Raw genomic sequence first — 57,259 nt, forward strand, 5'->3', positions numbered from 1 at the left:
GCGCTCACCGACCGCCTCGAACATCTCGATCGAGCCGATGGCATCGAAGCGCCCCGTGATGTCCCGGTAATCCTGGAGGCGGATTTCGACCCGCTCGCCGAGCCCGGAGGCGCGGATCCGCGCCTCGGCATAAGCGTGCTGCGCGCGGCTGATCGTCACCGCGGTGACGCGCGCGCCGTGCTCGCGTGCGAGATATTCGGCGAACCCGCCCCAGCCGCAGCCGATCTCGAGCACGTGATCGCCGGGCCGGACGCGCATGCCTTCGGCAAGCACGCGGTATTTGCGGGTCTGCGCGGCTTCGAGATCGTTGTCCCCCGGCGCGAACAGCGCCGAGGAATAGGTCATCGAGGGGTCGAGCCAATGGCCGTAGAAGGCGTTGCCGAGGTCGTAATGCGCCGAGATGTTGCGGCGCGCGCCGGCGCGGCTGTTGCGGTTGAGGATCAGGTGCCGGAAGCGCAGCGCGAGCCGCGTCAGCGGTGCCCGCGCGAGGAAATCCTGCGCGAGCTCGGCATTCGCCGCGAACAACGCGAGCACGGCGGTGACATCCGGGCTGTCCCAGTCGCCGTCGCGATAGCTTTCGCCGAGGCCGACATCGCCCTTGATGAGCGCGCGCCGCGCGAAGCGCCAGGCGGCGACGCGGATCTCGGCCGACGGGCCGGGGCACCCGGTCTCGATCCGGAAGCGGCTGCCGTCCGGCAGCGTCACCTCGGCCGTGCCGACGCGGATCCCGGTCAGGAAGCGCAGGGCGAGGCGCGTCGCGCGCGGCAGCCGGGCGAGCAGGCGCGGCGCGTTCTGCGCATCGAGCAGGATCGGCTGCGGGCTCATCGCGGTTCCGGCTCCGCAGGGGCACGATGGACGGCGATGCCCTTGAACCAGAGCCGCAGCGCCTCGAAATGGATGCCGAGCACGACCTTGATCGTCATCAGCGGCATGGTGAGCGCGAGGCGCAGGCAGGCGGCATCGCTGAGCGGCAGCGCCGTTCCGGTGAACGTCGCGGCGAGAATCGGGCCATCCGCGTCGGTTTCGAGAATGCGCACGGCCACGTCCCGCGTGCCGGGCGGACGCAGGCGGAAATGGTAGCGCATCACCGGGCCGAGGAAGGGCGAGACATGGAAGCGCTTCTCGGCCTCCTGGCGGATGCCCGCCGCGCTCGCCTCGCCCGCGCGCAGCGGCGCGACATAGCTGTGGCGCCCGCCGAAGGTGTTGCGTACCTCGTAGACGATCCCGATCAGCCGCTCCGCCGCGTCATAGGCGAAATAGACCGCGAGCGGGTTGAACACGAAGCCGAGCACGCGCGGATGGCAGAGCAGCAGCACCCGTGCGACCGGTGTCGCGAGCCCGGCATCTGCGAGCAGGCGCCGCGCCGCGGCGGCCGGATCGGTCTCGCCCGGCGCGCCATGATCACGCGGCGAGAAGCCGATCAGGTTGAATCGCCCGACCGAGAACAACCGCGCGAGCCGCCCGGCCGCGTCGAGCCGGTCGAGATCGACGAGCAGCGAGAACACCGAATAGCGGAAGCGGTGCGGCGCCGGCCGCATGCGCTGGTGCATCACCGCTCCGGTGTAGAAGAGCGCCGGCGCTGTGGGCGGCGGGAAGGGAAGGGCGGTATCCATGGCGCGGCTCACTCGGCCGCCGCCGGCATGCGCGCCGTGGCGGGCACATGGTCGGCGATCAGCCGCTCCGCCGCTGCATAGCCGCTCCGGAGCCCGTCCTCGTGGAACCCGTATCCGGCCCAGGCGCCGGCGAAATAGACCCCGCCATTGCCCTGCAGGCGCGGCAGCGCCGCCTGCGCGGCGATGGCCGCCGCGTCGAACTGGGGATGCGCATAGCTGTAGCGCCCGAAGACGCATTCCGCCGCGGGCGGCTCCGGCGGATTGAGGCTGACGAAAACCGGCCGTGCCGGGTCGAGCCCCTGGAGCCGGTTCATCCAATAGGTGATGGCGACAGGGCGCGCGTCGGAACCGGGCCCGCGGAGCACGTTCCAGGCCGCCCAGGCGGCGCGGCGGCGCGGCATCAGCCGCACATCCCGGTGCAGGTAGACATCATTGGCCGCATGCCGGATGGCGCCGAGAACCGCACGCTCCTCGGGCCGCGGCGCGTCGAGAAGCGCCAGCGCCTGATCGGCATGCGTCGCGAGGAGGACCGCGTCGAACAGCGTTCGCTCGCCGTGCTCGGTCGCAAGCTCGACGCCTTCCGGGCGCCGCCGCACGGCGACGATCGCGGTGTTGCAACGCAATTCATGACCCGAGGCGGCCTGGAGGCGGTCGACATAGGCGCGGCTGCCGCCGGTGACGGTGCGCCAGGCGGGGCGGCTGGCATGAAGCAGGCGGTGATTGTCGAAGAAGCGCAGGAACCGCTCCGCCGGAAAATCGAGCACGTCCCGCGCCGGCATCGACCAGATTGCGGCACCCATCGGCAGGATGTAATTGTCGCGGAAATCCGCGCCGAGCCGCTCACGCGCGAGGAACCCGGCGAGCGTCTCCGTTCCGATCCTCCCCGTATCGAGCGCCTTCCGCGCCGCGCGGTTGAAGCGCAGGATGTCGCCCAGCATCCGCCAGAAGCGCGGCGAGACGAGATTCTCCGGCTGGGCGAACAGGCTTCGCAGCCGGTTCCGGTCCTGTCCCGACCATTCGAAGGCGCCGCCATCGAGGGAGAGCGAGAAGCTCATCTCGGAAGGCTGGGTGGGAACGCCGAGTTCCGTGAACAGGGCATCGAGCAGCGGATAGTTCAGCCGGTTATAGACGATGAACCCGGTATCGACCGTCATTCGCGCGCCGTCATACGCGATATCGACCGTCGCGGCGTGCCCGCCGGGTCGTGCCGATTTCTCGAACAGGGTCACGGCCCGCGCGCCGAATTGCCGCGTCAGGCGATAGGCGGCGCCGTGCCCGGCGATGCCGCTGCCGATGATTGCGATCCGCATTCCGCCCCCTTGGTTCCGGCCGCTCAGGCCGGCATTTCGGTGCCGCCCGAGATCGCCTCGAACGCGGCGAGCGCCCTGGCCCGCGCGCGCTCATGGCTGACGATCGGCGCGGGATAGGTCGACCCGAGGGATATACTCGCGCCGGCAAGGATCGGATGAGGTGCTTCCCATGGCCGGTGAATGAAGGCCGGCGGCAGGCCGGCCAGTTCGGGCACGAAGCGGCGGATATAGGCGCCGTCGGGGTCGAATTTCGCACCCTGCGTGATGGGGTTGAAGATGCGGAAATACGGCGCCGCATCGGCGCCCGAGCCGGCGACCCATTGCCAGCTCGCGGCATTGCTGGCGGGATCGGCGTCGCAGAGCGTGTCCCAGAACCAGGCCTCGCCGGCGCGCCAATCGATCATCAGGTGCTTGATCAGGAATGAGGCCACGATCATGCGTACGCGGTTGTGCATGGTGCCGGTCTGCCACAATTCCCGCATCCCGGCATCGACGATCGGGTAGCCGGTGCGACCGCGCTTCCAGGCCGCAAGCGCCGCACCGTCTTCCTGCCAGGGGAAGACGTCGAACTTGCGCTGGTAATTCGCCGTCGCGAGATCGGGGTAATGGTAGAGCAGGTGGTAGGAGAATTCGCGCCAGCCCAGTTCGGCAAGGAATTTCTCGACATCGCGGCCAGAGGCCGGGCTTCGGCCCGCCCGCGCCGCAAATTCGACCGCGTGCCAGACCTGGCGCGGCGAGATCTCCCCGAAGGCGAGATGCGGCGAAAGCCGCGAGGTGGCGGCGAGGTCCGGCCGGTCGCGGTTCCCGGCATAGCCGGCGAGGCCGCCATCGAGAAACGCGTCGAGCCGCGCCGCCGCACCGGCCTCGCCCGGCATCCAGGCGGCGCGCAATCCGCCCGCCCAATCCGGCGTGGTCGGCAGCAGCGCAAGCGTGCCGAGATCCGTCTCGCCCGGCAGAGCGGGGCATGGGCCCGGAGGCGGCAGCCGCGCCGGCACCGGCAGCGGCATGGCGGGCGGACCCATGGCGCAGGCCGCGCGCCAGAACGGCGAGAACACGCGCATCGGCCCGCCGGCCTTCGAGCGGATCTGCCATGGTTCGTGGAGAAGATGACTGTTGAAGCTCTCGGCCCTTATCCCCGCATCGCGGAGCCCGGCCTTGATCGCGCCGTCGAGATCGCGCTCGGCGCCCCCGTAGCGCCGCGACCAGGTGACGAGATCGGCCCCGAGCGCGCCCGCGATCGCGGGAACCAGCCTACGGGCTTCACCGCGCGCGATCACGAGCCGGCCACCGCGCGCCGCGAGCGATTCGTCGAGCCGCGCGAGCGAATGGTGCAGCCACCAGCGGGCCGCGCCGCCCCGCGCGCGCAGGCCGGGATCGGTCTCGTCGATGAAGAGTGTTATGAGCCGCTCTGCTTCCGCCGCTGCGAGCAGGGCGGGGTTATCCGCAAGGCGGAGATCGTTGCGGAACCAGTGCAGCGCAAGCCGAGCGGAGGAATCGGTCATGATGCCGAAATACGCCTTACGCGCGCCGGCGGAAGGGGGTGCGACGATCCGCACGCACGGGGCACCTGAATTCAGGCCGGCCGGACAAGAATGGCGCGGAAAAATGGCTCCTCGAGTAGGACTCGAACCTACGACCCAGCGATTAACAGTCGCTTGCTCTACCGACTGAGCTATCGAGGAATGGAGGCAGGCGTGTAGCGAAATTCTCGGCAAAAGGCAAATGGGATTCTCCGAATTCCCGCGCCGTGCGGCGGGCCCGGCCGTCCGGACGCCGGACGGGCGAAAAATGAACCCTTTGGCCCGCTTCACGGTTGCGTGAAGGGCGCCCCGGGGCTAAGAGGCCGTCTTCGCCCAACGGCCTCGTGGCGGAGTGGTTACGCAGAGGACTGCAAATCCTTGTACGGGGGTTCGATTCCCTCCGAGGCCTCCATCCCATTTTCAGGTGCTTGAATTTTCTTTTGTTTTTGCGCCGATTGGGACACCCTGGGCAAAGGTATCCCAATCGGTGTTCTTCGGACGTTCGGACAGAAGCATGATCGCTGATGCGGAAAGGCGCGCGCGATTCGCCTCTCGGGTATAAATCGCCGCCTCCTTCGGGTCCTTCCAGCCAAAAACTGCCATAAGCTGATGCTCGCTCGCGCCGGCGTTGGCCAGGCGGGTTGCCGCGGCTTTTCTGAGGACATGGGCGGAGCCGGGGCACCCGGCCTCATCGCATCGCGCGCGGAACCATTGCCCGGCGCTCTTGATCGAGAATGCCTGCCCCGCCTCGGTCCGCACGAAAAGCATCTGCCCCTCCGAGGCCTCCAATCCTGCTTTCCGTGGCCCTGCTTTGTGCGGCCTTGCTTTCGCGGCGCGTCTCGCGCAAAAGCGCCGGCGGGGGCGATGTCCTTGATCGATGAACCCGGGAGCGAGCGATGGGCGACATGCGGGATGCGCGCCGCGTGATGGTCGACAACCAGATCCGGACCTTCGACGTCACTGATCGCGGCGTGCTGGCCGCTTTCGATACGGTGCCGCGCGAGCTTTTCGTGCGCCCGGCGGATCGCGCCATCGCCTATTCCGATCGGCCGCTGGTGGTCGAGGCCGGCGAGGCCCGCCGACCGCTGCTGATGCCGCTGGTGCTGGCGCGGCTGATCCAGGCGCTTCAGCCGGAGCCGGGCGAATCGGCGCTCGACGTCATGGGCGGCACGGGCTATTCCGCCGCGATTCTCGCCGCGATCGGGCTCGACACCACGGCCCTGGAACGGGATCCGGCTTTCGCCGAGGCGGCGCGCGCCGCGCTTGCGGCGGCCGGTGCCGCGGTCACCGTGCTGCCGGCGGTGCCGGGGCTCTCCGCCGAGGCCGGCGCCGCGCTCGCGACGGGCCTGTTCGACATCATCCTGATCAACGGCGCGAGCGAGAAGGTCCCCTCCGGCTTCTTCCCGCTGCTGAAGGATGGCGGCCGGCTCGGGATCATCCTCCAGGATGGCGGCGTGCAGCGCGCGATGGTATTCGTGAAATCGGCCGGCCATGCGAGCCCGCGCCGGGCTTTCGATGCCGCCGCGCAGGTGCTGCCGGGTTTCGCGAGCGAGCCCGGTTTCGTCTTCTGATCCGGTGTCTCACTGACGGATTTCATCAGAACGTCATGCCTGTTGTGTTTTCGTCTCACTCGATGGTGAAAGTCGTCGGGCCGCGCGGGCGTAACCTAACGAAGTGTTTACAAGCATCGCCGCGCCGGTAGAACTGGCTCAGGCGCAGCGATGGCGCTGCCTCGGCCAACGAGGTGGCACGGTTTGATCGCGACGCATGGCGAATTCAGGATTTCAGGTCGGGCAGATCAACGTGAACCGGTGGAAGCGTCTCGTTCTGGGTTCGGTTGCCGTGGCCCTGCTGCCCGGCGTCGTTGCCGCGCAGGATCTTTCGACGGCGCTGGCGAATGCCTATCGCGTCAATCCGGAACTCAATGCCGCCCGCGCCAGCACGCGCGGCATCGACGAAGGGGTGCCGACCGCGAAATCGGCGGCGCGGCCCTCGATCACCGCTTCGGCCGATGCCGGCGCCACCCGCACCACCACGGCGACCTCCGGCACGTTCGGCGGCACGGTGCGCGGGGAGAGCAACCTGCTCCCGCGCGGTGCCGGGGTGACGATCAGCCAGAATCTCTATCGCGGTGGCCGAATCGAGAATTCGATCCGCCAGGCCGAATCGAACGTGCTCGCAGCGCGGGAAACGCTGCGCAACACCGAGCAGAACACGCTGCTCGCGGCCGTGACCGCCTATATGAATGTGGTGCGCGATACCGCGATCAATAATGTCCGTCAGAACAACGTCAATGTCCTCAACGAGCTTGTCCGCCAGACGCGGGACCGGTTCAATGTCGGCGAGGTGACGCGCACCGATGTCGCGCAGGCCGAGGCCCGGCTGGCCGGCGCGAAATCCGATCTCGCGCTGTCGCAATCCAATCTCCGCGCCTCGATCGCCACCTTCAAGCAGGTGATCGGGCTCGATCCGAAGAAGCTTGCGCCGGTCAAGCCGGTGGTGCGCAGCCGGCTGCCGAAATCGCAGGGCGAGGCGGTCAACCGCGCGCTCCAGGATCATCCCGCCATCGCGGCGTCGATGCACGGCGTCGATGCCCAGCTTCTCCAGGTGAAGATCGTCGAGGGCGAGCTTTATCCGACGATCTCCGTCTCCGGCTCGCTGACGCGCCGCTACGAGGTGCAATCTCCCGGAGACAGCCGTACCACCGGCTCGGTGGTCGGCCAGATCTCGATCCCGATCTATGACGGCGGTTCGGCCTATTCCCGCACCCGCGCCGCCAAGGAGACCCTGGGCGAGCGGCGGCTGAACGTCGATACCGCGCGCGACCGTGTGGTACAGGCGGCGACGGCGGCCTGGGCGCTGCTTGAGGCGACCGGTTTCCAGATCGAGGGCGCGGCGGCGCAGGTCGCGGCGGCCGAGATCGCCCTGAACGGCGTGCGCGAGGAGGCACGGGTCGGTCAGCGCACGACGCTCGATGTGCTGAACGCCCAGCAGGAACTGCTCAATGCCCGCGTCGTGCAGATCACGGCGCAGCGCGACCAGGTGGTCGCCTCCTATTCGCTCCTCTCGGCGATCGGGCAATTGTCTGCCCGGGCGCTCGGGCTCAAGGTCGCGACCTACGACCCGAAGGTCCATTTCGAGCAGGTGAAGGATAGCTGGCTCGGCCTGCGCACGCCGAGCGGCGAATAACGCCGCCGGACCGTTGCGCCGGGGTGCGGCCCCGGCAAGCCCGGTTTGGATCTGCCTCCCGCATCCTGGCATTGCTTGTCCCCAGCCAAGCGGGGTCTCGTCGCCGCGCTTGCTTGATCCGCCCGAATCGCGTCCGCATACTGCGCGGAGATCCGGCGATTCCGCCCCGAAGGGCGCGACGCCGGCCTCCGCCATGCGGGCGGACGAACCCGGGCAGTCACGAACGGAGCGTTGCGATGTCTTCCAAGGCGGCCACCAAGCCGGAAACGACGGATGAGAACGAACCGTCGATGGAGGAAATCCTCGCCTCCATCCGGAAGATCATCGCCGACGATTCCCTCGGCACCAAGAAGGACGAGCCTACGAAGAAGCCGGCGCCTGCGGCGAAGAAGGCGCCTGAGCCGCCGCCCGCCGCCGAGATCGACGAGGATGCCGAGATCCTCGATCTCGCCAAGGTCGCGACCGTCGCCAGCACCCCGCAGGAAGTGTCGGTTGAAACCGTGGCGCCCGCGATCGTTCCGGAGACCGTCGCCATGCCCGAGCCCGAGCTCGAACCCGCGCCGGAACCCGTGACCGAGATGCCGGCCCCGGTCCGGTCTGTGGCGGCCTTGGAGGAGCGGATCATGTCGGACAATACCAAGGCGCTGGTCAGCCAGGCTTTCCAGACCCTTTCGCGCCACACCGCGATGCCGGCGATGGGGCGGAGCCTTGAGGATGTCGTGGTGGAATTGCTGCGGCCGATGCTGCGCGACTGGATCGATTCGCATCTGCCGGCGATCGTCGAGAAGCATGTCCGGGCCGAGATCGAGCGGGTGGCGCGCGGCGGCTGAGCCAGAAGCGCCTTGACGCGGCATCGTTCCGCGATATTCGACTGAAGCGAAGGGGCGCCCGTCCGGCGCCCGTTTTCGTTTGTCCGGCGGGTTCCGCCGCTCCTGCGCTGAAGATCCGATGGAAAAGACCTACGACCCGTACGCGATCGAGCTCCGCATCAACGCGGCCTGGGAAGCATCCGGCGCGTTCAGGGCCGGCGCGCCCGGCCGCGCCGGCGCCGCGCCCTTCACCATCGTGATCCCGCCGCCGAATGTCACCGGCTCGCTGCATATGGGGCATGCGCTCAACAACACGTTGCAGGACATTCTCTGCCGCTACTGGCGCATGAAAGGCTGCGACGTGCTCTGGCAGCCCGGCACCGACCATGCCGGCATCGCGACCCAGATGGTCGTCGAGCGCCAGATGGCCGAGCGGCAGGAGCCGGATCGGCACCAGATCGGCCGCGAGGCGTTCCTGGAGAAGGTCTGGGCCTGGAAGGCGCAATCCGGCGGCACGATCATCAACCAGCTGAAGCGTCTCGGCGCCTCCTGCGACTGGAGCCGCGAGCGCTTCACCATGGGCAACCGTGCGGATGGCGAGACCGGCCAGATGCAGCGCGCCGTGCTGCAATTCTTCGTTACGCTGCACGAGAAGGGCCTGCTCTACAAGGACAAGCGCCTTGTGAACTGGGATCCGAAGCTGCTCACCGCGATCTCGGATCTGGAGGTCGAGCAGCGCGAGGTGAAGGGAAGCTTCGCGTGGAAGCGCGGCGAGACCGACAAGGAAGGCAACCTGAAGCCCTTCGATGCCGCCGCGCTGGCCAAGGTGCTCGACCGCGAGCCCGGCGGCCATCTCTATTATTTCGATTATCCGCTTCAAGGCGCGACCTACGACGCCGATGACCCCGCGACCTTCATCACCGTCGCGACGACGCGGCCGGAGACGCTGCTCGGCGATACCGGCGTCGCCGTGCACCCGGAGAACGAGAAGCTCGGGCATCTCATCGGGAAGAATGTGGTGCTGCCGCTGGTGGGGCGCGTGATCCCGATCATCGGCGACGAATACGCCGATCCCGAGAAGGGCACCGGCGCGGTGAAGATCACGCCCGCGCATGATTTCAACGATTTCGAGGTGGGCAGGCGCGCCGATCCGCCGCTGGCCATGGTCAATGTCTTCACCCGCGAGGCGCGGCTCGATCTCGGCGGAGCGGATTTCGCCGGCGCGCCGAAGGCGACGCGCGCGCTTACCGGCCTCGACCGCTTCACCGCGCGCAAGGAAATCGTTGCGATGATGGCGGCCGAGGGCCTCCTGCGCCGGGTCGAGCCCAGCGTGCAGCAGGTGCCGCATGGGGACCGGTCCGGGGTTCCGATCGAGCCCTGGCTCACGGAGCAATGGTATGTGAACGTCAAGCCCCTCGCCGAGCAGGCGATGGCATGGGTGCGGGCGGGCCGGACGAAAATCCACCCCGCGAACCGCGAGGCGGATTTCTTCCGCTGGATGGAGAATATCGAGCCCTGGTGCATTTCGCGCCAGCTCTGGTGGGGGCACCAGATTCCGGCCTGGTATGGGCCGGATGGCGATTACGTGATCGCGCGGGACGAGGCCGAGGCGCGCAGCAGGGCCGATGCGAAATGGGGCCCGGGCGCCGCCATCACGCGCGACCCCGATGTGCTCGATACCTGGTTCTCCTCCGCGCTCTGGCCATTCTCGACGCTCGGCTGGCCGGACGAGACGGCCGAGTTGGACCGCTATTACCCGACCTCGGTTCTGGTGACGGGGTTCGACATCCTCTTCTTCTGGGTCGCGCGGATGATGATGGCCTCCGCCGCCTGCGATCTGGCGCCGCCCTTCCACACCGTCTATCTCCACGGTCTCGTGCGGGACGAGAAGGGCCGGAAGATGTCGAAATCGGTCGGCAATGTCATCGACCCGCTCGTGGTGATCGACGCGCTCGGCGCGGATGCCCTGCGCTTCACGCTTGCGAGCCTCGCCGCGCAGGGGCGCGACCCGAAGCTCGGCGTCCGGACCGCCGAGGGCTACCGCAATTTCTGCACCAAGCTCTGGAACGCCTCGCGCTTCGCGGAGATGAATGCCTGCCGGCGCGTTGCGGGGTTCGATCCGCAATCGGTGACGCTGCCGCTCAATATCTGGGCGATTTCGGAGATGGATCGCACGCTGGGCGAGGTGGTGGCCGGCATCGAGGGCTACCGGTTCAACGAGGCCGCGCTCGCGGCCTACCGCTTCACCTGGAACACGTTCTGCGACTGGTATCTCGAACTCGCCAAGCCCGTGCTGACCGGCACCGACGCGGCCGCGAAAGCCGAGACGCAGGCCGTCACCGCCTTCCTGCTCGATCGCATCGTGGCGATGCTGCACCCGTTCATGCCCTATATCACGGAAGAACTCTGGGCGGCCTATGCCGCCGGGGCGGGGCAGCCCGAGGCCGGCCTTCTCTGCGTCGAGCCCTGGCCGGAACCGACCGGCCTTGCCGGCGGCGCGGCGGCGGCGGAGATCGGTTTCCTCGTCGATCTCATCACCGAGATCCGGTCCGCGCGCGCCGAGATGAACGTGCCGCCCGGCACGCTGGCGCCGCTGGTCATCGTCGGCGGCGGGGATCGGGTCACGACGCTGCTCTCGGCCTCGCTCGACGCGCTGAAGCGGCTCGCGCGGGTCTCGGAATTGCGCTTCGCGGCCGCGCCGCCGGAGAGCAGCGTGCAGGTCGTCGTCGCCGGCACCGTCGCCTGCATCCCGCTCGCGGGGGTGATCGATTTCGCCGCCGAGAAGAAGCGCCTCGCCGTCGAACGCGAGAAGCTCGCGAAGGACGTGGACGCCACCCGCCGCAAGCTCGACAACCCGGATTTCGTTGCCCGCGCGCCGGAGGAGGTCGTCGAGGAGAACCGCGAGCGCGTCGCCGAGGCGGAGGGGCGCATCGCGCGCATCGACGAGGCGCTGCGCCGGCTGGGGTGAGACGGCACGGGGCGGCAAGGCTCCGTCCGCGCTTGTGACGTTTGCGCAACAACCTGGAATGATTTGCGGCTGGCCGCGCCGGGCGCCGGGCCGCGCCGCTTTTGCGCCACAAAGCGCGCTGCATTCTGCCCTCGGCTAACATCCTTGGAAGATTGTTGTTTTCAACAGTCCGGCACGCCGCCGGGAACATCAACCATCGCTTCGGAACCCGGCTCCGGCCCGATTGAGGGGCGCCTTGCGCTGTGGCATCGAAGCGGCGGGTGTTGCGCAGGGCACACGCCAGGGATCGGGGGTTGGAATGGATCATCGCGTTTACGACAAGTCGAGGCTGCCGAGCCGCCATGTGACCGAAGGTCCGGAGCGGGCGCCGCATCGATCCTATTATTACGCGATGGGCCTCACCCGCCAGCAGATGCGCCAGCCCTTCATCGGTGTCGCCTCGTGCTGGAACGAGGCCGCGCCGTGCAATATCGCACTGATGCGCCAGGCGCAGGCGGTGAAGAAGGGCGTCGCCTCCGCCGGCGGCACGCCGCGCGAATTCTGCACGATCACCGTCACCGACGGCATCGCCATGGGCCATCAGGGGATGAAATCCTCGCTGGTCAGCCGCGAGGTGATCGCCGATTCGGTCGAGCTGACGATGCGCGGCCATTGCTACGATGCGCTGGTCGGCCTTGCAGGCTGCGACAAATCCCTGCCCGGCATGATGATGGCGATGGTGCGCCTCAACGTGCCGTCGATCTTCATCTATGGCGGTTCGATCCTGCCCGGCACCTTCAAGGGCAAGCCGGTCACGGTTCAGGACGTGTTCGAGGCCGTCGGCAAGCATTCCGTCGGCGCGATGTCGGATGAGGATCTGGAAACGCTCGAAGCCGCCGCCTGCCCCTCGGCCGGCGCCTGCGGCGCGCAGTTCACAGCCAACACCATGGCCACGGTCTCCGAGGCGATCGGCCTCGCGCTGCCCTATTCGGCCGGCGCCCCGGCGCCTTACGAGATTCGCGACCGGTTCTGCATGACCGCCGGCGAAATGGTGATGGAACTCGTCGCGAAGAACATCCGCCCGCGCGATATCGTGACGCGCAAGGCGCTCGAGAACGCCGCGACCGTGGTGGCGGCCTCCGGCGGCTCGACCAATGCGGCGCTGCATCTGCCGGCCATCGCCCATGAGGCGGGGATCAAGTTCGACCTGTTCGACGTTGCCGAAATCTTCAAGAGGACGCCCTATATTGCCGATCTCAAGCCGGGTGGGCGCTATGTCGCGAAGGACATGTTCGAGGTTGGCGGTATCCCCCTGCTGATGAAGACGCTGCTCGACCACGGTTTCATGCACGGCGATTGCCTCACCGTCACCGGCCGCACCATGGCCGAGAACCTTGCTTCGGTGAAATGGAACGACGAACAGGATGTCGTGCGGCCCGCCAATGCGCCGATCACCGCCACTGGGGGCGTTGTCGGCCTTTCCGGCAATCTCGCGCCGGAAGGGGCGATCGTGAAGGTGGCCGGCATGAGCCAGGACCGGCTGACCTTCACCGGCCCGGCGCGCTGCTTCGACAGCGAGGAACAGGCCTTCGAGGCGGTCAGGAACCGGAATTACAAGGAAGGCGAGGTGCTCGTCATCCGCTATGAGGGGCCGAAGGGCGGGCCGGGCATGCGCGAGATGCTCGCGACCACCGCTGCGCTCTACGGCCAGGGCATGGGCGACAAGGTCGCGCTCATCACCGATGGTCGCTTCTCCGGCGCCACGCGCGGCTTCTGCATCGGCCATGTCGGGCCGGAGGCGGCGGTCGGCGGTCCGATCGCGCTGCTCCGGGACGGCGACATCATCGAAATCGACGCGGTCAAGGGAACGCTCCAAGTTCGCCTTGACGATGCCCAACTTGCAGCGCGTCGTGGCGAGTGGAAGGCGCGGGAGACCGATTACCAATCGGGCGCGCTTTGGAAATTCGCCCAGACGGTCGGATCGGCGCGCGACGGCGCCGTCACCCATCCGGGCGGTGGAGCCGAGACACACAGCTATGCGGATATCTGAGCCCATCGGTCAGCCTGCGGCCCGAGCCGCCCCGCTGGTCACGCTCGTGGTGGCGGGGCAGATGGCGTTTGCCCTCTGCGCTGCCGGCACCGCCCTTGCCCTCGACGTGAAGGAGGGCCCGCCGGCGCCGGTGGAAAAGGGCACGATGTTCAAGTCGGTCGGCGAGAGTCTGCGCGCCGGCCTGCGCGCGCTTTCGAGCGGCGATCCCGGCTCGGCGGTCGAGCCACTGACCTTCGCCGCCCGCGAAGGCAACGACATCGCCGAATGGAAGCTCGGCCGCATGTATGCCGAGGGGGAGGGCGTGCCGCGCGACCCCTACAAGGCCTATGTGCATTTCTCGCAGATCGTGAACCGCCGCGCCGATCTCGCGCCGGATTCGCCCAATGCCCGTATCGTCGCCCAGGCCTTCGTCGCGCTCGGCGGCTATCACCTGACCGGCATCCCCAACAGCCGCATCCGGCGCGAGCCGGCCCGCGCCGCCGAGATGTTCCATTACGCGGCCTCCTATTACAACGATGCCGACGCGCAATACGAGCTTGGCCGCATGCTGGCGGAGGGAATCGCCGGCGAGAAGAATCTCCAGCAGGCGGCGCGCTGGTTCAACCTCGCCGCCGAGCAGGGGCATGTCTATGCCCAGGCCCGCCTCGGCCATCTGCTCTTCAACGGCGAGGGAGTGCCGCGCCAGGCGCCGCGTGGCCTGATGTGGATGAAGATCGCGACCGCGAGCGCCGATCCCGACCGCGATTCCTGGGTTCTGGAACTGAACCGCCGCGCGCAGGCCGTGGCGACCGATGACGAACGTCGGCTGGCGGATGCCTTCGCCAAGAAGCGGGAGCGCAATTCGCGCTGAAGGCAGCGGGCGCGAGCCCATGCCGCGGCCCGCGCCCGGGAAGGATCAGCCGAGTTCAGCCCAGACGGGCACGTGATCCGAAGGCTTCTCCGCACCGCGCAGGTCGCGGTCGATCCCAGCCCCGCGCAGCCGATCCGCCGCCTGCGGCGAGAGCAGCAGATGATCGATGCGGATGCCGTTGTCGCGCGGCCAGGCGCCGGCCTGATAATCCCAGAACGAGTAGAGCCCGCCGGAATCGGTGGTGGCGCGCAGGGCGTCCGTCAGGCCGAGCGTCAGGAGGCGGCGGAAATCCGCGCGGCTCTCGGGCAGGAACAGCGCGTCCGCCCGCCAAAGATCCGGGTTCCGGGCGTCGCGCGGCTCGGGAATGACATTGTAATCCCCGGCCAGCACCAGCATCTCCTCCAGCGCCAGCAGCGCGCGGGCATGCCCCATGAGCGCCGCCATGAACGCGCGTTTATACGCGTATTTCGGTCCTGGCGCCGGGTTGCCGTTGGGGCAATAGATGCTCGCGACCCGGATCGCCGTGCCCGGCGCGCCCTTCTCGCCCGGAAGCGAGGCGACCGCCTCGATATAGCGCGCCTGCTCGTCCGGAAAGCCGGGCAGCCCACGCTCTTCGATCGTGATCGGGAATCGCGACAGGATGGCGACGCCGTTGAATGTCTTCTGCCCATGCGTTTCGACCTGATAGCCGAGCGCCTCGATCTCGGATCGGGGGAAGGCGTGATCCTCGCATTTCAGTTCCTGCAGGCACACGATATCCGGCGCCCGCGCCTTCAGCCATCGCACGAGATGCGCCTCGCGCTGGCGGACGGAATTGACGTTGAAGGTCGCGATGATCATCGCCGGACCCTAGCGGAATTGCGCGCCGCGCGACATAACCGGGCTGGAATTATCTCCGGGAATTTCTCCGATGCAGCCCGATCCGCGGTTCCTGATGGCCTATTGCGAGCGGCTCGGCCGGCCGGATTTCTGGGCCGAGCCGCTCAACGCCGTCACCAACGGGGCGTTCCTCGTCGCCGCCGCGCTCGGCTTCGCGCTGTGGCTCGCACGAAAGCGGCCGGACTGGCTCGTGCTGGCGCTGATCCTGCTCATGGTGGCGATCGCGATCGGCTCGTTCCTGTTCCACACCATCCCCAACGGCACGACGGTGCTGATGGATGTGCTGCCGATCCAGGGCTTCATCCTCGTCTATTTCGGGCTGGCGCTGCGGCGTTTCCTCGGCGCGCCGCTCTGGCTGGCGCTCATCGGGCCTTTGCTGTTCTTCGCGGCGAGCGCGGGATTCGTGGAACTGGCGGGCAGCCGGGTGTTGCGCGGTGGTGTGGGCTATCTGCCGGCGCTCCTTGCGCTCATCGGCTTCGGGCTGATCCTGGCGTGGCGGGGCAGGGGGGCCATGGGAGCATTGCCTGCGGGCGCGGATGCGGCCTATGCCGCCCGCGCAGGATTATGGGGTGATGAGGCGCGCCGCGCGGCACGCGGGCTGCTGATCGCCGGCGGGCTGTTCACGCTTTCGCTCACCCTGCGCACGCTCGACCTGCCGCTCTGCTCGAGCTGGCCCGCCGGCCTGCATTTCCTCTGGCATATGCTCAATGCGAGCGTGCTGGGGGTGCTGGTGGTGACGGGGATGGGGAGGGGTTAGGCCACCTTCCCCAACGCCCCGGCGACCATCTCCGGCTCGCTGGCGATGACTTTCAAATACGCCCGCGCGGGGGGCATCGGGCGTCGAGCGGCCCTGCTCCCAGACGCGCAGGGTGCCGAGCGCGATCAAGTAGCGCTCGGCGAACTCCTCCTGCGTGAGCCCGTCCGCTTTCCAGTATCTTCTCAGCTGCACCCCGTCGTGCTTCCACACGTTTCGCACTTGAGGCACGTGCCATTCCGCACGAGCGTGAAGTTCATGCATTCCGGGCAGGCTTCGCCGACATAGCCCTTCATCCGGGCGATGGAGCGTTTCGTCGCCAGATCATCCGCTCCGGAAAAGCCCGTTTTCGTTGACGGATCCGCCGCCGCGCGGATCTCCGGCGCCGCGAAGCCGAGCCGCTCGATGGCGTCCTTGATGTCGGCATCCTGCTTCAGCGCGGTGGCGCCGGCGATGGCGAACACCCCGCCCGATGCCGTCGTCACGCTCGCCCCGGAGGCGGCACCCCCCTCGACCACGCCGAGGAAATTGGTCGCCCGGCCCCGCACCAGCCCCTTCGAGACCACGCGCGTGGCGGGCGAGGGCGCCTCGGGCAGGCCCTCGGCATCGTCGCCGCGGCCGATCGTCGTGTGACCGAGATCCTCCTCGGTCACATGCGCGAGGTCCGAGCGGCCGAGATAGGAGATCGCGAGTTCGCGGAACACGTAATCAAGGATCGAGGTCGCGCTCTTGATCGCATCGTTCCCCTGCACGAAGCCCGCGGGCTCGAAGCGCGTGAAGGTGAAGGCATCGACATATTCCTCGAGCGGCACGCCGTATTGCAGGCCGAGCGAGATGGCGATGGCGAAATTGTTCATCATCGCGCGGAAGGCGGCGCCCTCCTTGTGCATGTCGATGAAGATCTCGCCGAGCCGGCCATCCTCGTACTCGCCGGTGCGGAGATAGACCTTGTGGCCGCCGACAATGGCCTTCTGCGTATAGCCCTTGCGCCGCGCCGGCAGCTTCTCGCGCTCGCGCACCTTCTCGATGCGCTCAATGACGCGCTCGACGATCCGCTCGGTAATCTGGGTGGCGCGCGCGGCGTTCGGCAGTGCGACCAGCGCCTCCACCGCCTCCTCGGCCTCCTCGTCCTCATCCTCGATCAGCGCCGCGTTGAGGGGCTGCGAGAGCTTCGAGCCGTCGCGGTAGAGCGCATTGGCCTTGAGCGCGAGCTTCCACGAGAGCATGTAGGCGTTCTTGCAATCCTCGACCGTGGCCTCGTTCGGCATGTTGATGGTCTTGGAGATCGCGCCCGAGATGAAGGGCTGCGCCGCCGCCATCATGTGGATATGGCTTTCCACCGAGAGGTAGCGCTTGCCGAGCCGCCCGCAGGGATTGGCGCAATCGAACACCGGATAATGCTCCGGCTTCAGATGCGGCGCACCCTCGAGCGTCATCGCGCCGCAGACATGGATATTGGCGGCCTCGATCTCCTTCCTGCTGAACCCGAGGAAGGGCAGCAATTCGAAGCCCATGTCGTTGAGCTGCGCCTCCGAGACGCCGAGCGCCCGCATGGCCTCGTCGCCGAAGGTCCAGCGGTTGAAGGCGAACTTGATGTCGAAGGCGCTCGGCAGGGCCTTTTCGAGCTTGTCGAGCATTTCCGGGGTGAAGCCCCTGGCGGTAAGCGACGTGTGGTTGATGCCGGGCGCCTGGCGGAGAGAGCCATGGCCGACGGCATAGGCCTCGATCTCGCCGATCTCGGCCTCCGAATAGCCGAGCGTGCGCAGGGCCGGCAGCACCGCCTGGTTGATGATCTTGAAATAGCCGCCGCCGGCGAGCTTCTTGAACTTCACCAGCGCGAAATCCGGTTCGATTCCGGTCGTGTCGCAATCCATCACCAGGCCGATCGTGCCGGTGGGCGCAAGCACCGAGACCTGGGCGTTGCGGAACCCGTGCGCCTCGCCGAGCGCCAGGGCCTCCTCCCAGCTCCGGACCGCGTGCGAGACCAGCGCCGGGATCGGGCAATGGGCATGGTCGAGCGGCACGGGATTGACCGCGAGCCCCTCATAGCCTTGCGTTTCGCCGCGCGCCGCGCGGGCATGGTTGCGGATGACGCGCAGCATATGCGCCGCGTTTTTCCTGTAGCCGGGAAAGGCGCCGACTTCCGCCGCGATCTCGGCCGAGGTGCGATAGCTCATGCCGGTCATCAGCGCGGTCAGCGCGCCGCAAAGCGCGCGGCCTTCCGCGGAATCGTAAGGCAATCCCATGGTCATCAGCAGCCCGCCGATATTGGCGTAGCCGAGGCCGAGCGTGCGGAACTCGTAGGAGAGTTCAGCGATCTCGCGGCTGGGGAATTGCGCCATGAGCACGGAAATCTCGAGCACCAGCGTCCACAGGCGCACCGTGTGCTCATAGGCCGCGATGTCGAATTGCCGCGTCTCGGTGGAATAGAAGGTCAGCAGGTTCATCGACGCCAGGTTGCAGGCGGTATCGTCGAGGAACATGTATTCCGAGCACGGATTGGAGGCGTTGATCCGTCCCGAGGCCGGGCAGGTATGCCAATCGTTCATCGTGGTGTTGAAATGCAGCCCCGGATCGGCCGAGGCCCAGGCGGCATAGCCGATCTTCTCCCAGAGATCGCGGGCCTTCAGCGTCTTGCTGACCTTGCCGTCGATGCGCCGGACCAGGTTCCAGTCGCCATCCTCCTCGACCGCGCGCAGGAAATCGTCGGTCAGCGACACGGAATTGTTCGAGTTCTGCCCCGCGACGGTGAGATAGGCCTCGCTGTCCCAATCGGTGTCGTAGATGTCGAAGGCGATATCCTTGTAGCCCTGTTTCGCGAACTGGATGACGCGCTTGATGTAATTGTCCGGCACCATCATGCGCCGCGCGGCCTTGATCTCGCGCTTGAGCGCCGGGTTCTTCTCGGGGTCGAAACAGGCATCCGCATCGCCGCCCTCGCAGTTGAGGCAGGCGCGCATGATGGCCTTGAGGCATTTCGCGTTGATCTTGGAGCCGGTGACCAAGGCCGCGACCTTCTGCTCCTCCTTCACCTTCCAGTCGATATAGGCCTCGATATCCGGATGATCGGCATTGACGACGACCATCTTCGCGGCGCGCCGCGTCGTGCCGCCGGACTTGATCGCGCCGGCCGCGCGGTCGCCGATCTTGAGGAAGCTCATCAGGCCGGAGGAACGGCCGCCGCCCGAGAGCTTCTCGCCCTCGCCGCGCAAGGCCGAGAAATTGGAGCCGGTGCCCGAGCCATATTTGAACAGCCGCGCCTCGCGCACCCAGAGATCCATGATCCCGCCCTCGTTCACGAGGTCGTCCTTGACGCTCTGGATGAAGCAGGCATGCGGCTGCGGATGCTCGTAGGCGGATTTGGACCGGGTGAGCTTGCCGGTCCTGTAATCGACGTAGAAATGCCCCTGGCCGGGCCCGTCGATGCCATAGGCCCAGTGCAGGCCAGTGTTGAACCATTGCGGCGAGTTCGGCGCGCAGCGCTGGGTGGCGAGCATGAAGATCATCTCGTCGAGGAAGGTCCGGGCATCCTCCTCGGACGAGAAATAGCCGCCCTTCCAGCCCCAATAGGTCCAGCAGCCGGCCAGCCGGTTGAAGACCTGCCGCGCGCTGGTCTCGGAGCCGTAGCGCTCGCCCTCGGGCAGCGCGGCGAGCGCCGCCTCGTCCGGTACGGAGCGCCAGAGGAAGGAGGGGACGTCGTTCTCCTCGACGCGCTTGAGCACCGCCGGTACGCCCGCCTTGCGGAAATATTTCTGGGCGAGGACATCCGCCGCAACCTGGCTCCAGCTCGCCGGAACCTCGAGCCTGTCGAGGCGGAACACCACCGAACCGTCGGGATTCTTGATCTCCGAGCGGGTCTCGTGGAAGGCGATCCCCTGATAGGGAGATTGTCCCGCCTTGGTGAAAAGCCGTTCGAACTTCATCATCGTCCCCTTGTCGGGCGCGTCCTGTCCGCGCCGCTATGCCCGGAGCCCGCGTCTTGAGACGACAAGCCCTCGAGAACCGTGACACACACGGCCCCCGCCCCAACTCGATTTGACAGCCAAGACCCCCACGCTCACGCATGGGGACCAGCGGTTCGGGCGTCCTTGCCGGTCGATCCGGTCTCGTGCCCGCCGCCTGTGCGGCCAGCGCTTCCGAGCCCCCGAAAGGCTCCCGGAAGCGGCCGGCCGTCCCACCCGCGAAGACCCTCAGGCTAGGATGCCGATCGTCCGGTCGTCAATATCTAGTTGGGTCACGACGCAATCGTCGCAACATCTGGTGAGCAACTTGTGAATCGTGGGGAAAGCTGCGCGATTCGCGGCAATGCGCTGACTCAGTTCGCCTTTTCGTGTCGGGCGCTGCGTGCACTGCTGTGCGGCGCCGGAAATCAAGCGGCAATCGACGGCTTTCCCCGACGCGGATCGTCCCGGATCGGCACAAGATATGGTAGGTCGTGGCGGCGATGCCACAAGCAGCGCGCGCAGGCGCGCGTGAGGTGCCTGCCGCCCGGCCGGCGATTCGTCTCCGCCCGGGGGCGCGAATCGTTTCGCTGGACCGGCGGGCGCAAATTTGCGACAAGCCGGCATCTCGCTCCGGGGTTCCGGCCCGCGAATCGGCGCCATCCTCCGGGATCCGCCGGCCTTTGGTGATGCCGCCTCTTGGGATCATGTCACGATGAAGACCTTCCTGATCCAATTCTTCACCTGGTGGAACGGGCAGACGCTCGGCACGCGCTTCACCACCTGGCGGCGCGGCGAGCGGGTCGGTCGCGACCAGTTCGGCAATACCTACTACCGCTCCCGCGGCCGGGCGATCGACCCGGCGCTGGGCCATGAGCGGCGCTGGGTCATCTATAACGGCGAGGCCGATGCCTCGATGATCCCGCCCGGCTGGCACGGCTGGATGCATCACCGCACGGATGTTCCTCCTTCCGAGGAAAGCTATGCTGCGCGCGAATGGGAGGCCCCGCACGAAGGCAACCCGACCGGCACCGCCCGCGCCCATCGCCCGGCGGGCTCGACGCTGCGGCCGGGCGGCAAGCCGGCGATGCCGCCCGAGACCTATCAGCCCTGGACGCCCTGAGGCGCCGCCCTTTTTTCGGCGGGATTGTCATGCTAGTGGCTGCCGCCTTGCCATGCCGTCCGGGGCGAAGGGCGTCGGCCGCACCGCGGCGGAATGGCTCCGCGCGCCCGCCCGAGACAGGATCCATGACCCGCGTATCTCCGTCCCTCCGAGCCCTTCTCGTCGCGAGCATGGCGCTTGCCGCCGGTTCCGGCGTTGCCCGCGCCGACAAGATCAAGAACCCGACCGCGATCTTCGCCGGGCTCGACAAGATCACGGGCCGCATCATCGCCTTCGAGGCGGCGGTGGACGAGACCGTGCAGTTCGGTTCGCTCCAGCTCACCGCGCGTGTCTGCTACTCGCGGCCGGAATACGAGAACCCGCAGACCACGACCTTCGTAGAGGTCGAGGAGGTCTCGAACGACAACCAGTACAAGCGGCTGTTCTCGGGCTGGATGCTGGCGGCGAGCCCCGGCCTCAACGCGATCGAGCATCCCGTCTACGATATCTGGCTGACGGATTGCAAAGGCGGCACCGAGATCATCAAGACCCCGCCGGAGCAGGAGGAGGTTGACGAGCCGCCGCCTGCGCTCGAGGCGAAGAAGCCGCCGCGGCCGGCGGTGGCGCTGCCGTCCAACCGCGGCAACCCGGCGACCAATGCGCCGCTGCGCCTGCCGGATGCCAGCGCGAGCGGCGCCCCGGTCCCGCCCTCCGGCGCGCGGCCGGCGCCGCAGCAGCGCTTCTTCCCCACCAATTCCGGCCCTGTCGGGCGCGGCTATGATCCCGCCGGCGGCGCCGGCCGCTGAGCCGCCCCGCGCGCGATCGCAACGATATCGGTGCCGGGCGGCGCGCCTGTTTGCGGCCAGACGGCGAAATTCCCGCGCAGGCGCAACGCTTCGGCCAGCAATTGCCGGTATTCGCGCCGCGGGATCTCGATCGCCCCGAATTGCTGGAGATGCGCGGTGATGAACTGGGTGTCGAGCAGCGTGAATCCGCCGGCCCGCAGCCGCGCGACGAGATGGACCAGCGCGAGCTTGGAGCAATCGCGCGCGCGGTGGAACATGCTCTCGCCGAAGAACGCCGCCCCCAGCGCGATGCCGTAGAGCCCGCCGACGAGCCGCTCTCCGTCATAGACCTCCACCGTATGGCAATGGCCGGCTTCGAAAAGCTGGCCGTAAAGCCGCCGGATCGGGCCGTTGATCCAGGTTTCGCCCGAGCCCGGCCGCGGCGCGGCGCAGGCCTCGATGACGGATCGGAAATCATGGTTGACCACGACGCGGTAAGGATTGTTCCGGATAAACCGCGCAAGCCGGGCCGGGATGTGGAACCGGTCGAGCGGCAGGATGCCGCGCCGCTGCGGCTCGATCCAGTGCAGGCCGGGATCGCCGGCGCTCTCGGCCATCGGAAAGATCCCGGCCGCGTAGGCGCCGAGCAGGATTTCCGGGGTGATCGGGAAATCGTGGTCGGAATCGGGCGCGTGCATGGCCGCAGGCTAGAGCATTTCCCGAGCGGATGGATACGGGCTGCGCGCGGAAAATGCGGCTCCGGGCCGCCGCGGGCTCAGCCGGCCTCACCCGGCAGGTCACCCATGCCGCCATCCTTCAGGAACTTTTCGAGCCAGTGGATGTCGTAGAGCCCGTTCTGGATGTCCTGGTTGCGCACCAGCGTCCGGAACAGCGGCAGGGTGGTCTCGATGCCGTCGACGACGAATTCATCGAGCGCGCGCCGCAGCCGCATCAGGCATTCGTTGCGGGTGCGGCCATGGACGATCAGCTTGGCGACGAGCGAATCGTAGTTCGGCGGGATGCGGTAGCCCTGATAGACCGCCGAATCGACGCGCACGCCGAGCCCGCCGGGCGGGTGGAAATAGGTGACGAGCCCCGGCGAGGGGCGGAAGGTCGCGGGATGCTCCGCGTTGACGCGGCACTCGATCGCGTGGCCGGAGACCCGGATATCGCCCTGGCGGACGGAGAGCGGCGAGCCGGCCGCGACCTTGATCTGCTCGTTGACGAGATCGATCCCGGTGATCATCTCGGTCACCGGATGCTCGACCTGGATGCGGGTGTTCATCTCGATGAAATAGAATTCGCCGTCCTCGTAGAGGAATTCGATGGTTCCGGCGCCGAGATAGCCGAGTTCCTGCATCGCCCGCGCGACGATATTGCCGATCTTCTCGCGGCTCTCGGCGTTGAGGGCGGGCGAGGGGCCTTCCTCCCACACCTTCTGATGGCGGCGCTGGAGCGAGCAATCGCGCTCGGCGAGATGCACCGCGCCGCCCTTGCCGTCGCCGAGCACCTGGACCTCGATATGGCGCGGCCTTTCGAGATATTTCTCGAGATAGACCGCGTCGTCGCCGAAGGCGGCCTTGGCCTCGGTGCGCGCGGTCGCGAGCGCGTGGGAGAGGTCCTCCTCCGTGCGCGCGACCTTCATGCCGCGCCCGCCGCCGCCCGCCGCCGCCTTGACGAGCACCGGATAGCCGATCCCCGCCGCGATGCGCTTGGCCTCGCCGTCATCGGTGACGCCGCCCTCGGAGCCGGGCACCACGGGGATGCCGAGCCGGACGGCGGTCTTCTTCGCCTCGATCTTGTCGCCCATCGTGCGGATATGCTCGGATTTCGGGCCGATGAAGCTGATCTTGTGCTGCTCGAGCACCTCGGCGAAGCGGGCATTCTCGCTGAGGAAACCGTAACCGGGATGGATCGCGTCGGCGCCGGTGATCTCGCAGGCCGCGATCAGCGCCGGAATGTTGAGATAGCTGTCGCGCGGCGGCGGCGGGCCGATGCAGACGCTTTCGTCGGCGAGCTTGACATGCATCGCATCCGCATCCGCGGTCGAATGCACGGCGACCGTGGCGATGCCGAGTTCCTTGCAGGCGCGCAGGATGCGGAGCGCGATCTCGCCCCGGTTCGCGATGAGAACCTTGTCGAACATCTGCCGCGCCTCCAACCGTTACTCGATGACGACGAGCGGCTCGCCGTATTCCACCGGCTGGCCGTCCTCGACGAGGATATGCGTGACCGTGCCGGCCTTCGGCGCCACGATCTCGTTGAAGGTCTTCATCGCCTCGACGAGCAGCAGCTTGTCGCCCGCCTTCACCTGGGTGCCGATCTCGATGAAGGCATTGGCGCCCGGCGAGGGGCGGCGATAGGCGGTGCCGACCATCGGCGAACGCACCGCGCCGGGATGGGCGCCAAGATCGGCGGCGGCCGGGGTGGCCGCCGGGCCGGCGGCCGGCGCCTGGGGCGGGGCGAGTGTCTGGGGCACGGCCATCGCGGGCGCCATCGGCACCGCGTAGTTCTGCGCCACCGGCTGGGGCATGACCTGGCGCGCGACCCGGATGCGCAGATCGCCGCGCTCGACCTCGATCTCGGTAAGATCCGTTTCCGAGATCAGCTTGGCGATCTCGCGGACGAGATCGGGATCGATGCTGTGTTCCTTGGACATGGACGCCGCCGCCTTCATCGAGGAAACCGCCGCGGGCCGGTTCCGGACCCCCGGACAGCACGCGGAAAGCGGCAGCGCATAGCCCGGCCAGCGCCGATGCGCAATCGCAAACCATGACTTTCCCCGCGCGTTACGCGGGATTGCCGGCCTGCCGCGCCGGCCGCCGCCATTGCCGCCGCCATTGCCGCCGTCATGGCCGCACCGCGAAGGCGGCTCAGCACGCGGCCTTCTGGCACTTGCGATAGGCGGCGATCCGCGCGCTCAGCAGGTCGTAGCCGCGCGCGCCGACGACGAGATCCTCCGCCACGACATAGCTCGGGGTGCCGTTGATGCCGAGCGCGTCGGCGAGCAGCTTGCTTTCATCGAGCGCCGCCTGGATGGCGGGCGCCGCCATCGCAGCCTCGAGCTTGCGCATGTCGGCGCCGAGATCCTTCGCCACGCCGAGCGCCTGCTCCCTGCCGATCTGGCCGCGGACATTCATCAGCTTGGTGTGGAAGCTCCAGAGCTTCGCCGCGTCGAACTGCTCGCGCAGCGCCAGCGCCACGACCGATGCCTCGCGCGAGCCGGGCGAGAGGATCGGGAATTCCTTGAGAACCACCCGGACATTGCGGTCGGTGTCGAGAACCTTCTGGATGTCGGCGAGCCCGCGTTTGCAGAAGCCGCAATTGTAATCGAAGAACTCGACCAGCGTGACATCACCGTTGGGGTTGCCGACCACGGTGTGATGCGCGGAGACATAGAGCGGGCTCTTCGGATCGGCGGTGATCTTGCGCAGCGCCGCCTGCTCACTCTCGCGCTGGCGACGCTCCAGCTCGACCAGCGCCTCCTGGATGATCTCCGGGTTCTTGATGAGGTAATCGCGGATCACGGCCTCGATCTCGGCGCGCGGCGGCGCGGCGTTCTGCGCCTGCGCGGCGCCGGCCATCAGCAGCGCGGCGGCCGCGAGGGCGGTGCCCAGGCGGCGCCGGTCGGTCATCGGGCGGGGCGGGGGGCAGGTCATGCGGCAGAACCTTTCGCGTGGAGCCGGAAAACCGTTCAGGGCGAGCGCTCGGGGCGGGCCTCGGCGATGTCCCTGGCCGCCAGATAGGCGGGCGAACCGGGTTGAAGCAAGGGCATGGCGCGGCTTGCGAAGCGGCGGGCATCCTGCACCTGGCCGATGACCAGCGCCTCGCGCGCCGCCGCAAGCGCCGCGTTGCCCTCGTCTCCGCGCCGGGCATGGGCCTGGCTGAGATAGCGGAAACCCTCGTAATTGTCGGGGTCGCGCGCGGTGGCATTGGTCAGTTCGCGCACCGCCTCGTCGAGCGATTGCGGCGTGCCCTGGGCGAGGAGCGCATGGCCGAGCATGGTGCGGATCAGCGGCTGGTTCGGGGCGATCGCCACCGCGCGGCGCAGGGGCGCCACGGCCTCGGCCGCGCGGCCGGCCTCCAGCAGGGCCTGGCCCTTCAGCTCCCAGAAATAGGGGTTGCGCGGCTGCTCGGCGATCAGCGCGTCGATCGCGCGCAGCGCGGCATCCGGCCGGCCGAAACGGTAATCGATGATCGCCCGCGCATAGCGCGCGGCGAGCGAGGTGTCCCGCGCCGGATAGCGCCGCGAGATCTCGCCCGCATCGCCCGTGAAGGCGAAGAGCTTGGCGCGGATCATGTCGTGCCGGGCCTGGCGCGCCGGTGGATCCTTCGCGGCGAAGAACGGGCTTTTCGTGGCGACCTCGCGCAGCCCGGCCACGCGCTCCTGCGGCAGGGGGTGACTTACGAGATAGCGGTCCATGCGCGAGGCGGCGAAGAGCGAATCGCCCGCCATCCGCTCGAAGGTTTCGAGCATGCCCCGCGGCGATTGCTGCGTGCGTTCGAGAAAGGTGATCGCCGCCCGGTCCGCCGCCTGCTCCTCGCCGCGCTGGTAGGCGAGCAGCGAGCGCCGTGCGAGTTCGGGGCCGGCGGTCAGCGCGCCATAGGCGCCCGTCGGCGTGGTGCCGACCTGGCCGGAGCGCGCGGAGCCGATCAGCGCCGCGCCGCCGAGCAGCGTGCCGATGATCGCGATCGCGGTCGCCTTGTCGATCTCGGCCCGGAGCCGTGCGAGATGCCCGCCCGCGATATGCCCGGTCTCGTGCGCGAGCACGCCAATGAGCTGGTTCGGCGTCGTCGAATCCATGATCGCGCCGGTATTGACGAAGACGCGCTTGCCATCGGCCACGAAGGCGTTGAACGAGCGGTCCGCCACCAGCACCACGCGCACGAATCCCTTGCGCAGGCCGGCGGCGCCGAGCAGTGGGTCAAGATAATCGCGCAGGAGCTGTTCGATCTCGGCATCGCGGATGAAGCTCATGCGGCGGTGCTGCGCGCCGGCCGGCCCGAGGCTCGCGACAAGCACCGCCGCCGCCGTGATCAGCGAGACCGCGCGGGCAAACGCGAAGGGGCGTGTTCGATGCGTCATGATGTTCGGAACCGGTCATTCATGGCATAACGAGCCCGCCCAATGCGGTCAAATCGAGGCGCCCGGTCTGACGGGATCGTGATCCGCGCCGCCGGCCGGGCGCCTGATTGACTCGCACGCCGATCCCGGACATGCCGGGCCGCCCGCCCGGAACCCGCCCGGAACCCGCCCGGAACCCGCCGATGCCCCAGCCTCCTCTCTCCCACCGCTCCGAGATCGCCGCCTTCATCGCGATGGATGTGCTGCGCGAGGCCCGCGATCTCGCCCGCGCCGGGCGCGATATCGTGCATCTCGAACTTGGCGAACCCGGCGCGCCGAGCCCGGCCCCGGTGCGCGAGGCGGCCAGACGGGCGCTGGAGGCCGGCCGCGTGCCCTATACCGAGGCGCTGGGGCTGCCGGCCCTGCGCGCGGCGATCGCAGCGGATTACCGCGCCCGCGCCGGGCTCGACCTGCCGGCGGACCGGATCGTGATGACGACCGGCTCCTCCGGCGGGTTCGTCCTAGCGTTTCTCGCGATCCTCGAATCGGGCGGGCGGATCGGCATTCCCGCGCCGGGCTACCCTGCCTATCGCAACATTCTCCAGGCGCTCGGCATCGAGGCCGTCGAGATTCCGACCGGCCCCGAGACCCGCTTCGCGCTCTCGGCGGCGGCGATCCGCGCCGCCCATGCCGAGACACCGCTCGACGCCGTGCTGGTGATGAGCCCCGCCAACCCGACCGGGGTGCTGACCCCGGCGGCCGGGATCGCGGCGATCGCCGAAACCTGCCGCGACCTTGGCCTCTGGCTCGTCTCGGACGAGATCTATCACGGCCTCACCTATGCCGGCGAGGCGACGAGCGCGCTCGCCTTTTCGGACGAGGCGATCATCGTCAATTCGTTCTCGAAATATTTCTGCATGACCGGCTGGCGCGTCGGCTGGCTCGTGGTGCCGGAACGCCTCGTCCGCCCGCTGGAGCGGCTCGCGCAGAACCTTGCGATCTCGGTGCCCTATCTCAGCCAGGTTGCGGCGATCGCCGCCTTCGACGCGATTGCCGAGCTTGAGGCGGTCAAGCAGGGCTATGCCCGCAACCGCGCGCGGCTGATGGAGGCGCTGCCGGCGCTCGGCCTCAACCCGCTGCCGATGGACGGCGCCTTCTACGCCTATTGCGACATCGGGCGATTCTCGAACGATTCCATGGCGTTCTCGAAGAAGGCGCTGCACGAGGCCGGCATCGCCATCACCCCCGGCCTCGATTTCGATCCGAACGAGGGGCACCGCTTCGTGCGTCTGTCCTATGCGGGCAGCGAGGCGGATATCGCCGAGGGCATACGGCGGCTGAAGGCGTGGCTGGGGTGAGCGGGCCGCCCCTGCCTCTCGCCACCACGCTGCTGCTCGCCTGCCTCGCGGTTCTGGTCTGGCTCTTTTTCGCGGCCGGCGTCCTGTTCGGGCTTGCCGCGCTCCGTGCCCGGTTCGATTCCGACCTCGCCCTCACCATCGGACAGGGCGCGCTCGGCGCCGGACTCTTTTTCCTCACTGCGCTTTCCATCCATTTGATCCGCCACGCGATCATCCGTCGCGCCGGCTTGAATCGGTTTGACAAGCTTGACGGCTAGCGCCGCGCCCGTGAAATACGGGAACGCCCCGCGCCCGTGCGCCCCACCCCGGACAAGCCGGAGAACAGCCCCGCCATGAGCCTCGATATCCGTTCCGCCCCGCCGAAATACTGGATCAAGGGCGCGAAGGCCGATTGGGAAATCATCATCGGCATGGAGATCCACGCGCAGGTGAATTCGAAGTCGAAGCTCTTCTCGGGCGCCTCGACCGAATTCGGCGGCGAGCCCAACGCCCATGTGAGCCTCGTCGACGCGGCGATGCCGGGCATGCTGCCGGTGATCAACGCGGAATGCGTGGCGCAGGCCGTGCGCACGGGGCTGGGGCTCAAGGCCCGGATCAACAGGAAAAGCCGCTTCGACCGCAAGAATTATTTCTACCCCGATCTGCCGCAGGGCTACCAGATCAGCCAGTATCAGGAGCCCATCGTCGGGGAGGGCACGGTGATCGTCGATGTGCCGGGCGAGGCGGAGCCGATCACGGTGCGGATCGAGCGGCTGCATCTCGAACAGGATGCGGGGAAATCGATCCACGACCAGGATCCGGCCAATTCCTTCGTCGATCTCAACCGGGCGGGGGTGGCGCTGATGGAGATCGTCTCCAAGCCCGACCTGCGCTCGGCCGAGGAAGCGCAGGCCTATGTCGCCAAGCTGCGCACCATCCTGCGCTATCTCGGCACCTGCGACGGCGACATGGAGAAGGGCAATCTCCGCGCCGACGTGAACGTCTCCGTGCGCAAGCCGGGCGAGCCCTTCGGCACGCGCTGCGAGATCAAGAATGTCAACTCGATCCGCTTCATCGGCCAGGCGATCGAGGTCGAGGCGCGCCGCCAGATCGGCATCCTCGAGGATGGCGGGGTGATCGACCAGGAAACCCGGCTCTATGATCCGGGAAAGCGCGAGACCCGCTCCATGCGCTCCAAGGAAGAGGCGCATGATTACCGCTATTTCCCCGATCCGGACCTCCTGCCGCTGGTGCTGCCGGAGGGGTTCGTCGAGGAATTGGAGCAGGCCCTGCCCGAACTGCCGGACGAGAAGAAGGCGCGCTTCATCCGCGAATACGGCCTGCCGGCCTATGACGCGAACGTGCTCGCCATGGAGCGCGCCAGCGCCGATTATTTCGAGGCGGTCGCCAAGGGGGGCAAAGGCTCGGGGCGCGACGGCAAGACGGCGGCGAACTGGGTGATCAACGAGCTGTTCGGGCGCCTGAACAAGGACGGCAAGACGATTGAGGAGACTCCGGTTTCTGCCGCGCAGCTCGGAGCGATCATCGACCTGATCGCCGCCGGCACCATCTCCGGAAAGATCGCGAAGGACCTGTTCGAGATCGTTTTCAACGAAGGCGGAGATCCCGCTGAAATCGTTGAGAAACGCGGGATGAAGCAGGTCACGGATACCGGCGCGATCGAAAAAGTGATCGACGAGATCATCGCCGCCAACCCGGACAAGGTGGAACAGGCCAAGGCCAAGCCGACGCTGCTCGGCTGGTTCGTCGGGCAGGCGATGAAGGCGTCCGGGGGCAAGGCCAATCCGGGCGCGGTCAACGACCTGCTGAAGCAGAAGCTGGGGATCGAGTGAGCCCCTTCCTGCGTCCCGCCACCTCGGCCGATATCCCGGCTCTGCGCGACCTTCTCGTCGCCACCTGGCACGAGACCTATGATGCCATCTATGGCCGGGAGAAGGTGGACGAGATCACCGGCCGCTGGCATTCCGAGGCGCGGCTCGCGGACCAGGTGCGGCAGGCCGCCGCGCATCCGCATCGCGAGGTGATGCTCATCGCGGAAGGCGCGGAAGGGCTTCTCGGCACCGTCTCGATGCACCGGCAATCGGAAGAGGTTGTCGATCTCGGCCGGCTCTATGTGCGCGCCGGCGCGCAGGGGCACGGCCTCGGCTGGCGGCTGATGCGCGCGGCGCTGGCGCGCTTCCCCGAGGCGCGGCGCGTGCGGCTCGATGTCGAGCCAGAGAACGCGCGGGCGATCCGGTTCTATTCCCGCCACGGCTTCCGCGTCATCACGCGCGGCACGGCCTGTGGCGGCGACGCGGCGGCCGCGATCACCCATCTCGTGATGGAGGCGGCGCTGCCGCTCTTCCGGCCGGCGCGCGATTCCGATGCGCAGGACCTTTACGGGCTGATCACGCTGTGCTTCGCGGAATATCCGGGCTGCGTCACGGACCCGCATGACGACATGCCGGATATCGCCCGCGCCGGTGCCTGGCCGGTGCGCGAACGGGCGGGGCGGCGGCTCGGCGGTCATTTCCTCGTGATCGAGGACGAAGAGGGGCGGGTCGGTGCCTCGATCGCCATCGATTTCCCGGCCGGGGATACGGGCGAATTGCACCGGCTCTATGTCCGGCCGGATCTGCGCGGGCGGGGCCTTGCGGCGCGGCTTGTCGGCGAATGCGAGCGGATCGCCCGTGATTCCGGCGCCGCGCGCCTGCTTGCCTGGTCCGACACCCGGTTCGAGGCGGCGCATCGGCTCTATCGCCGCCGGGGATACCGCGCCGGGGATGCGACACGCGCGCTGGGAGACATTTCGCGCTCGGTGGAGTATTGTTTCGAACTCATTCTGTGACGAAGGCCACCCGGCGTGCGTCCGTTCAGCTTGCCGTCATGTGCGCCGGAGCACTGAGGCATCCAATGCCCGGCCTTAGGGTTTAAGGCATCAGACCGGCGGCAGCACGGGATGCGGATCCCGAACCGGTCCGGATAATGCGGAGACGAACATGACCATGATCGCCAGGAAGTATGCTTTCGCCGCCGCGGCGCTTGCCGCGGCCTTCGCGCTCATGCCGGTCGGCGAGGCCGAGGCCCGCCACGGCCGCAAGGGCGCGCTCGCCGCGGGGATCGTCGGCGGTGCGCTCATCGCCGGGGCGCTCGCCGCGCCGCGCTATTACGGCCCCGCCTATGCCGCGCCGGTTTACAGCGCCCCCGCCTATGGCGGCCCGGTCTATGTCGAGGAGCCGACCTGCTACATCGTCCGCGAGCGCGTCTGGGACGATTACAGCGGCCGCTGGGTGCGCGTTCGCCGCCAGGTCTGCGACTGAGGGACGGATATCAGCGCCGGCCGCCCCGGCGGCCATCAGGCCCCGCTTCCGCGGGGCCATTCGCGTTCAGAACAGGCGCTTCAGCCCGCCGAGCGCATCGCGGAACCAGTCCGACGAGGCGACGAGATAGCCCGGCGCGAAGAAGACGGTGATCCAGGCCGCCGCCCCGGCGAGATTGGCGAGCATGAACGGCACCGGCGCCATGCGCGAAATTCCGGCGACGATCGGAATCAGCACGCGCAGCGGCCCGCCGAAATGTCCGATCACCACCCCCCACACGCCCCAGCGCCGCGAGAAGGCCGTGGCACGCGCGATGGTCTCGCCGTAATTGCGGAACGGCCAGAGCGAGAGCATCCGCCCCTCCATCGTCGCGCTGACGAGATACATCACCGAGAAGCCGAAGGCGGCGCCGATCGCGCCGGCGATCAGCGACGGCATCAGCGGCACGCCCGATGCGGCGAACAGCCCGCCGAGCGCGAACAGCACGAAGGTCGAGGGAATGAAGACCGAGACGATCACGATCGTCTCGCCCATCGCGAGCAGGAACACGACCAGCGGCGCGAGGTGCTGGTTGGCCTGGACGAAGGCGATGATCGCCGCATGATCGAACGCGATGGACATCGGCGCGAGGGTTCTCCGCTTGCATGCTTCCCCGGCCGGGGTTCGCCTCTGGTAAGGGCGCCGTTGCGCCGCGTCCAGACCGATGCGAGAAGAGCGGCCGCTTTTTGCGCTCGCGCCCCGGACCGGGGCCTTGCGGAAAGGGGCGCCGTGCGGAGGCAGCAGCCATGATTCTTGCCGAGATCGAGATCGCCGACGCCCGGCCGCAGGACCTTCCGGCCATCATCGCCATCTATGCCGAAGGCCAGGTTTCCGGCACGCGCGAGGTCTTCACATCCGAGAGCGCCGCGGATTACCGCGCGGCCTTCGACGAACTGATGGCCGATCCGCGCGCCGACCTCCTCGTCCTCCGCGAGGGCGACGATGTGCTCGGTTTCGCGCTGTTCTTCAGCCTGCGCGGGTTTGCCGGGCGCGGCGCGCGGCGCGCCTTTCTGCATTCGCTGTTCATGGCCGAGCGGGCGCGGGGGCGGGGCCTCGGCCGCCGGCTCCTGGCCGAGGTCGAGCGGCGCGCCAGCGCCCGCGGCGCCTGCCGCATCGACCTGACCTCCGACAAGCGCCGGCTCGACGCCCACCGATTCTATCGCATGCTCGGCTATGCCCAGTCGCACGAGGGCTTCAGCAAGGATCTCGCGCTCAGCGCCCCTGGGCCTTGAGCCGGGCGCGGCACTCGACATTGAAGACCCGCCAGGTCTTGCCCTCGGCCTTGAGCTTGTCCCGGTTCGCCCGCCATTCCTGGCCGCAGGCGCGCATGCGGTTGTCGTTCGCGAGCTGGGCCTGGGAACGCTGCCGCTTCGGCTTCTCCGCCTCCGCCTGCGGCGCGGGGCTGGCTTGGGGTGCGGGGCTGGCCGGCGGCTGCGCGGCGCGGCTTGAGGCCGGGCGGAGCGGATTTGCGCCCTGCGCGGCTTGGCCGAGCGCCGCCGGCATGCCGGCGAGGGCGCCGAGGCCGAGCGTGAGCGCGACGAGAAGGGGGCGGGCGACAAGATGGCGGGTGCGGGCATGTCCGGGCATGATTCTGCCTTTGTCTCTGGGCGTCGATCCGGCCCCGCGCAGGCGGGGTGATGCCAGTTTGCGCCGCGCGCCGCGGCTTGGGAAGGGGGCGGCCGCGTTTTCGTGATGGCACGAGCATCCGGCGGGGCTGTCGAATCCCGCGCGGCCGCGCTAAGCTGCGGCCAACTCAACATTCGGAGCCTCCGATGCAACCGATCGACCTCTATTACTGGCCGACCCCGAACGGCTGGAAAATCTCCATCGCCCTTGAGGAGATGGCTCTTCCTTACGAGGTGCACCTCGTCGACATCACCAAGGGCGAGCAATTCGCGCCGGATTTCCTGAAGGTATCGCCGAACAACAAGATGCCGGCGATCGTCGATCACGACACCAGCGGCGGCGAGCCGATCTCGATCTTCGAGAGCGGCGCGATCCTGCAATATCTCGGCCGCAAGACCGGGCGGTTTTATCCCGTGAACGAACGCGCCCGCGTCGAGGTGGACCAATGGCTGTTTTGGCAGATGGGCGGTTTCGGCCCGATGCTCGGCCAGACGCACCATTTCCGCATCTACGCGCCGGAGAAGATCGAATACGCCATCCAGCGCTATACCAACGAGGCGCGCCGGCTCTACGGCGTGCTCGACCGGCGCCTCAAGGATCGCGAATGGGTGGCGGGGGATTATTCGATCGCCGACATGGCGATCGGCCCTTGGGCGAAGCTCTGGGAGCGGCAGGGGCAGGACATTGCCGAGTTCCCGAACGTGAAGCGCTGGCTCGACGCCTTCCTCGCGCGTCCGGCGGTGCAGAAGGGGCTCGCGGTGTCGAGCGAGAAGCGCGACCCTTCCTCGCAGCAGATGAAGGATCCCAAGGTGCAGGAGATCCTGTTCGGCAACAAGCCGAAAGCGTGAGCGCCCGGCGGCGGGGCGGGCAGGGCGCTCGGCCCGCCCGTCACGCCACCACGGTCAGCCGTTTCGCCGCCCGCGTCACCGCCGTGTAGAGCCAGCGGGCGCGATGCTCACGAAAGGCGAAGCTCTCGTCGAACAGCACGACATGGTTCCATTGCGAGCCCTGCGCCTTGTGCACCGTGAGCGCGTAGCCGTAATCGAATTCGTCGACATGCCGGCGGATCTCCCACGGCACCTCCTCGCCGCTCTCGAACATCGCCCGCGGGCAGACGATCTTCACCGTCGGCCCCGCGCCCTCCTCTGGCGCCACGCGCATATGCACGAAATCGCCCGCCCGCTCGCCCACGAGCTTGACCGTGAAGGTCGAGCCGTTGAGCAGCCCCTTCTGGCGGTTGTTGCGCAGGCAGACGAGCTTCTCCTCCTGTTCCGGCAATGCGTCGCGCCGGCCGAGCAGCTCGCGGATCCGGGCATTGTAGCGCCGCCGCGTCTCGTTGCGGCCGACCAGCACCTGGTCCGCCGCGAGGATCTGCGCGGCGTCGATCGCCTCGCGGCCGATCACCCTGGTTTCGCCGAAAACGCCGCGCGGCAGCCTTTCGCCGGCGCGGGCCAGCATCGAGAGGCGGATGATCGGATCATCCGCCGCCTGCCGGTGCACCTCCTGGAGCATCACGTCCGGATCGCCTTCGGTGAAGAAGCCGCCGCCCTTCACGGGGGGGAGCTGCGCCGGATCGCCCAGAACCAGAACCGGCACGCCGAAGGAGAGCAGATCCTGCCCGAGTTCGGCATCGACCATCGAGCATTCGTCGACGATCACCAGTTCGGCCTTCTTCACATCCGATTGCCGGTTGAGCACGAAGCTCGGCTCCTCGGATTTGCTCTCCCTGGAGCGGTAGATCAGCGAATGCAGCGTCGCTGCGCCCTCGCAGCCGCGCTCGCGCATCACCGAGGCGGCCTTGCCGGTGAATGCGGCGAACAGCACCTCGCCGTCGATCCCCTCCGCGATATGGCGCGCAAGTGTCGTCTTGCCGGTCCCGGCATAGCCGAACAGCCGGAACAGCAGCTGCCCGCGCCCCTTGCGGGCGGCGCGGTGCCAGTCCGAGATGGCGATGAGGGCTTGGTCTTGCTCGGGCGAGAAGCGCATCCCGGCGCTTCTAGCCGAGTCGGCGCCGCGCTGTCCTCACTCGACCTTCGACCAGTTCACCGAACGGCAGACGAGCCCGCCCAGCGCGCAGCCGGCGGTGGTCAGGTTCTTGCCGCTCAGCGTCATCTTGCCGGAATAGGTCTTGCCGTCCTCGGGGTTGAAGGCCTTGCCCGACCATTTGTTCTCGCCATCCGGCTTCATGTCGTAGAAGACGCGCTGGCCGATCTTGGCCGGCCCGGTCGTATCCTTCAGCCAGATGATCGTGCCGCAAAGCCCGTCGCCGCATTTGGCGAACCGGACGCGGCTCGCGCCGGAATCGCGCAGCCACACGCCGGTGGGGTCGCTCGCCAGCGCGGGCAGGGGCGCCAGCGCGCCCGCGGCGAGGGTCAGCATGGCAAGGGCCGCCGTGGCGGCGGATATCCGCGAAGATTGGGTCATGGGGTCCTCCCGAAGCCGGATTCCAGCCGGCTTTTGTGGAATGTTCATATGTAAACGACCTCGTTGTCAAGCGCCGACCGCGCCGCCGGCGGCATGAGGTGATCGCGGGCATGGTTTCGGGAAGCTTCCGCTAACCTCCGTTTCCGTTTCCTTGCGCTTTGATTCGCAAGGCGAATCCGCCGCTTTTGCCTTTCCGGCGGGTTAAGGGGTGCTTGTGCGGCGGCGGCGATGACGAAGTGTTAGGCACATCGATTCAGAAGATCTTCGAAAATTTTGCTCAAATTCTCTCCATCGGCCGCGACATCCGGGGTGGGATGCAAGAGCCGAACAATAACGGATACAACAGGGCAGATGGGAACAAGCAGATGTTTCAGGTCGACATGATCGGGATCTCCGGCGAGCCGGAACGTAACTTCATCGAACTCGGGATGGACTATGCCTGCGGACGCAATGTCGCGGCGGACCTGATCGAGGCGCACAAATGGTTCAACATCGCGGCGTTGCGCGGTGATGTCGAGGCGGCGCGGCGCCGGCAGGAACTGGCGGCCGAGATGAACGCGCGCGAGATCGCCGCGGCCCAGCGCCGGGCGCGGGAATGGCTCTCGATTCACTGATGCGGCGTCCCTCGGCCTCCTCCTGCGGCGTCGCGCGGCAGCGCCGGCCCCGCAGGAAGCGCTTGAATCCATGTCCCCGCTCGGGCATAGAGCGGGGCCCGGCGCCCGCGCCGGCCGGAGACGTGGCCGAGAGGCTGAAGGCACTCGTTTGCTAAATGAGCATACCTCGAAAGGGGTATCATGGGTTCGAATCCCATCGTCTCCGCCATTGATTTGCTAAGTCATTTCATATGCTTAGCTATTTTTCCAAGGGAAATCGGTTCGTCGCCTCCTGGGCCAGAAACCGGGCCAGATGAGGTCATTCATGCCGCTTGTCCCTCGACTTGTGCGTCGCAACGGAGCCTATTGCTTCCGCATGGCCGTGTCGAAGCATTGGTGGCGCGTGTCGGACGCTACGAAGTCAAGTCGATGTTGCGCTCGTCCGATGACCTGAGCATTTCCGCGAGTGGGGCGGCGAGTTGCCCGCCACGCCGGAGATCATCGCGGCCTACGTCGCCGCCTATGCCGGGGAAGTGATAGGCCCCCACTAAGTGGTCCGGATGGAATGTTAGTGCATTGACGGCCTCGACGCCAGCGCGGGCGCAAAGGGCCTATCCCCGCGAGCGCGGGGGAACCATGGGCGTTGTAGCTGGAGTGCCAGATCTTGCGGGCCTATCCCCGCGAGCGCGGGGGAACCGGTCAGGGCCTTCTTGAAGCCGCGCTCGTCCTGGGCCTATCCCCGCGAGCGCGGGGGAACCATGCCAAGGCAGGGGACGCCCCAGGTAGGGGCGGGCCTATCCCCGCGAGCGCGGGGGAACCCTGGTGGCGCTGGGGCTGGCGTCGCTGGCGTCGGGCCTATCCCCGCGAGCGCGGGGGAACCAGAGCGAGGCGCGCCCGTCGAAGTGCCGCCGGGGGCCTATCCCCGCGAGCGCGGGGGAACCTAGGCTCCGGTCACGTCCCCGCCCCCATTGGTGGGCCTATCCCCGCGAGCGCGGGGGAACCCCGTAGCCGAAATCTTCTATCCTTTTCTTTTTGGGCCTATCCCCGCGAGCGCGGGGGAACCCGCCCCCTGGATCGCCGAAGGATCTGTGCTTCGGGCCTATCCCCGCGAGCGCGGGGGAACCTATGTCTGCTTCCAGTGCGAGGTCAGCGACACAGGCCTATCCCCGCGAGCGCGGGGGAACCCCAAAGATCGAAATAACTCTGATGCTGCAAGGGGGCCTATCCCCGCGAGCGCGGGGGAACCCCGCCGGGCGCGAGGTTGTCCATGTGCCTGGGGGGCCTATCCCCGCGAGCGCGGGGGAACCTTTCTTGCGCGTCTCCGTGGCGAAGGCCACGAGGGCCTATCCCCGCGAGCGCGGGGGAACCTCCCACGCAACTGGGTTGAATAAGCGCACCGCGGGCCTATCCCCGCGAGCGCGGGGGAACCAGGCAATCGACCGTAGAATGATCGATATTACAAGGCCTATCCCCGCGAGCGCGGGGGAACCATATTGCTGGCGCCGATATTCACGCGGCTGCGGGGCCTATCCCCGCGAGCGCGGGGGAACCGCGTTCAGGGCGGGGAGGACGTTAACGCAAGAGGGCCTATCCCCGCGAGCGCGGGGGAACCCAGCGCTTCCGACATGAAGTTTTTGCCGATGTGGGCCTATCCCCGCGAGCGCGGGGGAACCGAGCCGGCAAGGGGGCCATCAACCAGAACGACAGGCCTATCCCCGCGAGCGCGGGGGAACCGGGCGGCGGGCAAGAACGGTCAGATGATCGTCGGGCCTATCCCCGCGAGCGCGGGGGAACCCCATGGATGCGGGTGCCGTCGCGGGCATGAAGGGGCCTATCCCCGCGAGCGCGGGGGAACCTCTTGTCGCACAAGATCGAGGCCGGGCACCGCGGGCCTATCCCCGCGAGCGCGGGGGAACCTGCGAGCATGGCCAGGAGCGTGTCCGCTTCGTGGGCCTATCCCCGCGAGCGCGGGGGAACCGTTCGGCGATCACGACGGATTTGCCCGTCCCGGGGCCTATCCCCGCGAGCGCGGGGGAACCACAGATGCGAGCAAACAGAGAAGGGCATGGGAAGGCCTATCCCCGCGAGCGCGGGGGAACCCAAGATCGGAATAGCTCAGGATGCGCCCCGCGGGGCCTATCCCCGCGAGCGCGGGGGAACCGCACGGGGCGCCGCATGCGCCAGAAGAAAGCGGGGCCTATCCCCGCGAGCGCGGGGGAACCAGGCTGCAAGCATCGGGGTTCGGAAGGGCGGCAGGCCTATCCCCGCGAGCGCGGGGGAACCGCCTCGACATCCGGATATCCGGCAAGAGCATGAGGCCTATCCCCGCGAGCGCGGGGGAACCCAACCTTCGTCTCGTGAGGATATGCCATGGCTGGGCCTATCCCCGCGAGCGCGGGGGAACCTTGATATTTGTGCGATAGAGGCCTCTACGCCAAGGCCTATCCCCGCGAGCGCGGGGGAACCGTCGAGACCATCGATCCGGCGACCGGGAAGCAAGGCCTATCCCCGCGAGCGCGGGGGAACCTGACCAGCTTCCGAACGCAGCACCGCCGGAATAGGCCTATCCCCGCGAGCGCGGGGGAACCCAAGGCCCCCAGCCTGAACTTCACTCATTCCTGGGCCTATCCCCGCGAGCGCGGGGGAACCCGTCGAGCAGAACGCGCGAGCTTTACTGCGGCAGGCCTATCCCCGCGAGCGCGGGGGAACCGATGATCGTGCGAGGAATCGACGATATCTGCCGGGCCTATCCCCGCGAGCGCGGGGGAACCATCCTCTGCCTGGGGCGCCTGCATTTTGTCGAGGGCCTATCCCCGCGAGCGCGGGGGAACCCTTCAATGGCACATGCTGGTTCCGCAAGTGCTCGGCCTATCCCCGCGAGCGCGGGGGAACCGCCAGAGCGCGGGGGCATCGTCCATTGCCGCGAGGCCTATCCCCGCGAGCGCGGGGGAACCTTCCGGCCCGTAAATCAGCACGCGTGGTGGCGAGGCCTATCCCCGCGAGCGCGGGGGAACCACGGACAAGACATTCTGCATGCGCTTGCCGATGGGCCTATCCCCGCGAGCGCGGGGGAACCCCCCCGCGGGGCGATCCTGACGAAGATCGCTGGGGCCTATCCCCGCGAGCGCGGGGGAACCCCGATGTCGCGGGTTGATCGGGGGCAAGCTCAAGGCCTATCCCCGCGAGCGCGGGGGAACCTTTCTTTCGGGTCTCCGTGGCGAAGGCGACGAGGGCCTATCCCCGCGAGCGCGGGGGAACCGCGTTATGGAGGAACCGGATGTATTCGCTGAGAGGCCTATCCCCGCGAGCGCGGGGGAACCGCACTATCATCTTGCTCTTTTTGGCTTCCCGAGGGCCTATCCCCGCGAGCGCGGGGGAACCATTCAGCGCCAGAAGCTCATGGCATTCCGGACAGGCCTATCCCCGCGAGCGCGGGGGAACCCGTCATAGGTCAATTCACGGGCTGGCTGCATGTGGCCTATCCCCGCGAGCGCGGGGGAACCTAGGTAAAGACCGAACCGGGGCGCGTCACGGGGGGCCTATCCCCGCGAGCGCGGGGGAACCGGTGCGTCCAGCGGTATTCAGCCTTCTCGCCCGGGCCTATCCCCGCGAGCGCGGGGGAACCCGAGAACATAGACTTCCGAGACGTTCTCGAACGGGCCTATCCCCGCGAGCGCGGGGGAACCCGCCGTCAATTCGCCCGCGGCGCTCATGCTGAAGGCCTATCCCCGCGAGCGCGGGGGAACCCCATGGCGGCCGAGCGGCTTGGCGTGCGCCGCGTGCCGGAGGAGGCCTATCCCCGCGAGCGCGGGGGAACCCAGATGCCGTCGCGGCATGGTAATGCAGGCCGAGGCCTATCCCCGCGAGCGCGGGGGAACCCTGCCTGGGTGAACGGCGCGGCGGCGCACTCGTGGCCTATCCCCGCGAGCGCGGGGGAACCTACGCCTTCAAGCTTCATGACGCGCTGCATCAAGGCCTATCCCCGCGAGCGCGGGGGAACCTCCGCTGCGATTTCTCCCCGCGCTGGCGAGTGAGGCCTATCCCCGCGAGCGCGGGGGAACCTACGCGAGGAAAAATTGGGAAAGATTGGAAAGAGGCCTATCCCCGCGAGCGCGGGGGAACCATATGAAAACCGGGATGCCGCCCACGCTCGGGGGGCCTATCCCCGCGAGCGCGGGGGAACCCTGGCTGCGCGCCAGGATGCGGAGGCTCCATCGGGCCTATCCCCGCGAGCGCGGGGGAACCTCCTGATCCTTCGCGACGCTCGCAATGTGCGCGGGCCTATCCCCGCGAGCGCGGGGGAACCCAAGATCGGAATAGCTCAGGATGCGCCCCGCGGGGCCTATCCCCGCGAGCGCGGGGGAACCAGATCGCCCGTATCCGCTCCCTTTCCGCCCCGGGGCCTATCCCCGCGAGCGCGGGGGAACCCGTCGAGCAGAACGCGCGAGCTTTACTGCGGCAGGCCTATCCCCGCGAGCGCGGGGGAACCAGCGGATGCCGACATCCAGGCCCCCTTGGAAAAGGCCTATCCCCGCGAGCGCGGGGGAACCCGTCACCACTTCGGTTCTTGTCCTTCTGGACGGGGCCTATCCCCGCGAGCGCGGGGGAACCCACTGTCCAGCACGCTACTTCTGCACTTATTCGGGCCTATCCCCGCGAGCGCGGGGGAACCTCAGGCGGCGGCCGAGGGCATCACCGCGCCCCGGGCCTATCCCCGCGAGCGCGGGGGAACCGCATCTGGCGTGCCGGTTGCGGTGCGCAACCAGGGCCTATCCCCGCGAGCGCGGGGGAACCGCCCTTGTCGGTCGCCTCGGCCTCGATGGTGAGGGCCTATCCCCGCGAGCGCGGGGGAACCTCGCCTGGGCCTGCGAGAGCGCCGAATCCATGAGGCCTATCCCCGCGAGCGCGGGGGAACCGGATACCCTCGCGGATATAGATGCGGCGCGGAAGGCCTATCCCCGCGAGCGCGGGGGAACCCCCGCCGAATCCTTCCCGAATCTTTCCCGCCAAGGCCTATCCCCGCGAGCGCGGGGGAACCGGATATCCGGATGTCGAGACCATGGTCGAGGCAGGCCTATCCCCGCGAGCGCGGGGGAACCGTGACGCTAATTGCGGCCGCAGTGCCCGCCTTGGGCCTATCCCCGCGAGCGCGGGGGAACCCATCCCCCGCCGCCGGCGAGCGTCGAGGAAGCGGGGCCTATCCCCGCGAGCGCGGGGGAACCTCCTGTCCCCCCTGATGTTGCGGGGGCGGATCTGGCCTATCCCCGCGAGCGCGGGGGAACCTTTTGTTACCCTTTTCGTCTCCACGCTCCCCCGGGCCTATCCCCGCGAGCGCGGGGGAACCGCATGTCAGGGCGCAGGCGGCGAGGAAAGCGCGGGCCTATCCCCGCGAGCGCGGGGGAACCTCCAGCACCGCGTCATAAGCTCGGAGCCATGGGGGCCTATCCCCGCGAGCGCGGGGGAACCCTTGCCACGACCAGAGAGAGGTGAAAATGGCTGGGCCTATCCCCGCGAGCGCGGGGGAACCGTCTTGCCGGAAAGGTCCATCACCGAATTCGCGGGCCTATCCCCGCGAGCGCGGGGGAACCGCCGCCGAGCGGCTGCAATCCGGCGAGGACGAAGGCCTATCCCCGCGAGCGCGGGGGAACCGCGCGTCATCCCATCGGGTCGCGCGCGCGCACGGGCCTATCCCCGCGAGCGCGGGGGAACCGAAGGAAGGACAAATCGCCACCGCGCGTGCTGAGGCCTATCCCCGCGAGCGCGGGGGAACCCCGGCGCGGTGCGCTTGTCGCGGCCTTTTACGAGGCCTATCCCCGCGAGCGCGGGGGAACCGCTTGCGTGAAGCGGGCCGCCGCACGTGGCATGGGCCTATCCCCGCGAGCGCGGGGGAACCCCGCTCCATCGGAGCGCGCAAGAATCGCCCCGGGGCCTATCCCCGCGAGCGCGGGGGAACCCCCCGAAGTGCAGCCTTGCCAGCTGGGCCAAGGGGCCTATCCCCGCGAGCGCGGGGGAACCCCTCCCCGTTCGGCGTGGGAGATTCCCGTCACAGGCCTATCCCCGCGAGCGCGGGGGAACCCCATGGATGCGGGCACCGTCGCGGGCATGAAGGGGCCTATCCCCGCGAGCGCGGGGGAACCTCACGCAGGCTGATCTTGACGCGATAGACCAGGGGCCTATCCCCGCGAGCGCGGGGGAACCCAGCTATGACGCGGCCGTGGCGCGGGCGAAAAGGGCCTATCCCCGCGAGCGCGGGGGAACCCCGAGGCGGCAACCCTGCGCCGCGGCTCGCCGGGGCCTATCCCCGCGAGCGCGGGGGAACCCTTCGTGGGGGATGCCCCAGATTCTCGGCTCAAGGCCTATCCCCGCGAGCGCGGGGGAACCCGCATGGACAGCCCCAGGAGGACTGCCCATGCGGGCCTATCCCCGCGAGCGCGGGGGAACCCGCTGGATCCGTTCGGCGATGATCTCGTCCGTGGGCCTATCCCCGCGAGCGCGGGGGAACCCATCCGGCGCCCTGCGATCCGTGAAAAGCGAGAGGCCTATCCCCGCGAGCGCGGGGGAACCTCACGCTGAGCCCGGTGCTATTACTGATGTCGGGGCCTATCCCCGCGAGCGCGGGGGAACCCTGTAGAGCCTCACCCTATTCGGTACTTTGCCGGGCCTATCCCCGCGAGCGCGGGGGAACCTGACCACGGAAGTGAAGTCCGACCACTGCTCAAGGCCTATCCCCGCGAGCGCGGGGGAACCCCGCGCGCGCTCAAGCCGGAACATGGAATAAAGGGCCTATCCCCGCGAGCGCGGGGGAACCGCGTGGTGGATCGCGATGCGCGGCTTGTCCGGGGGCCTATCCCCGCGAGCGCGGGGGAACCCGCACGGGCAGCCGGGGCGACATCGCCCCGTTAGGCCTATCCCCGCGAGCGCGGGGGAACCCCGGAGGCCGTGGCCGTCAGCGGCGGCAAGGCAGGCCTATCCCCGCGAGCGCGGGGGAACCTTTTCAATGCTCAGGGCCAAAACTTCGTCATAGGGCCTATCCCCGCGAGCGCGGGGGAACCTTTTCAATGCTCAGGGCCAAAACTTCGTCATAGGGCCTATCCCCGCGAGCGCGGGGGAACCGCATACCGGGCGCGGCTTCTGTTCGCAAAGGCAGGCCTATCCCCGCGAGCGCGGGGGAACCCGCTTGCCGACGCCGCCATGCGGGCGCACATGCCCCAGAAGGAGGCCTATCCCCGCGAGCGCGGGGGAACCGCCGAAACTCACCGCTCGCCAGGCCTCACCAAAGGCCTATCCCCGCGAGCGCGGGGGAACCAGGCACCGCAAGCCCTCGATATCGGCTTCGCAGGGCCTATCCCCGCGAGCGCGGGGGAACCGTCCATCTTGCCGCGCAGATGCCCATCGCAGAGGGCCTATCCCCGCGAGCGCGGGGGAACCCCCAGGGGGATGTTGCCGACAGGCTGGCTGCAAGGCCTATCCCCGCGAGCGCGGGGGAACCTCGTATCAAAAGCGACCATCGGCTCGATCGATGGGCCTATCCCCGCGAGCGCGGGGGAACCTGGCCAATCCGGGACGTGTCGATGCTGTCGGGGGGCCTATCCCCGCGAGCGCGGGGGAACCCCAAAGACCGGAATAACGCAGACGCAGCAAGGGGGCCTATCCCCGCGAGCGCGGGGGAACCGCGCATCATATTCCGCGCGGGACATGATGACCAGGCCTATCCCCGCGAGCGCGGGGGAACCGAAGGCCCCGGCTTTTGACCAGGGCCTTTTTGAGGCCTATCCCCGCGAGCGCGGGGGAACCTTTCTTTCGGGTCTCCGTGGCGAAGGCGACGAGGGCCTATCCCCGCGAGCGCGGGGGAACCACCGCTCGACAACCGGCGAGCCGCGGCGCAGGGGGCCTATCCCCGCGAGCGCGGGGGAACCGATGACCAGGAAACCTTGGCCCAGCTGGCAAGGGGCCTATCCCCGCGAGCGCGGGGGAACCCAGATCGGGCGGAGCGTTCAGTTCGGGCGAAAAGGCCTATCCCCGCGAGCGCGGGGGAACCTGCGAGCGCGAATGCGGGGTCCCACTGGATCCGGGCCTATCCCCGCGAGCGCGGGGGAACCCCGTAGCCGAAATCTTCTATCCTTTTCTTTTTGGGCCTATCCCCGCGAGCGCGGGGGAACCATTTCCCAGGTGGCCGCTTCAACGATGGTCTTGGGCCTATCCCCGCGAGCGCGGGGGAACCGCCGGTCTGGTCGATGTGAAGCTTTCCGGCGGGGGCCTATCCCCGCGAGCGCGGGGGAACCTCCTTGTCCAGCGTGTCCAGCGTGGGCCTATCCCCGCGAGCGCGGGGGAACCTGGGTGATCGAGAAGGAAAGGCCTGGTCGTCGGGGCCTATCCCCGCGAGCGCGGGGGAACCGTGCCGGGATTTTTTTTGCGCTCAATGCAAAAAGGCCTATCCCCGCGAGCGCGGGGGAACCGCATGGCTTTTCGTCGCCGCCCGAAGCGGCTACGGCCTATCCCCGCGAGCGCGGGGGAACCGAGGCGGATGCGCGGGCGATCGCGAAAAAGGGGGGCCTATCCCCGCGAGCGCGGGGGAACCCGATCCAGAATGCGGCGACGCGCATCGCGCGTGGGCCTATCCCCGCGAGCGCGGGGGAACCTCTGGCGCATGGGCGCGCGCGAATTGCCGCACCGGCCTATCCCCGCGAGCGCGGGGGAACCCCGCCTTTCCTGTGAAAGCCGAGGCCCCTCAAAGGCCTATCCCCGCGAGCGCGGGGGAACCCTGGGGCGGCGGGACAAGCGGCCCAGGATACTGGGCCTATCCCCGCGAGCGCGGGGGAACCGATGCAGATGCCCCAGGAAGGCGTGCCGATACGGGCCTATCCCCGCGAGCGCGGGGGAACCCGCCGATGGAGATCAACCCGGCGCCGCGCACGAGGCCTATCCCCGCGAGCGCGGGGGAACCTCTCATCCCCGAGCACGACGTGCTGCTGGCGGGGGCCTATCCCCGCGAGCGCGGGGGAACCCGTCGTATCAAGGAAGACTTCTGGCAGCGAGAGGGCCTATCCCCGCGAGCGCGGGGGAACCCATCGCATCATGCTCGAGGCTACTCAGCATCAGGGCCTATCCCCGCGAGCGCGGGGGAACCATGGAGTCGGAAGGATACTGATATGAGAACTCGGGCCTATCCCCGCGAGCGCGGGGGAACCTCGCCATCTCGCCCCGGGTCAGGATGTTCTTGAGGCCTATCCCCGCGAGCGCGGGGGAACCTCGAGGAGATGATCGAGCAGACCCCCGGGGTGGCCTATCCCCGCGAGCGCGGGGGAACCCACGCCCGGAAAAAGATCGGGCACGCCTATCAAGGCCTATCCCCGCGAGCGCGGGGGAACCCGAGCTGCGTGATCGTCGCCGTCTCCTCCTCGAGGCCTATCCCCGCGAGCGCGGGGGAACCTCCTCGCTGCCACGGGTCCGGAATACGGAAGAAGGCCTATCCCCGCGAGCGCGGGGGAACCTCGAGAATGATCCCGGCCTCGTCGAGCTTGTCGGGCCTATCCCCGCGAGCGCGGGGGAACCGCGGTTGAGCCAGCGCGAAGTGTCGATGCCGAGGGCCTATCCCCGCGAGCGCGGGGGAACCGCCCGCCTCCCCCCCTATCGCCTGACCTAATCAGGCCTATCCCCGCGAGCGCGGGGGAACCTCCGGCAGGCGATGGCTGACGCCAGACCCCGAGGGCCTATCCCCGCGAGCGCGGGGGAACCCTAGCAACTTTGAAAAATCCGCTCTGCCTTGCGGGCCTATCCCCGCGAGCGCGGGGGAACCGTCCTGATCGAGAGCGGGGGCGCGTCGTGAAGGGGCCTATCCCCGCGAGCGCGGGGGAACCGTCCTGATCGAGAGCGGGGGCGCGTCGTGAAGGGGCCTATCCCCGCGAGCGCGGGGGAACCCTTCGAGGACGTAACCCCGTTGCTGATGTGGCGGGCCTATCCCCGCGAGCGCGGGGGAACCCCTTCCAAGGGGTGGTTAGGTCGAAATGGGAGAGGCCTATCCCCGCGAGCGCGGGGGAACCTCGGAAGGGCTTATGGGAGGCTTTCACGGGGCAGGCCTATCCCCGCGAGCGCGGGGGAACCCTCCTCCTATCCCTGTTCCCGCAGAACACGCCGGGCCTATCCCCGCGAGCGCGGGGGAACCTTATGATGGCCACGTTGCCGGCACCTTCGTTCGGGCCTATCCCCGCGAGCGCGGGGGAACCCTGCCACAAGCAAGGGAAATAGAGTCGGCTTCGGGCCTATCCCCGCGAGCGCGGGGGAACCACGGTGATCATCGAGAGCCTCCGATCTCATGGGGGCCTATCCCCGCGAGCGCGGGGGAACCTACACGTCGCTAGGCTTATCGCCGGGGATCAGAGGCCTATCCCCGCGAGCGCGGGGGAACCGTTGCAAGAGCCAAGCTGTCCGGAAAGACCGAGGGCCTATCCCCGCGAGCGCGGGGGAACCTCGTGTTCGACACGTCATCCACCTTCGAAGTGGGGCCTATCCCCGCGAGCGCGGGGGAACCGCCATCAAGGCCGAGGTTTATATCGGCGGGTCGGGCCTATCCCCGCGAGCGCGGGGGAACCTATATCCCCCGCCGCATCTATATTCGCGAGGGGGGCCTATCCCCGCGAGCGCGGGGGAACCCGTCTGCCCGGTGCGCCGGAGGGGTCCAGATGGGGCCTATCCCCGCGAGCGCGGGGGAACCGCGATCCTCGCGCATAACCGACAGGGCGAGAGAGGCCTATCCCCGCGAGCGCGGGGGAACCTCTTTGAGCTAAGTAGCTGAATAAATTCACAATGTCAAACAGCGGGCAACCGCAGAGGATTGTCAACCGGTTGTCTGAAGGGTGTCTTTCGGTGTTCGAATGCGACGCCGAACCAGCAGCATGGCATCGTGCGAGACAATGTCCTTGGGGGGCTCCCCCAAGGCCGCGAGCCCCAGTCCGCCATGGGCCGCGCTTTCCGCCCATGTCATGACCACCGAACCTCTGTTGAGCTGTGCATGCCAGTCGCTCAACACCTCCCACACGCGTTTGCGCACCGCTGGGCTCATGCGGGGATGTGCATAAACCCCTGCCGAAAGTTCAAGCATGACGGAGCCGATGAAGCCGCGATAGCGCGCTTCGACATCGCGGGTGATGATCACAACCATCGGCATCAGGGCATCTCTGGCGCCGGGTTCGCGGGACCGATTAACGCCTTGATCCGGTCAATCATGGACGAGATGACGTCGCGCTGGCGGAACATGCGCGCGGCGCGCCGCCGCGTCAGCCGTTCCACCGGCTCCATTCCCTCGGCCGCCTCCTTCGCCGCCCCGAAGGCGATGTCCAGCGTGATGTCATGCCGGTAAAGATCGGCGATATCGAGCACGAAGGGGTGACCGGAATCCTCGTGAATGAACCCAAGCTGTGGTATGGCTCCCACGCTTGTCACTGCAACCGCGGCGGCTGCTCGCATCGCACTGGCGGCATGGTTCAGGGCTTGATTGGGCAGATCGCCGGCATTCGGATTGTCGCGGTCGTAGTTGCGCCCCTTCCAGATTATGCCGTGACGCTCGGCCGCAATCTGATAGCTGCGCTTGATGCGCGCGCCTTCCTGCCCACGCAGGACCTCGATATCTCGCGTGCGGACGATCTCACCGAAGCGGATGGCGAACATTGCGCGCGCCACATCCATCCGGGTTTTGGGGTCGGCCCACAGCCGTACCTGTTCACGCGCAAGGGTGGAGGTATCTGGCATCAGGGGAGGCGCGGTATAAAACCGAACGGCGCCTTCGCCGATTGCCGCAAGTGCGCAGCCATGCCGGGCCAGAAGGCGCAGCGCATCATGCGTGACGCTCGAGCCGGGTCCAAGCAGCACGATGGAAAGGGATTGGTGCGGAACCTGATAATCACCGGCAGCCAGTTCTCCCCCGCCGGCCGTCACAAAGCGCAGGCAGCCATCCTCGACCTCGAGCCGCCCGCGATCGAGCCAGACCAGCCCGTGCCGGTCTGTGTGCGGAATTCGCGCCTTTTCGAGTCCCAGCCGGCCCAAGAGCATGGTTTACCTCGCCTATCGGGGTTCGGGGCGCAAAAGCATCATGCCGTATCCATAAGCCGTGTGCCGCCCGGCCCCTCGGGCGAGCAATCGGGCAAACAGGTCTGGGTTCTCGATCACGAGCGCGCCATGCAAGATGGCGTCCGGCCCTTCGATCCGCTGGCCCCCTCGCAGGACGATGCTGCGTTCGTGGCTGACGAGGCGCGTGCCGGCGTCATCGACCGTCGCGGCTCCCGCAAGGCGCTCGCGGAACCAGTCGCGATAGATCTCCTCTCGCGATGGGCCTCCGGTCTCGGGCAGCCCCCTCGGGTTGGCGCGCAATCGCGCGACGAGGAAGGCATCGACCTCCGAGCCCGCCTTCAACGGCGTGGCCGGCTTGGTGGTCTTGATGCGCGCCGTCTCTCGGCTCCAGCCCTGAAGGTCGTTATTCAGCCGGCGGACGGGGCGGAGACGGACATCGAAGGCGAGGCGACGGCCAGGCGTCCATGTTTCCGGCATGGCTTTCGTGGCGAGACCAGCCATGTCGAAGATGCGCGCGCTCTCCGGCAATCCGGTCTCGGCGGCGGTTTGGCGCAGCGCCTGCTGGGACGCCGATGTGTAGCTGTAGAGATGCGCCAAACACGCACCGCCGCGCCCCGGCATCAGCCGGAAGGGCTGGGCAACACCCTTGCCGAAGGTCTCGCAGAGAAGGTGATGCAGCGCCCGGCCTTCGTCGGCCTCCAGCCCGCAGCTGGCGCTCCAACGGCGCAGTTCCCGAAGATCCACAGGAAGGCTCAACATGTGCAACAGGGTCATGCAGCCTCCGAGCCGGTTTCGATGCGCCCCTCGACGATTTGCCGGACGCCCCCGTGTAGACCCGTGCGCCAGTTGCGCAGATCGGGAAGATCAACGATGCGGTCTGCCATGCGCCCTGCCTCTGGCCCTTCACCGCGAGGCCAGATGGCGCGTTGCTCCGATGCGGCCGGCACCCGCCGCAAGGCCTCGTAGGCCGAAGGCGCGGTCACGAAATCCAGTGACGAATCGTTGTGCCGGATGCCCACGACACGACCGGCGGGCAGACAGGGCTTGCGGCCGATGAAAAGCGGTCGGTGCGGATGATCCAGCGCATGTGCCAGAGCATCGAGATCGGGGGATGTGCGGTCGTCCGGCTTTTCAGGCGGCGCGAGCCGCAACACAACCGTCACGCTTGCATCCATGTGATAGTCGCGTTTGCGACGGTGCGGTGCATCGTAGCTGGCTCCGGCGCGCTCTTCCGCCACGCCCCATGTTGTCCAGCCGCGATCGTTTTTCTCCAGTTTGGCATTCTGGCTGTCGGTCAGGATACCGACCATCGGCTCGCGCTCGCGGCGTGCAGCGAAGATCAACCGGTCCTGTAGGGATTGATGGGCCATCCAGTCGGACCGGCGATAGCCCAGCGCATTGGCAAACAGACCCGTCAGCATCGACGCGGCCGGAAAGTCGCGGGTCAAGCCGACATGATCGATCGTGACTCCGCCAAAGGCAAGCAGCGGCCCTTCGAGAGACAGGATGAGCCAACGATGTTCGGGCTGGCGAGGCTCAGTCACGGGGTGCCTCGCGCACGCGTGCCGCGGCCCATTGAGCCAGCTCGCCGAGCGATTTCCGCTCGATACCCTGCAATTCCCCGATCAGCGAAAGATGGGCGCGGGCCTCGCCGGTAGCATAGGCCTCGTCGAAGCGTGCGAGCTGACTGGCTAATGCCGCCACCGCTCTTTCGGCATCGTGAGGGATGGCTTTCCGGAACGCGGTCGCCAGCGAGCGTGGCTGGCGGTCGCCGGCTTCGATGAGCATCAGGTCGGCACGACCGAAAGGCGCTGTGGAGCCGAGTTTGGCGCCCGGTGAGATTTCGGCGATCAGATGCGTGAGGTTGTGGACAACGCGGCTGGCAAGATCTGCGTCGCCGCCGCAATTGCCGATCAGCCCTGGCATGTCCACCACCACATAGCCATAGAAAAGGCCGCAGGTGAGTTCGGTCTCCTGGATCGTGTCCGCGCCGCTGTCATCGTCGTCGCGCTTGAGGTCGTCGACCGCCGTGAAGTAATCGCCCTCCGTTTCCGCGCGATGCACGGTGAAGGCATGGGCTACATAGACCGGTGCCTCGATATTGGCTTCGGGGTCCGAGGTTACCATACGGCCGAACAGCGCCGCGACGAGGCCGGCCGGCATGGCGGTATTATCGGCCATCGTCTTAAAGTTCTTGTCTTTTGCCCAGTCCGCGACCGCCTTCTCTGCCGTCGTGGCATCTGAAGATGCGGCCGCAATCTCCTTGGCGCGTGTTGCGAGCCAAGCCAGTTCGGGTTCACCGAGCAGCAGCGTCTGGCGGCTCTTCTTGCCTTTGTCGGCCTTGTCCCCATAGACGAGTTTCTGGAAGGCCGGTTCCAGTGTATTCACAACGTCATCCGGATACTTGCCGCGCAAGGGCGCGATCACCTTTTCGGTGACGAGTTCCCGCGACCGGAAGCTGTCGACGTAACCTGCGAGCCTTTGCAAAGCATGAGGGTCGCTCTTGGCCATCCGCCAATGGCGCTTCAGGCATTGCGAGGAGATCCGCGTCCGGCTGGTGTCGCCGTAGAGAAGGCGTTTGGCCTGCCCCGTATCGTCGCGGTTCAGCAGCGCCGCAGTGTAGGAATGCAGCGTGTGGATTTGCAGGAAGCGTGGCGCGGTCATGCAGCCTGGTCCTTCTTCTCGGAGTGTTTTTTGAGTTCAGCGAAATAGAAATGGGCGAGACGGCGCTCGTGCTCGACATCGTCCACCCAAAGGAGATTGGCGAGATCGAGGCAGTTCACGCCGTCATGCCTTTTGGCGGCGAGCCAGCGCACCATGCTCTCCAGCGCATCCGGCCGCGCCTCGAAGGGCGTCGCCAGGAAGCGCAGCAGCCGCGCTTCCGGATACTTCGCCGCGGCCAGCGCCCGGCCGAAGGGAATCTCCGCATCATGCAGCCGCTTGGCCCCCGGCGCTCCCTTGGGCGTGAGCAACGCGAGCAGCACGACGAAGCGCAGGCCCGCGCTGTCGGCCCTCAATTCGTTGTCCAGCACCAGTTTCCAGAATTCCGCCGTGCCGGGGCCGTCGGGTCGCATGCGCCTGAGCCGGGCAAGGGGGCCGGGCTCGAGTTGCGCTATCGCGCGGGCAAGCTTGCAGATCCTGTCGCTCAGTTTGGATGTGTCGGCTTCAGGCGGCATCGGCGTCGTTCCTCTCGTCGATCAGATCGCTGCGGAAACGATCCATGACCATTCCGACCAAGGCGGCGCGGGCAGCGGCCTCGGCCTTCGGACGCCTTAGCGATCCGCAAGGCACTGTGGGGAGGGCGGCCTCGAAGACGGCCTGGCTATGTTCCCACAAGCGGCGGCGAAACGCTTTCCGCGCGGCGGCGCGGGCAGCATCATCTGTCGCGCCGTGACGTTGCCAAAGATGCTCGAAGAAGATGGTGTCAGCGAAATGGTCGAGCGCGTCGCGCGGGATCCGAGCGTGAGCATAAGATTCGCGCTTGATGTGTTGCGCATCGCCGCCGGCGATCGCCAGCACTAGGGCATAGCCGAGTGCTTTGTCGAAGGCGTTGATTTCCTCGATCTGTTCCGTTGCCACGGCATGCAGCGTCTGCCGCTCATCGGCCGATGCCAGGATCTTGCTGGCGCCGCGCGGCAGGGGAATGAACCGGCTGCGGAATCCGCCGGTTTTCGAATTGCCGCGCGCCAGCGCCTGCATGACGATCGTCTGGGGGGTATCCTCGGTCTCGCCGCGAACCGGTCTTGCAAGCAGTGGCAATTCCCACTCGCCGGAGAACAGCAGTTTGACAGCCTGCTTAAAGTCGAAATCTCCCTCGTCGCCGAGTGTGAAGCTTTTTGCCTCCGTCTTGTGGATCGGCGCCCAGGGATCGCCGATATTGCCCTTGAACTGCTTGGCATCGATCCGCGTTGCCTCGGATGTGCCCTTGTTTGCGCGGATTTCGCCTTGGCGCTCCTTCAGGCGAACACGACGGCAGACCTCAATGAACCACGGGTCGAGGTCCGAAATCCGCAACTGCGAACCCTCGGGCCAGGCGGCCAGCCAGATCAGGCCAAGGCCGTCCTTTTCGGAAAAATTGTGATTTTCTCTCGCCTTGGGCGAGGACAAAAGCACACCAACATCACGCTGGAACCACGATCCGGGTCTAGGCGCCAGTTCGAGAAACGCAGGAGAGGGAGCCAGCGCAATCATCGGCCGCGACGACGAACCGCCATTCATCCGCGCGATACCCTGATTGCCCTTGCCGCAATAGCCTTCGCCGGTCTGAAGGCTCATCAGCGCGAAGATCCAGTCCTGGGCTTCGCCTCGCCGCGCAATGCTCTGTTTAAGATCATGGTTGCGAGAGGTGATCAGCAGATCGAGCGCGTCCGGTGTCGGGACCTCATTCTTCAGTTCGATGCCTTCCGGTACCGGAGGCTGCATGAAGGCCGGTTTCGATTCATCCGCCACCACCAGTCGCCAGGGCTCGTCGTTGGGAAATCCGGATGTCAGGCCGCGCAACAGAGCCAGCCAGCTGGGCTCATCGGCGGGAATGTCGCACCGTCCGGCACCATGCAGCGCCAGCGCGGCCAGCTGCACGCAGAACATGTGCCAGAACATCGCCTGATGCGGGCGTAGCGCGGGGAAGCTGTCGATCTCGTCGCGCGCTAGTGCGGCCAGAATGCCGGGCAGGGTCAACCGCCCTAGCGGGCGGGTGCTGATGAGGGACTGGGTGAGCAGGTTAAACATCCTGCCCACCCAGCAACTTCATCTTTCCCCGCGAGAGCGGGGGAACAGCATGCGTGGGTGACACATGGGGGCTATCCCCAAGCTTGTGTGTTTGGGGTGCAGTCAACCAATCACCGGATGCAGCGATTTCGCAGCGTGCCACACATTGAATGTGGGCGATACCTGAGCCCAACCGGAGGGCTGCGCGAACGATCGACAGAAACTTAAAATAGGCTTTCATATGCAAACCTCCATATGATCTTCCCAAGAAATGGGCGTGGGTTCGCGTAGATTTCAAAATAAAAAATCAATCATGTTTCACTCCATGCAATATGCCCTGTCGCCCATATCGAAGCCGCCGTTCACCCACCTCCATGACAAGCGCGCCTGTGCCATCCGTCGTGGCCTGGACCGGCTCGGCTGGCAGTGTGACGCGCCAATGGGCCGGGCAGATGAGGCTGCTGATCGCCTGGCCAAAAGGCCCCATTGTGCCCGGGGCGAGTGGGATGCGGGCGCCCTCGGCGCCGAGGCGGGTGCGGATGCGCTGGTCGTCACCTGGAAATTGGAGATCGCCGAAAGGCTCGTCGACCGGCAGGCGCATCAGCCGGCCGGCCTGCGCATCCGCGAGATCCTTGCCGTAGACATTCGCCCAGTAACCTGCCCAAGCTTGCCCCTTCTCGACGTTGAGGGCCTCGATTCGCTCCGGATGCGTGGCGCCTTCGACCAGCAGCCGGTTCATGGCTGGAATGGTCCAGAGCGGATGCTCCTCGATCATACGCCTGGTGAGTTCGCAGGCATGGAGGTTGCGATAGACGCCGCCACCATCGCGAAGCACGCCGATCCCGTTCTCGAAAGCCGGCGCGGCAAGATGGTCCAGCCCGCGCTCGGGCGAAAGCACCACGCAAATCGCGCACTCGAAACCAAGGGGGCGCTGGAGCGAATGCCTGTGCAGGCGACCGATGCGTTGCAGCAGGACATCCGCGGGGCAGAGATCCGTGACGAGCGCATCGGCGCAGATGTCGAGGGATTGTTCCAGCGTCTGCGTTCCGATCACGATCACGCCGCCGGAGGGCCGTCTTTCGGGATCTTTCGACAGAGCGATCTCGACCTGATCATCGAGAAGCGCGCGGTCCTCGGGTGCGAAGCGCGAATGATGCAGCGCGCAATTCCCTGTTACCTGCCAGAGTAGCCTGGATGCGCCCATAGCCTGCACGGCCTCGAACGCGGCCAGTGCGCTTGCCACGGTGTTGCGGATCATCAGGACGCGAGCACCCGCCTGCGCCATCGCGATCGCTTCGCGTGCCGCGATCTCCGCGGTCCATCCGGGGGCAAGCCGGATCTGGACGTCCTTGCCGCGCTGGTCCATTGGGACGTCGATCATCCCCCCAGTCTTGCGCCAGACGGCTGGGTATGGGATCTGCGCGGCAGCTTCGAAAGCGGGTGCGCGCGCACGCCGACCCTTCAGCCATTTCTCGCGTGCCTCGGAGCCCAGAGTGGCCGACATCAGCATCGCATGGCCGCCAATCGCGAGATGGCCCTCCAAAAGCGCCGATTGGACCGCTGTCATGTAAGGGTCGCTCGCATGAACCTCGTCGATGACGAGCAGTGAGCGCGAGAGCGATGCGGCGCGCAGATGCGCGTGTTTTACCTGCAACGCGCCGAGCATGGCCTGATCAACCGTCCCGACCGCGACGGGCGCCGCCAGAAAACGCCGGGCGTTCTCGGCGGCCCAACGGGCGAGACGGGCCTCTTCGGTGGGGTCGTCATCCCACAGCACGGCGAAATCGGGCAGGGCGCGGGCGTCGTGATCGCCGCTTCTGAGATAGCCCGGGATGGCGAGAACCGCCTCCGGTGCCCCATCGCCGAAAAGATGGGTCATCGCGACGTTGACGCGGCCGTGAAGCTGCTTCGCGGCCGCCCGGGTCGGCACGGCGAAATAGAGTGCATCGACGACGCCAGCCTGGAACAGTCTCGCGAAATGCCAGAGCGCTGCCTCGGTCTTGCCGGCTCCTGTCTCCGCTTCGAGAATGACAAGAGGTTCTGCGATGGCGCACTGGCCTATGACGGCTTGTGCAGGACGGGGAGACCGCTCGGGAGCGATGTCTGAGAAAAGCGGCTCTCGAGACAGTTTCTCGCGCCACGCCGCAGTTTCAAGGCCCACAGCCCTAACGGCGTGCTGGGCTTTGGCACGCGCGATCTCCATATAGCCGGGATCAAGCTCCGCAACGAACGGGAATACGGCCCGGTTCGAGCCGAGCCAGTCCGCCAGTGCGACGAGCCCGCAGAACAGATGCTGGAAGCGCTCGGCATTGCTCAAGGGGGTGCCCCCGTCGCGATAAGCGGCCGGGAACCAGATGGGCAAAAGCTTGCCGATCGCGCTGGCCTCGCGCTGCGGATCGTAGCCGTGCGGCCCCCCACTCCCCCATCCTTCGGCATGAACCCAGTCGTGGCGGACCGGGGTTCCGTGATGCGCAAAGACAGCCTCCAGAAGATTGGTGACCGTCTCGGCGTCGCCCCAACCCAGAAGGCGTTGGCGCAAAATGGAATCCGCAATCCCGCGCGGCTCTCCCCGCAACAGCAGACTCAGGCCTTCGCCCGTATGGCCATGCAGGGATAAGCCGTGTGTCTGAGGCCAGGCCTTGGCCTGAAATCCAGGGTGCAGCTTGCCGATATCGTGCAGGAAGCAAAACACGGCGAGGCGAGAGACGGTCACATCGTCCAGCGCATGTCCGGCGGCGCGGCTCAGCCGTGCGTGGAAGGCATTTGTGGCTATCAGAGCTTCAAAACAGGCGGCGACATCAGCGCAGTGATGCGCCAGATGATGAAATGCGCCACCTTGGGCCTTGCCCCAGATTGCTGGCACCATGGTGGTCGCCCCCACTGCATGATCCAGTTCGAATGTTAGCGCATCGACGATCCCGATGCCAGCGCGGGCGGCGAAGCGGTGCAGGATGGCACGCGGTTGCGGCTCATATTTCGGAAAAAATCGAAGTAATACTTGACCCAACCGCCGGGCCGGCTAGGATGCCGGCATGAATCTCGATGATATCGCCACCCGGCTTGAGGCGCTTGGCAACCCGACGCGACTGCGCATCTTCCAGACACTGGTGCGAGCGGGGGATGCGGGCCTTTCGGTCGGCCGCCTGCAGGACAGGATCGGCATCGCCGCCTCCACGCTCACGCATCATTGCCAGCGGCTGATGCAGGTCGGACTCGTCACGCAGGAGCGCCAGGCGACAACGCTGATCTGCCGTGCGAATTACCCGATGTTGCATGCAGTCACCGGCGCGCTTGTCGAGCAATGCTGCGCCGAGGCCGCGCCGGAAACCCAGGCCCGTGCCGAGCCTCCCTCCGCGCCCGAGATCGCTGCCGCGCCCGCCGCCTGCGCCTGCGACGCGGAGTAACGCCCGCCTCCGCTCGCCCGCCTTCTAAACCCGGCAGGACGATTGCGAGCGTCACCGTGCGCCCGAAGTGCGGCCCCTTGCGATTTCATCGCGTGCGATATATAAATGTTCCATGACACATGCTGCGCCCCTTTCTTCCGCTTCCGCCGCCCCTGCTGCCTCCGCCACTGCCCAGGACGCGCGGCCGCTCGATGATTTTCTCTGCTTCGCGGTCTATTCTGCGGGGCTGGCGTTCAACCGGCTTTACAAGCCGCTGCTGGACCGGCTCGGCCTGACCTATCCGCAATATCTGGTGATGGTCTCGCTTGCCCGGCGCGACGACCAGACCGTGAGCGCGTTGGGCGAGGGGCTGTTCCTCGAATCGAGCACGCTGACACCGCTGATCAAGCGACTGGAAGCGGCGGGGCTTGTCTCGCGGCGGCGGGACCGTGCCGACGAGCGCGTCGTGCGCGTGACGCTGACGCCGCAAGGGCGCGCCCTGATGGCGGATGCCGCGTGCATTCCCATGGAGATCGGGGCGGCGGCCGACCTCTCGGCGGAGCAGGTGACGCAGATGCGCGAGACCATCCTGCATCTGCGCGCGGCACTGCGCGCAGGCGCCACCTGATCCGGCCTGGTGCCCCCTGCCGGGTTCGAACCGGCACGCCCGAAGGCTCGGAATTTTAAGTTCCGTGCGTCTACCAGTTTCGCCAAGGGGGCAGCCGATGGCTGCTCTCCCTTAGTCGAGCCCCCGGGATCGGGCAATGCAGGCGGGCGAGGGGCTGTCAGCGGGGCAGTTCGCGGATAACGACGCCGAGTTCGCTGTCGCCACGCCGCACGACTCGGACATGCTCCATCATGTGCCGGCGCGGGATCGAGACCATGAAATAATCCGGAACCTGGCGGGCATTGGGCACGACAAGGCGCATGCCGTTCTTCGAAATATCGAAGGC

44 protein-coding genes, 4 tRNA genes, 1 pseudogene and 1 CRISPR repeat array (2 of these 50 running past the window's edge) are annotated in these 57,259 nt (G+C 67.6%); of the genes and pseudogenes, 21 read left to right on the plus strand and 28 right to left on the minus strand.

Going from position 1 to position 57,259, the window contains the following annotated elements; all coding sequences use genetic code 11:
* The 5 genes from FWJ24_RS05760 to FWJ24_RS05780 all read right to left on the minus strand — a co-directional run.
* Window positions 1–825 carry the 5' portion of an SAM-dependent methyltransferase gene (locus FWJ24_RS05760; RefSeq protein WP_150286851.1) on the minus strand. 408 nt of this gene lie to the left of the window's left edge, so the window shows 825 of its 1,233 coding nt (coding positions 1–825); the start codon lies at window positions 823–825; its stop codon lies off the left edge, out of view.
* Complete coding sequence (locus FWJ24_RS05765; RefSeq protein ID WP_150286852.1) at window positions 822–1,613, minus strand: DUF1365 domain-containing protein; 792 nt, start codon at window positions 1,611–1,613, stop codon at window positions 822–824. The genes FWJ24_RS05760 and FWJ24_RS05765 overlap by 4 nt, the downstream gene beginning before the upstream one ends.
* Before the next feature lie 8 nt (window positions 1,614–1,621).
* Window positions 1,622–2,923 (minus strand): NAD(P)/FAD-dependent oxidoreductase, encoded by a 1,302-nt coding sequence (locus FWJ24_RS05770; protein WP_150286853.1) that lies wholly within the window; start codon window positions 2,921–2,923, stop codon window positions 1,622–1,624.
* 23 nt (window positions 2,924–2,946) lie between these two features.
* Window positions 2,947–4,425, minus strand: a complete 1,479-nt coding sequence (locus FWJ24_RS05775; protein ID WP_150286854.1) for a cryptochrome/photolyase family protein — start codon at window positions 4,423–4,425, stop codon at window positions 2,947–2,949.
* Between the two features lie 104 nt (window positions 4,426–4,529).
* Window positions 4,530–4,605: transfer RNA gene (locus FWJ24_RS05780), tRNA-Asn, on the minus strand.
* A 176-nt stretch (window positions 4,606–4,781) separates the two neighbouring features.
* On the opposite strand from FWJ24_RS05780, the gene FWJ24_RS05785 reads away from it, so the two are divergent.
* Window positions 4,782–4,855: transfer RNA gene (locus FWJ24_RS05785), tRNA-Cys, on the plus strand.
* An 8-nt stretch (window positions 4,856–4,863) separates the two neighbouring features.
* On the opposite strand, the gene FWJ24_RS05790 is transcribed toward FWJ24_RS05785, so the two are convergent.
* Complete coding sequence (locus tag FWJ24_RS05790; RefSeq protein ID WP_281291948.1) at window positions 4,864–5,232, minus strand: tyrosine-type recombinase/integrase; 369 nt, start codon at window positions 5,230–5,232, stop codon at window positions 4,864–4,866.
* A gap of 107 nt (window positions 5,233–5,339) precedes the next feature.
* Between FWJ24_RS05790 and FWJ24_RS05795 the strand changes: the two genes are divergently transcribed.
* From FWJ24_RS05795 to FWJ24_RS05820, 6 genes are all read left to right on the plus strand, one after another.
* The gene (locus FWJ24_RS05795; protein WP_150286856.1) at window positions 5,340–6,014 is read left to right on the plus strand and encodes a protein-L-isoaspartate O-methyltransferase family protein; all 675 of its coding nucleotides are present in this window, start codon (window positions 5,340–5,342) and stop codon (window positions 6,012–6,014) included.
* A 196-nt stretch (window positions 6,015–6,210) separates the two neighbouring features.
* On the plus strand, window positions 6,211–7,632 hold the full coding sequence (locus tag FWJ24_RS05800) for a TolC family outer membrane protein (protein WP_150286857.1): 1,422 nt from the start codon (window positions 6,211–6,213) through the stop codon (window positions 7,630–7,632).
* 236 nt (window positions 7,633–7,868) lie between these two features.
* Window positions 7,869–8,462, plus strand: a complete 594-nt coding sequence (locus FWJ24_RS05805) for a DUF2497 domain-containing protein (RefSeq protein WP_246155561.1) — start codon at window positions 7,869–7,871, stop codon at window positions 8,460–8,462.
* 118 nt (window positions 8,463–8,580) lie between these two features.
* Window positions 8,581–11,409, plus strand: coding sequence for a valine--tRNA ligase (locus tag FWJ24_RS05810; protein ID WP_150286858.1), 2,829 nt, complete (start codon window positions 8,581–8,583; stop codon window positions 11,407–11,409).
* A 298-nt stretch (window positions 11,410–11,707) separates the two neighbouring features.
* Window positions 11,708–13,438 carry a dihydroxy-acid dehydratase gene (gene ilvD / locus FWJ24_RS05815; RefSeq protein ID WP_150286859.1) on the plus strand — a complete coding sequence of 577 codons (1,731 nt, stop codon included), beginning with the start codon at window positions 11,708–11,710 and terminating at the stop codon, window positions 13,436–13,438.
* 61 nt (window positions 13,439–13,499) lie between these two features.
* The gene (locus FWJ24_RS05820; protein WP_166443598.1) at window positions 13,500–14,288 is read left to right on the plus strand and encodes a tetratricopeptide repeat protein; all 789 of its coding nucleotides are present in this window, start codon (window positions 13,500–13,502) and stop codon (window positions 14,286–14,288) included.
* A gap of 45 nt (window positions 14,289–14,333) precedes the next feature.
* Here FWJ24_RS05820 and xth read toward each other — a convergent pair whose 3' ends face one another.
* A complete protein-coding gene (gene xth / locus FWJ24_RS05825; RefSeq protein ID WP_150286861.1) occupies window positions 14,334–15,128 on the minus strand; it encodes an exodeoxyribonuclease III in 795 nt (264 codons plus the stop codon).
* A gap of 70 nt (window positions 15,129–15,198) precedes the next feature.
* Between xth and FWJ24_RS05830 the strand changes: the two genes are divergently transcribed.
* On the plus strand, window positions 15,199–15,924 hold the full coding sequence (locus FWJ24_RS05830) for a ceramidase (protein ID WP_150286862.1): 726 nt from the start codon (window positions 15,199–15,201) through the stop codon (window positions 15,922–15,924).
* On the opposite strand, the pseudogene FWJ24_RS14785 reads toward FWJ24_RS05830, so the two are convergent.
* Window positions 15,921–16,083, minus strand: a pseudogene (locus FWJ24_RS14785) (helix-turn-helix domain-containing protein); the annotation flags it as partial. The gene FWJ24_RS05830 and the pseudogene FWJ24_RS14785 sit on opposite strands and share 4 nt — an antisense overlap.
* A 23-nt stretch (window positions 16,084–16,106) precedes the next feature.
* Window positions 16,107–19,844: a vitamin B12-dependent ribonucleotide reductase gene (locus FWJ24_RS05840; protein WP_150286863.1), complete on the minus strand. Its 3,738-nt coding sequence runs from the start codon at window positions 19,842–19,844 to the stop codon at window positions 16,107–16,109.
* 733 nt (window positions 19,845–20,577) lie between these two features.
* Here FWJ24_RS05840 and FWJ24_RS05845 point away from each other — a divergent pair.
* Both FWJ24_RS05845 and FWJ24_RS05850 read left to right on the plus strand, forming a co-directional pair.
* Window positions 20,578–20,985, plus strand: coding sequence for an NADH:ubiquinone oxidoreductase subunit NDUFA12 (locus FWJ24_RS05845; RefSeq protein ID WP_150286864.1), 408 nt, complete (start codon window positions 20,578–20,580; stop codon window positions 20,983–20,985).
* A gap of 125 nt (window positions 20,986–21,110) precedes the next feature.
* A complete protein-coding gene (locus FWJ24_RS05850; RefSeq protein WP_150286865.1) occupies window positions 21,111–21,770 on the plus strand; it encodes a DUF2155 domain-containing protein in 660 nt (219 codons plus the stop codon).
* Here the strand turns inward: FWJ24_RS05850 and aat are convergent.
* From aat to FWJ24_RS05875, 5 genes are all read right to left on the minus strand, one after another.
* A complete protein-coding gene (gene aat / locus FWJ24_RS05855) occupies window positions 21,740–22,447 on the minus strand; it encodes a leucyl/phenylalanyl-tRNA--protein transferase (protein WP_150286866.1) in 708 nt (235 codons plus the stop codon). The genes FWJ24_RS05850 and aat overlap by 31 nt on opposite strands.
* Window positions 22,448–22,524: 77 nt before the next feature.
* Complete coding sequence (gene accC / locus FWJ24_RS05860; RefSeq protein ID WP_150286867.1) at window positions 22,525–23,895, minus strand: acetyl-CoA carboxylase biotin carboxylase subunit; 1,371 nt, start codon at window positions 23,893–23,895, stop codon at window positions 22,525–22,527.
* 18 nt (window positions 23,896–23,913) lie between these two features.
* Complete coding sequence (accB, locus tag FWJ24_RS05865; protein ID WP_150286868.1) at window positions 23,914–24,408, minus strand: acetyl-CoA carboxylase biotin carboxyl carrier protein; 495 nt, start codon at window positions 24,406–24,408, stop codon at window positions 23,914–23,916.
* A gap of 214 nt (window positions 24,409–24,622) precedes the next feature.
* Window positions 24,623–25,408 carry a DsbA family protein gene (locus FWJ24_RS05870; RefSeq protein WP_150286869.1) on the minus strand — a complete coding sequence of 262 codons (786 nt, stop codon included), beginning with the start codon at window positions 25,406–25,408 and terminating at the stop codon, window positions 24,623–24,625.
* Between the two features lie 35 nt (window positions 25,409–25,443).
* The gene (locus FWJ24_RS05875; RefSeq protein ID WP_150286870.1) at window positions 25,444–26,835 is read right to left on the minus strand and encodes a M48 family metalloprotease; all 1,392 of its coding nucleotides are present in this window, start codon (window positions 26,833–26,835) and stop codon (window positions 25,444–25,446) included.
* A gap of 182 nt (window positions 26,836–27,017) precedes the next feature.
* Here FWJ24_RS05875 and FWJ24_RS05880 point away from each other — a divergent pair, with 182 nt between their 5' ends.
* The 5 genes from FWJ24_RS05880 (at window position 27,018) to FWJ24_RS05900 (ending at window position 31,471) form a co-directional block, all read left to right on the plus strand.
* Window positions 27,018–28,172, plus strand: a complete 1,155-nt coding sequence (locus FWJ24_RS05880; protein ID WP_150286871.1) for a pyridoxal phosphate-dependent aminotransferase — start codon at window positions 27,018–27,020, stop codon at window positions 28,170–28,172.
* Window positions 28,169–28,429: a hypothetical protein gene (locus FWJ24_RS05885; protein ID WP_150286872.1), complete on the plus strand. Its 261-nt coding sequence runs from the start codon at window positions 28,169–28,171 to the stop codon at window positions 28,427–28,429. The genes FWJ24_RS05880 and FWJ24_RS05885 overlap by 4 nt, the downstream gene beginning before the upstream one ends.
* A gap of 75 nt (window positions 28,430–28,504) precedes the next feature.
* The gene (gatB, locus tag FWJ24_RS05890) at window positions 28,505–30,004 is read left to right on the plus strand and encodes an Asp-tRNA(Asn)/Glu-tRNA(Gln) amidotransferase subunit GatB (RefSeq protein WP_150286983.1); all 1,500 of its coding nucleotides are present in this window, start codon (window positions 28,505–28,507) and stop codon (window positions 30,002–30,004) included.
* Window positions 30,001–30,999 (plus strand): GNAT family N-acetyltransferase, encoded by a 999-nt coding sequence (locus tag FWJ24_RS05895; protein WP_150286873.1) that lies wholly within the window; start codon window positions 30,001–30,003, stop codon window positions 30,997–30,999. The genes gatB and FWJ24_RS05895 overlap by 4 nt, the downstream gene beginning before the upstream one ends.
* Before the next feature lie 151 nt (window positions 31,000–31,150).
* The gene (locus FWJ24_RS05900; protein ID WP_425468901.1) at window positions 31,151–31,471 is read left to right on the plus strand and encodes a hypothetical protein; all 321 of its coding nucleotides are present in this window, start codon (window positions 31,151–31,153) and stop codon (window positions 31,469–31,471) included.
* A gap of 66 nt (window positions 31,472–31,537) precedes the next feature.
* Here FWJ24_RS05900 and FWJ24_RS05905 read toward each other — a convergent pair whose 3' ends face one another.
* Window positions 31,538–32,092 (minus strand): DedA family protein, encoded by a 555-nt coding sequence (locus tag FWJ24_RS05905; RefSeq protein WP_150286874.1) that lies wholly within the window; start codon window positions 32,090–32,092, stop codon window positions 31,538–31,540.
* Window positions 32,093–32,256: 164 nt separating this feature from the next.
* On the opposite strand from FWJ24_RS05905, the gene FWJ24_RS05910 reads away from it, so the two are divergent.
* A complete protein-coding gene (locus tag FWJ24_RS05910; protein ID WP_166443599.1) occupies window positions 32,257–32,742 on the plus strand; it encodes a GNAT family N-acetyltransferase in 486 nt (161 codons plus the stop codon).
* Here FWJ24_RS05910 and FWJ24_RS05915 read toward each other — a convergent pair.
* Complete coding sequence (locus FWJ24_RS05915; protein WP_150286876.1) at window positions 32,723–33,097, minus strand: hypothetical protein; 375 nt, start codon at window positions 33,095–33,097, stop codon at window positions 32,723–32,725. The genes FWJ24_RS05910 and FWJ24_RS05915 overlap by 20 nt on opposite strands.
* A gap of 185 nt (window positions 33,098–33,282) precedes the next feature.
* On the opposite strand from FWJ24_RS05915, the gene FWJ24_RS05920 reads away from it, so the two are divergent.
* The gene (locus FWJ24_RS05920; protein ID WP_206110804.1) at window positions 33,283–33,984 is read left to right on the plus strand and encodes a glutathione S-transferase N-terminal domain-containing protein; all 702 of its coding nucleotides are present in this window, start codon (window positions 33,283–33,285) and stop codon (window positions 33,982–33,984) included.
* 40 nt (window positions 33,985–34,024) lie between these two features.
* Here FWJ24_RS05920 and FWJ24_RS05925 read toward each other — a convergent pair whose 3' ends face one another.
* Window positions 34,025–35,122: an ATP-dependent DNA helicase gene (locus FWJ24_RS05925; RefSeq protein WP_150286878.1), complete on the minus strand. Its 1,098-nt coding sequence runs from the start codon at window positions 35,120–35,122 to the stop codon at window positions 34,025–34,027.
* Window positions 35,123–35,158: 36 nt separating this feature from the next.
* On the minus strand, window positions 35,159–35,560 hold the full coding sequence (locus tag FWJ24_RS05930) for a DUF2147 domain-containing protein (protein ID WP_150286879.1): 402 nt from the start codon (window positions 35,558–35,560) through the stop codon (window positions 35,159–35,161).
* 365 nt (window positions 35,561–35,925) lie between these two features.
* On the opposite strand from FWJ24_RS05930, the gene FWJ24_RS05935 reads away from it, so the two are divergent.
* Together FWJ24_RS05935 and FWJ24_RS05940 are read left to right on the plus strand one after the other, a co-directional pair.
* Window positions 35,926–36,174 (plus strand): SEL1-like repeat protein, encoded by a 249-nt coding sequence (locus tag FWJ24_RS05935; protein ID WP_206110805.1) that lies wholly within the window; start codon window positions 35,926–35,928, stop codon window positions 36,172–36,174.
* Between the two features lie 116 nt (window positions 36,175–36,290).
* Window positions 36,291–36,382: transfer RNA gene (locus FWJ24_RS05940), tRNA-Ser, on the plus strand.
* 379 nt (window positions 36,383–36,761) lie between these two features.
* Window positions 36,762–46,925: direct repeats of the CRISPR family, unit length 28 nt; unit sequence GGCCTATCCCCGCGAGCGCGGGGGAACC.
* A gap of 62 nt (window positions 46,926–46,987) precedes the next feature.
* Here the strand turns inward: FWJ24_RS05940 and cas2e are convergent.
* From cas2e to cas3, 8 genes are all read right to left on the minus strand, one after another.
* Window positions 46,988–47,317 (minus strand): type I-E CRISPR-associated endoribonuclease Cas2e, encoded by a 330-nt coding sequence (gene cas2e / locus FWJ24_RS05945; protein ID WP_150286880.1) that lies wholly within the window; start codon window positions 47,315–47,317, stop codon window positions 46,988–46,990.
* On the minus strand, window positions 47,317–48,198 hold the full coding sequence (gene cas1e / locus FWJ24_RS05950; protein ID WP_150286881.1) for a type I-E CRISPR-associated endonuclease Cas1e: 882 nt from the start codon (window positions 48,196–48,198) through the stop codon (window positions 47,317–47,319). The genes cas2e and cas1e overlap by 1 nt, the downstream gene beginning before the upstream one ends.
* 12 nt (window positions 48,199–48,210) lie before the next feature.
* Window positions 48,211–48,990, minus strand: coding sequence for a type I-E CRISPR-associated protein Cas6/Cse3/CasE (locus FWJ24_RS05955; protein ID WP_150286882.1), 780 nt, complete (start codon window positions 48,988–48,990; stop codon window positions 48,211–48,213).
* Window positions 48,987–49,760 (minus strand): type I-E CRISPR-associated protein Cas5/CasD, encoded by a 774-nt coding sequence (cas5e, locus tag FWJ24_RS05960; RefSeq protein WP_150286883.1) that lies wholly within the window; start codon window positions 49,758–49,760, stop codon window positions 48,987–48,989. Before cas5e ends, FWJ24_RS05955 begins: the two co-directional genes overlap by 4 nt.
* Entirely contained in the window at window positions 49,753–50,880 is a 1,128-nt protein-coding gene (gene cas7e, locus FWJ24_RS05965) for a type I-E CRISPR-associated protein Cas7/Cse4/CasC (protein ID WP_150286884.1), read from the minus strand. Before cas7e ends, cas5e begins: the two co-directional genes overlap by 8 nt.
* The gene (locus FWJ24_RS05970) at window positions 50,877–51,392 is read right to left on the minus strand and encodes a hypothetical protein (RefSeq protein WP_166443600.1); all 516 of its coding nucleotides are present in this window, start codon (window positions 51,390–51,392) and stop codon (window positions 50,877–50,879) included. Before FWJ24_RS05970 ends, cas7e begins: the two co-directional genes overlap by 4 nt.
* Window positions 51,382–52,944, minus strand: coding sequence for a hypothetical protein (locus FWJ24_RS05975; RefSeq protein ID WP_206110806.1), 1,563 nt, complete (start codon window positions 52,942–52,944; stop codon window positions 51,382–51,384). Before FWJ24_RS05975 ends, FWJ24_RS05970 begins: the two co-directional genes overlap by 11 nt.
* A gap of 286 nt (window positions 52,945–53,230) precedes the next feature.
* Window positions 53,231–55,930, minus strand: coding sequence for a CRISPR-associated helicase Cas3' (gene cas3 / locus FWJ24_RS05980; RefSeq protein WP_150286886.1), 2,700 nt, complete (start codon window positions 55,928–55,930; stop codon window positions 53,231–53,233).
* A gap of 25 nt (window positions 55,931–55,955) precedes the next feature.
* Here cas3 and FWJ24_RS05985 point away from each other — a divergent pair, with 25 nt between their 5' ends.
* Complete coding sequence (locus FWJ24_RS05985) at window positions 55,956–56,327, plus strand: ArsR/SmtB family transcription factor (RefSeq protein ID WP_150286887.1); 372 nt, start codon at window positions 55,956–55,958, stop codon at window positions 56,325–56,327.
* Window positions 56,328–56,439: 112 nt separating this feature from the next.
* Window positions 56,440–56,934, plus strand: coding sequence for a MarR family winged helix-turn-helix transcriptional regulator (locus tag FWJ24_RS05990; RefSeq protein WP_150286888.1), 495 nt, complete (start codon window positions 56,440–56,442; stop codon window positions 56,932–56,934).
* 7 nt (window positions 56,935–56,941) lie between these two features.
* Here FWJ24_RS05990 and FWJ24_RS05995 read toward each other — a convergent pair.
* A tRNA-Leu gene (locus tag FWJ24_RS05995) sits at window positions 56,942–57,026 on the minus strand.
* Window positions 57,027–57,091: 65 nt separating this feature from the next.
* Window positions 57,092–57,259: the 3' portion of a PilZ domain-containing protein gene (locus FWJ24_RS06000; protein ID WP_150286889.1), read on the minus strand. The gene runs 90 nt beyond the window's last position; only the last 168 of its 258 coding nucleotides appear in the window; its start codon lies beyond the right edge, outside the window; it ends in the stop codon at window positions 57,092–57,094.

It is taken from the genome of Rhabdaerophilum calidifontis, from assembly GCF_008641065.1.
Taxonomy (GTDB): domain Bacteria; phylum Pseudomonadota; class Alphaproteobacteria; order Rhizobiales; family Beijerinckiaceae; genus Rhabdaerophilum; species Rhabdaerophilum calidifontis.

Bases quoted from the DNA above. Each gene is read 5' to 3' on its own strand.
- FWJ24_RS05765 (WP_150286852.1), bottom strand. From the start codon at position 1,613: ATGGATACCGCCCTTCCCTTCCCGCCGCCCACAGCGCCGGCGCTCTTC.
- FWJ24_RS05770 (WP_150286853.1), bottom strand. From the start codon at position 2,923: ATGCGGATCGCAATCATCGGCAGCGGCATCGCCGGGCACGGCGCCGCC.
- FWJ24_RS05775 (WP_150286854.1), bottom strand. From the start codon at position 4,425: ATGACCGATTCCTCCGCTCGGCTTGCGCTGCACTGGTTCCGCAACGAT.
- FWJ24_RS05795 (WP_150286856.1), top strand. From the start codon at position 5,340: ATGGGCGACATGCGGGATGCGCGCCGCGTGATGGTCGACAACCAGATC.
- FWJ24_RS05800 (WP_150286857.1), top strand. From the start codon at position 6,211: ATGGCGAATTCAGGATTTCAGGTCGGGCAGATCAACGTGAACCGGTGG.
- FWJ24_RS05805 (WP_246155561.1), top strand. From the start codon at position 7,869: ATGTCTTCCAAGGCGGCCACCAAGCCGGAAACGACGGATGAGAACGAA.
- FWJ24_RS05810 (WP_150286858.1), top strand. From the start codon at position 8,581: ATGGAAAAGACCTACGACCCGTACGCGATCGAGCTCCGCATCAACGCG.
- ilvD (WP_150286859.1), top strand. From the start codon at position 11,708: ATGGATCATCGCGTTTACGACAAGTCGAGGCTGCCGAGCCGCCATGTG.
- FWJ24_RS05820 (WP_166443598.1), top strand. From the start codon at position 13,500: ATGGCGTTTGCCCTCTGCGCTGCCGGCACCGCCCTTGCCCTCGACGTG.
- xth (WP_150286861.1), bottom strand. From the start codon at position 15,128: ATGATCATCGCGACCTTCAACGTCAATTCCGTCCGCCAGCGCGAGGCG.
- FWJ24_RS05830 (WP_150286862.1), top strand. From the start codon at position 15,199: ATGCAGCCCGATCCGCGGTTCCTGATGGCCTATTGCGAGCGGCTCGGC.
- FWJ24_RS05840 (WP_150286863.1), bottom strand. From the start codon at position 19,844: ATGAAGTTCGAACGGCTTTTCACCAAGGCGGGACAATCTCCCTATCAG.
- FWJ24_RS05845 (WP_150286864.1), top strand. From the start codon at position 20,578: ATGAAGACCTTCCTGATCCAATTCTTCACCTGGTGGAACGGGCAGACG.
- FWJ24_RS05850 (WP_150286865.1), top strand. From the start codon at position 21,111: ATGACCCGCGTATCTCCGTCCCTCCGAGCCCTTCTCGTCGCGAGCATG.
- aat (WP_150286866.1), bottom strand. From the start codon at position 22,447: ATGCACGCGCCCGATTCCGACCACGATTTCCCGATCACCCCGGAAATC.
- accC (WP_150286867.1), bottom strand. From the start codon at position 23,895: ATGTTCGACAAGGTTCTCATCGCGAACCGGGGCGAGATCGCGCTCCGC.
- accB (WP_150286868.1), bottom strand. From the start codon at position 24,408: ATGTCCAAGGAACACAGCATCGATCCCGATCTCGTCCGCGAGATCGCC.
- FWJ24_RS05870 (WP_150286869.1), bottom strand. From the start codon at position 25,408: ATGACCTGCCCCCCGCCCCGCCCGATGACCGACCGGCGCCGCCTGGGC.
- FWJ24_RS05875 (WP_150286870.1), bottom strand. From the start codon at position 26,835: ATGACGCATCGAACACGCCCCTTCGCGTTTGCCCGCGCGGTCTCGCTG.
- FWJ24_RS05880 (WP_150286871.1), top strand. From the start codon at position 27,018: ATGCCCCAGCCTCCTCTCTCCCACCGCTCCGAGATCGCCGCCTTCATC.
- gatB (WP_150286983.1), top strand. From the start codon at position 28,505: ATGAGCCTCGATATCCGTTCCGCCCCGCCGAAATACTGGATCAAGGGC.
- FWJ24_RS05900 (WP_425468901.1), top strand. From the start codon at position 31,151: ATGACCATGATCGCCAGGAAGTATGCTTTCGCCGCCGCGGCGCTTGCC.
- FWJ24_RS05905 (WP_150286874.1), bottom strand. From the start codon at position 32,092: ATGTCCATCGCGTTCGATCATGCGGCGATCATCGCCTTCGTCCAGGCC.
- FWJ24_RS05910 (WP_166443599.1), top strand. From the start codon at position 32,257: ATGATTCTTGCCGAGATCGAGATCGCCGACGCCCGGCCGCAGGACCTT.
- FWJ24_RS05915 (WP_150286876.1), bottom strand. From the start codon at position 33,097: ATGCCCGGACATGCCCGCACCCGCCATCTTGTCGCCCGCCCCCTTCTC.
- FWJ24_RS05920 (WP_206110804.1), top strand. From the start codon at position 33,283: ATGCAACCGATCGACCTCTATTACTGGCCGACCCCGAACGGCTGGAAA.
- FWJ24_RS05925 (WP_150286878.1), bottom strand. From the start codon at position 35,122: ATGCGCTTCTCGCCCGAGCAAGACCAAGCCCTCATCGCCATCTCGGAC.
- FWJ24_RS05930 (WP_150286879.1), bottom strand. From the start codon at position 35,560: ATGACCCAATCTTCGCGGATATCCGCCGCCACGGCGGCCCTTGCCATG.
- FWJ24_RS05935 (WP_206110805.1), top strand. From the start codon at position 35,926: ATGTTTCAGGTCGACATGATCGGGATCTCCGGCGAGCCGGAACGTAAC.
- cas2e (WP_150286880.1), bottom strand. From the start codon at position 47,317: ATGCCGATGGTTGTGATCATCACCCGCGATGTCGAAGCGCGCTATCGC.
- cas1e (WP_150286881.1), bottom strand. From the start codon at position 48,198: ATGCTCTTGGGCCGGCTGGGACTCGAAAAGGCGCGAATTCCGCACACA.
- FWJ24_RS05955 (WP_150286882.1), bottom strand. From the start codon at position 48,990: ATGACCCTGTTGCACATGTTGAGCCTTCCTGTGGATCTTCGGGAACTG.
- cas7e (WP_150286884.1), bottom strand. From the start codon at position 50,880: ATGACCGCGCCACGCTTCCTGCAAATCCACACGCTGCATTCCTACACT.
- FWJ24_RS05970 (WP_166443600.1), bottom strand. From the start codon at position 51,392: ATGCCGCCTGAAGCCGACACATCCAAACTGAGCGACAGGATCTGCAAG.
- FWJ24_RS05975 (WP_206110806.1), bottom strand. From the start codon at position 52,944: ATGTTTAACCTGCTCACCCAGTCCCTCATCAGCACCCGCCCGCTAGGG.
- FWJ24_RS05985 (WP_150286887.1), top strand. From the start codon at position 55,956: ATGAATCTCGATGATATCGCCACCCGGCTTGAGGCGCTTGGCAACCCG.
- FWJ24_RS05990 (WP_150286888.1), top strand. From the start codon at position 56,440: ATGACACATGCTGCGCCCCTTTCTTCCGCTTCCGCCGCCCCTGCTGCC.